Genomic DNA, 57,297 nt, shown 5'->3' with positions numbered 1-57,297 from the left:
AGCCCCAGATTACAGGCGAGCTTGCCTGCCTGCCAGCCGATCCACATGCCGCGCGGGCCGGTTTCGCCATCCGGCAGCCGCGCGACGCCAGGACCGGCAAGTTCACTCACCTTGTGAAAGCATTCCACATTCGAGGACAGACTCAGACTGCCCACAAGATGAATCGACCGGTGGTGAGGCATCGTCTTGTTCGCTTATACACTCAGAAATTCAAAAGGGTCGTCACGGAACACTGATCGAGATCTGCTCCTATCACGGCTCTCCGGGGGGCAGAAGCCGTTCCTTGGCCCGCAAATCCCTGGCGGAATATCCGATACGAATACCGTATTCAGTGCCGAACCATTGGACGCAATTGCCCGTCGGTCTCCAGTTTCAAAACCGAGCGCCAGAGCGGCGTCTTGAAGATCATGTTGGCCAGCCGGCCGTCCGGCTCACGGGTTTCCTGAGAGGTAATGAATCCGGCCCATTCCAATGGTTTCAGAACGCAGGCGCTGAAGGCGCCGATCTGGCGCCATCCGTCATTGTCCCAATCCGGCCCTTCGCCATAGAAGACCCCGTAGAGCTCTCGCTCGCTTAGCCCGTTCTCGATTTCCACGTTCATGACATTGAGCCAAGTGTCCCAGTTGCCGGGCGCCCCCTCACCGATCCGGGAATAGGCGGCATGATCCATTGCCAGCAAGAAGAACGGCACCAGCTTGTCGAAGAGCGCGCCGGGCTGGCCCGCATACATCCTGCCATCGTTCGTCGCGCGGAACGTGCCCTTGTAATGGCGCCCGAGGCGCAACCGGATCAGCAGGAAATGCAGGAGTTCGAGCGGCGGGAAATCGGCTTCATTCACGACCTTATGGTAGCGAAACATGTCCTCGGCGGTCTTCCCGGGCCATTCGAAGTGCTCGACGGCCCAATGCACGAAATCCCGCTTGAAGGCCTTGGTGGCGGTCAGACCGATGCTGCCGTGCTCCAGGGCGTAGCCGAGTGTCAGGGAGGTGGCGCGGAACATGGGCGACCGGGCCAGGTCAGGGTGGTCGTCAGGCAGGGGGCGGAATTCGATCATGGCAGAACCGAAGTATGATGACGGGACGCCGCAACCAACCGGGTATATGGTCGAAAATTACTCATTTTAGTCCGCCTCGTCTCCCATATCGCCCACCCCCTCATCAAAGGTGCTGATCAGCTCCTCAATTCCCTGCAACACCCGCTCCACTGCGGCCTTCCGTTTAAGGATGTTCGGCTTCACCCGCATTGCGGCAACCACCTCATCCGCCAGGGGCTGCTTGCCGCTGAACAAAATATCACGGTGCAGTGCCTCGAAGGCTTCCGGCTCTAGGTTTTCCCGCTCGATCAGCCCGGCATAGGCCTTGGCGCGCTCCTCCTCCCAGAATGACCGGAACGCGACTCGGACATCATCGTCCGGTCCGAGCATCGGCATCTTCTGGTCGATGAAGGCCTCAATCAACTCACGCTTGCCCCGAAGCTGGACCTCGGACATCAGTAGATCAAAGATCCGCTTGCGCTGTGCCTTGGCCTTGCGGCTGCTCGCGCCGCTCTCCTGCACCGCACCGTTCAGCGCCAGCAGGAGCGCCAGGATATAGGCGACATTGATGTCGTCTCGGCGCAAAAGTTCCAGCTCGAAGTCGATGCCGGCGAGCGGGTCCGGGGTCTCTTCTTCGCCACCACCGCCCTGGCCACGTTGTGCCAGATCCAGATACTTGCTTTTGAACTCCTCGTATTCCTGCTCGGCCAGCGGCAGATGTGCCGGGTCGAATTCGGAATAGCTGGCCAGCACGTTGCGCAATCGCAGCAGCTTGCGGAAGGCCTTGACGAACTCGGCCTGTGCCTCCTCATGGGGCAAGGCATCAACCGCATCCGGCGTCGGCGTGATTACCACCAGATCCGTCACCGCATCGCGGGCCTTTGCCAGCTGCTCCTCATAGGTGCCGATCAGGATGGTCTCACGGGCGTTCTTGTCCGCGAAAAGCGCGATGGCCTCGTCGGTGGATTCTTTCAGGTCACGAAAGCAGACGATGTTGCCCTGGGATTTCTCGGCGTTGAGGATTCTGTTGGTGCGGGAAAAGGCCTGGATCAGCCCATGATAGCGCAGGTTCTTGTCCGCATAGAGGGTGTTGACCGTCTTGGCATCAAAGCCGGTCAGGAACATGTTCACCACAAGCAGGATGTCGATGCCTTGCGCCGGGTCGAATGGCTTCTGATCGCGCGATTTCACCCGCTTCGCCAGGGCCCGGTAATAGGTATAGAAGCCCTTGCCATCCATCACGGATTCATTCGTGCCGTAGGCGGCGTTGTAATGCGCGACGAAACGGGCCAGCGCGTCCCGCCGGGGCAACTGCGCCGTGGTGGGCGCCCCGTCCGGGAAATTGGTATCGGGCAGCAGCCCGTCTGCGTCCGGATCCGCCTCATTGGCCGCATAGGTGAAGATGGTGGCGATCTTCAGGTCATGCCGTCCGGCCTGACGGGCCTGCTCGAAGGCCTCGTAATACGCGATCAGCCCGTCAACCGAGCCCACCGCCATGATGGCGGCGAACTGGCGGCCCCGGGTCTTGCGGTCGTGGTTGTCGATGATCCAGTTCGCCACGGCGGCTATGCGGTCCGGGTGTTCCAGATAATCCCGGCTGGCATGCAGTTGGGCCAGTGCCGCCTTGTTGCGCTTGTCCGCCTTGGCATCACCGCTGGCGGGCACATGCTGATCGGCCGGGCCGAGGTATTCGACCGAGAAGCGCAGCACGTTCTCGTCCCGGATGGCGTCGGTGATGACACAGGAATGCAGCTGTTCATCGAACAGGCTTTTGGTGGTGCGCCCGTCGATAGCGTTATCGACGAAGATCGGCGTGCCGGTGAAGCCGAAAAGCTGCGCCTTGGGGAAGAAGTCCACGATCTTGCGATGCGCCTCACCGAACTGGCTGCGATGGCATTCGTCAAAGATAAACACCACCCGCCCGGCACCGATGTTTTCCAGTTCCAGCGCCCACCGGTCGCGGGAAATGGCCGTGTTTAGCTTCTGGATGGTGGTGATGACCAGCCGTTTGGTCGGGTCGGTCAGCTGCTTGACCAGTTGCCGGGTATTGTCGGTGCCGTCGACCGAGCCGGGCTCGAAGTGGTTGAACTCCTTGGTGGTCTGATAGTCCAGATCGGCCCGGTCCACCACGAAGACCACCTTGTCGACCTTGGGCAGCGCGACCAGATTCTGCGCCGCCTTGAAGCTGGTCAGCGTCTTGCCCGATCCGGTGGTGTGCCAGACATAGCCGTTGCCCTGCCGCAGCTGCACCCGTTCCAGGATCTTTTCCGCCGCGAAATACTGATAGGGGCGCAGCACCATCAGCACCTGGTCGCTCTGGTGCAGCACTACGTATTTGGCGATCATCTTCGACAGGTGGCACTTTTCCAGGAAGATGTCGGCAAAGGCTTCCAGCCGGTTGATCGCCTTGTTGTCGGTGTCGGACCAGGTGAAGGTCCGCTTGAAGCTCTGATGCCGGTTGTTGGCGTAATAGCGGGTGTTCACCCCGTTCGAGATGACAAAGATCTGGGTGAACATAAACAGCCCGCCCGCCGCGGCGTAGCTGTCTTTCTGATAGCGGTTGATCTGGTCGAAGGCGGTTTTCAGCTCGACCCCGCGCCGTTTCAACTCGATCTGGCAGAGCGGCAGTCCGTTCACCAGCAGCGTCACGTCATAGCGGTTCTTGCGCCGCCCCTCGATGCCGATCTGGGTCGCTACCTGATAGCGATTCCGACACCAATGTTCCGAGTTCAGGAACTGGACATAGAAGCTGGTGCCATCGTCGCGATCCAGCCGGAACCGGCCCCGCAGCGTTTCGGCCTTCTCGAAGACCGAGCCCTTTTCCAAGTGGTTGCGGATGCGGGCGAACTCTTCATCCGAAAAGGTCGTGCCGTTCTGGGTTCCGAGCTGGGCGCGCAGGTTGGCCCAGAGCGCCGCTTCGGAGGGCAGAGAGACCTGTTCCCAGCCCTTGCCCTGCAGGCGGGCGACGAGGGCGGATTCAAGCTGGGCTTCGGTCTCGACAGCCATGGGATCAAACACTCATTCTGGCAGCGGGGCGAACTTGCGAGGATCGTTACAGGTTGCCCGTCCGAGGATTGGCAGTTGTCATGGGATCGCCGACAACTGCGTTGTGACGAAGCGGCGGGGATCATCATGCCGCCTTGATGGCTTCTAGCTTCTGGCGGACGTAGGCCGCGCCGATCGGGCTTATGCGCCATCTGCCTTCCTGACAGGATCTGATCATCGCAATCAGGTCGCGAGCTGAGCCAGAATGGTCGAATTCCTTCCGGATAGCGGCGATCCGTTCCTCGGTGAGCGGCTCTGCATCGCACAGAGCCCGAAGCCAGAAGTCATATGACCGATCCCGGCCTTCACGAATGGCGAGAAGAATCCGACGGATTGAATCGTCACTGATCTGCCGCAGGAGAGCGGCGGCTTCCGGATCCTCATCAAGGACCAACAGGCCGTCCCTGGGGTTCATCCCTTCAAAAAGGCACAGGACAACGGGCTGACCATTGAACCGGGGCCACAATTCGATGATCTCGCCGGTGATCACCTCGCCCGCCGCCGGTTCGAAACGGTCGAAATCTTTCTGATATACCTTGCCGGACTCTTTCATCACCATGACATCGCCATTGAAGACCGAATGCCGCGAATAAGCGTGACGGATCATCCGAGCCCAGAGATCGCAAGCCTGTTCAGGGCTTGCCTGAAACTTCGAAGCGATTTCAACGGGGTTGTCGATCTTGGCCCCATCCACCTCATCATACCGGACAGCGCGCCCAAAGTTGTCGAGCGCCCAGAGCGAAACCCGGCGCTGATGGTCGGAAATATCGAAATTTTCCTTGATGTAATCCATGGCGCTCACACGAACATCTGTTGCAGCAGGCCCTTCTTGAAGGTCTCCATATGGGTGATCTGGTTGGCAACGGCGGCGATCTTGGCGTCCATAGCCGAGAGGGCATCGGCGATCTTGCGTTGCTCGTCGGGGTGGGGAACATCAAATTCCGCACTGGAAATGATCGACCAATCCGCCCGAGGCATCTTCGATCCGGACGAGATTGTTGCCAGTTCCATGAACCTGCTACTCTGGATCAGATGGAACAGGAAATCATTACTCACGCGCTTTCCACGCAAGACCCAGATTTCGGAGGAACAGCAGCCTTCGAAATCGGGTTGCGCAAATTTACGCAAGTAGGGACGCAATTTTCCGAACAGCACCTCCCCTGTCCGGAAGACCGATTTCAGGCTGGCGCTTTCATCCGACTGGCCAGCGTGAATGATCCAGCCTGTTCCGGATTCGATGTTTTCCAGGTCAATGACCGGCATTCCTTCGTGGACGTTACGCGGGTCGAGCTTATCAGAAGAACGCTCTGCAATTTCAGCAAATGACACCTGATCCCACTCCGGAAACTCCGTCCCATCGTCACGGGTAAAGCGAAGCTCCTGGGAAAACAGGCGCTGCATCAGGCCGGATTTGAACGCCTCAAGCCCGGATTTCTTCCGCCGCAGGGCGTCTAACTTGGCGTCCGCCGTGCCGAGGAAATCGGCAATCTTGTGTTGTTCGGCAGATGAGGGAAGGCGAACAGGAATTTGCGCAAAGTCATCGAAGTAAAGGCGTAGGCGATCACTAGTGAGCCCATGGGAATAGGCCCATAAAGAATGCAGCATTTTGCTGTTGCCGAAGCGTTGGATGAAGAAGGCGGATACGGTGCCTTGTTTCGGCCGCAGGACCACATAAGCGGGGCTGACCATGCATGCCGTATCCGCAACACCCGCTGCCCCCTGCCACATGCGCATAGTGTTATAAACGATGTCATTCGGCTCGGCCCGCAGGTTGCTGCCGTCCGCCGCGTCGTCAGCCATATGGCGTTCCATGCTGTCCCGACGAACAAGCCCCCGATCCATCGTCACCGAATAGACGGGAAGACCAGCAGATCCCTTTGCTGTGCTTTTCGCGAAGGCGTCCCCAGCATGACCGGCTTTCCAACTCCCCTGAAATTCCGGAAACCGCAGCTGCGGCACCGTCCCGCTCATACCGGGCTCTCCAGCCCCAGCTCGGCGCAGAAGGCACGTAGCTTCGCGTCGACGCCCTCCATCTCCGCATCGACCGCCTTCAGATCCGCCGTCACCGCGGCCAGGTCGATCGGCGCCTCTACCTGGAAGGTCTCCACATACCGCGGGATGTTCCAGGTTCCAGTCGTTCCCTGAATCTCGGACCGAGGCGCGTTATGGGCACAAGCGCGGCTCCCGGCCCTGGAACGGTAGGCCTCGACGATGCGGTCGATATCGCGCTCGCGTAGGTAATTCTGGTTCTTGGCCTTCTCGAAACAGGAGGACGCATCGACGAACAGCACCTCATCCGTCTCGCGGCATTTCTTGAACACCATAATGCAGGTGGGAATGCCGGTGCCATAGAAGATATTCGCCGGCAGACCGATCACCGCATCCAGCCAGTTCTTTTCGCGGATGATGAACTCGCGGATCGCGCCTTCGGCCCCGCCCCGGAACAGGGCTCCATGCGGCAACACCACCGCCATGGTGCCGTTGTCGTCCAGATGCGCCAGCATGTGCTGCACAAAGGCGAAATCCGCCTTGGACGCCGGCGCCAGCCGCCGCAGGGCGCGAAACGGTCATCCTGCAGGAAGATCGGCCGCGCCGACCATTTCGCGGAAAACGGCGGGTTGGCGACGATGGCCTCGAAAAGCTGCCCCTCATGCTGGGGGTGTTCCAGTGTGTCCTCCTGCCGGATGTCGAAGCGGCTGTAACGGACCCCGTGCAGGATCATGTTCATCCGCGCCAGGTTGTAGGTGGTGCGGTTCATCTCCTGCCCGAAGAAATCCGCGACCTCGTTCACCTCCTTGGCGACCCGCAGCAGCAGCGAGCCGGAGCCGCAGGTGGGATCATAGACCGACTTCAGCCGGGTCTTGCCGGTGGTGACGATCCGGGCAAGGATCGTGGAAACCTCCTGCGGGGTGTAGAACTCGCCCGCCTTCTTGCCGGCGCCGCTGGCGAACTGGCCGATCAGGTATTCGTAGGCGTCGCCCAGGATGTCGGCATCCGCGTCATCCAGGCGGAAGTCGATGGCGTCCAGATGCACCAGCACCTTGGCGATCAGGTCGTTCTTGGCCTCTTCGGTGCGGCCAAGCTTGGTCGAGGTCAGATCCATATCCTCGAACAGATGGCCGAAATCCTCTTCGGACGCCGCGCCCATGGTCAGGCGTTCGACATTGGCAAGGATCCGGGTCAGCTGGCCCAGGATGAACTCGCCACGTTCGCCACGGCGGGCAATGTCGCTGAACAGCTCGCCCGGCTTCAGGAAATAGCCGAGCGCCTCGACAGAGGCCTCGCGCACCGCAGCGATGATGTCCATGCCATTGATGCTGTCTTCCTTGACGGTCGCATAGTCCGGCGCGGTCTCGCCCTCGTCCAGCCCCTCGGACAGGATGCGGTTTGCGTAGAGATGCATCCGTTCGGACAGGTATTTGTAGAAGATGAAGCCCAGGATGTAGTCGCGGAACTCGTCCGCGCCCATCTTGCCCCGCAGCGTGTTGGCAATGGCCCAGAGCTGCTGTTCCAGCTTCTTCTTCTGCCCGTCCGTCATAAAGTATTTCCGATTTCTGGCCTATTTCCAACATCATACAAGGGCTCGCCCAATACGGCAATCATGCCAGCCGCCAAGAATGTGGATAACCTCGGTTTGCGAAAACCCGAAGCCGATTGTGCCATGGCGGCCCGAGACACGCGCCACCCCCAAGGGCGCAGGTGAGGCTTTCTCCCGACCACTCATGGCGTTAAGGTAGGAAATCCGCGAAATATCAATGATGTAACGCTGTTACGCCAGTGTCACAGGGCGCGTAACACCCACAAGTCCTTGATTCTTCAAAAGGAAAAGGGTGTTTATTTATATGTTACAAGAAATAAATTTATATATATACGTATACGCGCATACGCACACACACGCGCACGCAAAGACACATTCCCCCGGTGTAACAGGCGTAACAGCGTTACACTTCGAACTTAATTAAGCGAAATCATGCGGTTGAGCCGTTACGGCGCCGCTCCGTGGTGATATGGGGGTGTTACAGGAAGCGTCGAGCCCGCCTGGCACCCATCCCAATATCGCCATCGAACGCGCCGGGTGCTACCAGCTGCCCCCCTTGGCCGCGCCTTCCGCATGAAGCGTCGCGCGAGCCCTTCCACGCGGCGAGGTTGCTCGCCCATCTCCCCGACGCCCTGGGTGCTCGCAGGGCGGACCCCTATGCGAAAACACAAAACCGGCTTCCAAAGCCGAGCACAGACGGCAAGCCCAAGGGGACCAGCTCGCGCCCGACCGCCAATGCGAAACAGGTGCCTCTTTTTCGTTTTTCGCATTCTATTCCTGCAATCAATTCTGCGGCCAGCGCCAGATTCCACAAGAAAAGCAGACATCAATAACACCTTAAAATCCATGATATCCTGAAATAATACATCAAGAATTAGCATGCAGATCATCGGGAATGGCGTATGACCTTATGCGAATAAGAATAGGGACATTTATTTAATCAAGGAATCGCATGATAAATATCCCGCATGCCGGTATGCGAAAAATTCCGACATGGGTCGCTTTCAGATTTCCCGTTTGCGAATTTGAAAATTCGTTTGCTTTTTCATGGCGTTATGATTTATAATCTGCCAGAATCCTGTTGACGACCAGTTCGATCCGACCATATGTTCGAATTAGAATCAGCCGAATGCCGGTAAAATATGTTGCCCGTGTTTTGGCGCACAACAGCGATAGGAACCGAATGAGCCCCAGCGATCAAGAGACAATACGCCCCGCCGGGGACCAAGGGATCCGACCCTAAATCCGTGAGTGAAGGCGCTCCATCTCTGGCCGGAGCAATTCACTTTTATTTTTCGCAGAATCAAAAAATCCGGGCAGGATTTCTGCCCGGAACGGATACGCTCGACCGGAAACCACCCCATGCCTCATCCTCCAAACCATCCCACGACTCCGCATCCCCACCCGACCCATCTGATGCTGCGAGCGGCAGCGCAGCTTATGCTGTCACCTTCGGAGATCGGCGACGATGTCGGGCCTTTATCTACCATGCCCCGGCAAACCGGTTCCGTTGACGAGATCCGTGATGAGGCCCTGCGTCTCTTCAGGCGCGGGCCGATCCCGCCCGGCTTCGGTGTTCGCCGCGACCAGAAGCGCCCGAAGAGCCCGGCTCGGCTTTATGCGGCACTGACCCTGGCCGAGGCAATCGGCACTGAGGCACGCCTGAAGCAGATGCTGCGGCGCGCAGCGGTTTCCGTTGTCTCGGTTCCGCTCACATCGCATGATATCGAGGCGGCGCTGATGCATGCGCTTTGCCCCGGATGGGCTCTGGCGGAGCGGGGAAATGAGCATGAGGACCGTGTCCGGATCTGCCGTGATCCGGACAAAATTGGCGCCACGCATCTGGCGGCCGAGGATTTGCAGCTGATCTTCCTGGGAGATCTGGACCGGCTCCCGGAAATAGTCCGGGCGCTCGATCCGCTCGTTATCTCGAACGTGCCGCCCGGCAGGGACCGTGTCCGCTGGATGATAGCCTGGTGCTATCCGCGGGTTGGCTCCAGCCCGACCGCAATGGCGGCCATCGAAAGACGCCTGCCTCCGGAGGAGTATCTGCGCCGGCTGTCCGGCGCACAGATCGTTGCGGCCATGCGCGCCCCGACCGCAGGCGGGGCGATCCGAACGCTTGCCCGGCTCTGCGCCCCGAAGGGCGCATCGCCGGACGTGCCGCCGCTTTCCTCCATCGTGGGACTGGGCGCCGCAACGGATCTTGCGGCGCAAATCGTCAAAGACCTGCAGGCCTGGTCAGAGGGCACTCTGTCATGGACCGCAATCTGTCGGGGCCTGCTGTTGTCCGGAGAGCCGGGCACCGGCAAGACCCTGTTGGCACGAGCGATGGCAAATCAGGCTGGTATCTCGTTCGTCTCAGGCAGCTATGCAATCTGGCAGCGCGACAAAGACGGGCATCTGGGCACCATGCTGAAGGCGATGAACAGCACGTTCCGCGAGGCAGAGGAATCCGCGCCGAGCGTTCTGTTCATCGATGAGATCGATGCTTTCCGGACACGCACCTATCGCGACGACCACGGATCTTCCTACTCCGAAAAGGTGACAGCGGCCCTGCTGGAGCAATTGGACGGGGTCGCCGGTCGTGAGGGCGTGGTCGCGGTGGCGGCCTGCAACCATCCCGAGCAGGTGGACCCGGCGGTCATTCGGTCCGGTCGCTTCGACCAGCACATCCGGATCGGATTTCCGACCACACCGGAACTGGCCACCATCCTTCGTCAGCATCTGGGCGGGGACCTTCCGGATATCGATCTGGCCAGGCTGGCTGCTCTGGTGCCGGGCAAGACCGGGGCAGATTGCGCGGCGGCGCTACGGATGGCCCGCACCGCAGCCCGGTCAGCCAGGCGCCCGCTCCACGAGGATGACCTCAGAATGGCCTTGCTCGGGGATCAGAGCGATTTCCCCGCACCGCTGCGCATGCGGGTGGCCGTGCATGAGGTCGGCCATTTTATTGCTACAGTTGCTTTGGTTCTGGGCAATCCTACCGGAATCCGGCTCTCGTCGGGGCAAGGTCAGTTCCGCATGACTCCATATCCTTTCCAGCCCTGCGCACCGGAATTGCATGCTCTCCGCATCAAGGATCTTGCCGGCCGGGAAGCGGAACGACTGATCCTGGGCGATGTCAGTGCAGGAGCCGGTGGCCCGTCCGACAGCGATCTGGGCAAGGTCATGCTGTGGCTTATGCGCGAAGAGCTGTCTCTCGGACTCGGAGTGTCCGGCCCGCTCTGGCTTGCAGCGGAGCCGGCCCCGGAAACCTTCTTCTCGCTGCCCGAGACCATACAGGCCCGGATCCGGCAGATGCTCTCCGCTGCGGAACAGCAAGCCCAAATGATTCACAAAGCCAATCGCGGCCTGATCATCGAGATGGCCGAGCGGCTGACGGAGCGTTTTGCCATGGGGGCGGAAGAGCTTGCCGAATATTCGAAACGGGTCGTCATGCCGGCCCTTCCTTCCGGCCTCGCCGGAGTTATGGCAGGCACCGATGACTGATCTGCGCCTTGCCTCCGTTGCCACACCGGAGTTCGCCATGTTCCTCCAGACCCCCGAAAGCAGATGCGCGGCCATGCGGGTTATGCAAGCCTGGCCGCAGGTCTATCGCTCCGCCTGCCCGTCCAACAGCGCGAGCTTGCTCTCCGATGGTTTTCGATGCGGTCCGGGCTGGTATCCGCTGATCGAGCGGCTCAGCGCCGATATTGCCGCAATTCTCGACGAGATGCCCGTGCCGGCGTTTCGCGTGCTCCAGGTGAATCAGAAGTTCGGCGGGCTGCGCTTTCGCGTAACTGGCAGCAATGAGCGCATCCTGAACCGCATCGCCAAGGCGCAAGTCGAGGCCGCGCATACCTGTGAGGGATGTGGCGGCCCGTCCCGCATCCGCAGCGTCGACATGTGGCTGACCACAAGCTGCGATCCCTGCATCGAGCGGACCCGACCCCCGCGCAGGTAGCGCCGCAACACTCTGCACCTCCTTCTTCCCGGAATCCATTTCCGCCTGCGGCATCGCCGCAGCCGCCCTCTTCATGCCATCGAAACGGAGAAACCGTCATGAAACTTTCACCCATCGACCGCGCCTGGTTCGACAAGGTGCTACGCGCCATCGCCGCCGTCGAGGCCGGGCCGACCGAAGAAGATCTCGCTCAGGCGCCGATCCTGTCCGACTGGAAAGCGGCGATCTCGCCTGGCGGTCATGTGATGCTGTGGGGTGAGGTGACCGATCACCCCCTCCTCGGCAATGCAAGCATCCACACCTCGCAGCTGATCGCCATCGATCCCGCTGCTGGCTGGGCCCGGACCGCATCGCGCTGGTATCGGCTCGGCCGATCCATCGACGCCCTTGAGGTGGAATTGGCTGAATCCATGAACGGAAAGGCGAAGCTCGCGGGCTCCTTCCAGTTCGCCCTGCCGGGATTCGCCAACATCAACGACCCGGAGCTGCTTCAGAAGCTTCTGGCCGCATATATCGCGCGGGTGCGCGGGATCGACGCGGCGGACCGTTCCGCCTCCGGGGAGGAGGAGTGACATGCATTGGTTCACCGCCGATCCGCATTACAGCCATGACCGGATCATTGGCTTTTGTGACCGTCCGTTCCCAGACGTGGCCGCGATGAATGCCCACCTGCTGGCCGAGTGCCGGGCACGGGTCGGGCCGGATGACGATCTGTGGATTCTGGGAGATTTGACCGCGGGAAGATCAACCGATGCGCAACGGCGTGAGGTGCGCACCATTTATCATGCCCTGCCGGGCCGCAAGCATCTGATCCGGGGCAATCACGATGAAGACTGGGTCTGCGATCTGCCCTGGGACAGCGTGGCCGAGACCGCCGACATAGTCGTCGACAAGCGGCGACTGTTCCTCTGCCATTATCCCATGATCACTTGGCCGGGCGCGCGGCACCAGGGGCTGCAGCTGTTCGGCCATGTGCATCAGAACTGGCGGGGGTCGCGTAATTCCGTGAACGTCGGCGTCGACGTCTGGGATTTCCGACCGGTCACGCTGCCGGAGATCGAGGCCCGGGCAGCCAGGCTCCCGGTCAATGCACACTGGGATCAGGTCGAACCGGGCCGCGCCTGGCCGACGGAACTTTGCGCGGGCTGCGGCGCGATCCTGGATCCGGCGCTTGTGTTCGGCCATGCCGTGGTGCGCAATGGTCGGATCGTCGTGGCTGCGACCAACGAGACGATTGTCACCATCGGAGAGGCCATGCGCAAATGGTTGCCGGAGGGTCGCCGTGTCTGCCCGGAATGCATCGGCGGCTATCTTTCGATCGGGGAGGTCGCGCTGCCCGCCGGATTTACCTTCGACGAGATGCGGAACCGGGCCGTTCCGAGGCAGAAATAGCATGCCGCCGAAAAATCCACCTGAGAAATCCGGCATCAAGGAGCGCCTCCTCGCCAGCATCGACCTGATCGATGCGTCACAGGCCTGCGTGCTCTTGCGTATCGAAACGGATGACCCGGAAGGTGCCATGCAGGCCATGGCCCGTGAGGACGGCGTCATCGCTCTGATTCAGAATGGCAGGACCATGGTGCCGCTATTCCAGTTCGATACGGAACTGGGCCGGGTTTTCGATGTTGTCCTCGACCTCCTGAAGCTCAGGCCCTGCCGTATCAGCAACCTGATGCTCTGCTACTTGCTGACCCGCGCCCACGTCGATTTCGGCTGCCCGCCGGCGCAACGGTTCGGGAAAGATGACGCGGCAGTCGTTGCCGCATTCAGGCGATATATCAAGCCTGTTCGTCATGGGTAAACCGTCGCAGGCCAAGCGGAATGAGAAGCCTGACAGCCGGATGCGCCGGCTGATCGACCTCCCGGAAGACGGTGACGGGGCCGAGGCCCGGCGGGAGGATGATGCGTCCCCATAGCCAAAAAGGAGATCCGGGGGCGGCCCTTCATCCCCTGAACCAGGTAGTGCAACCTTTCACGGGCAAAAAACGCATCACCGGGCGCGCCGCCGCTTCGCAGATAGCCTCGGTATCGGCCGTGTCGCCATCCTGTCTGTATCATTATGGCACATAGGTGCCGCCAGCAGTGGCCACCCAACCCCTCATCAACGCCGATCAAGAGTTCTTATAGACAATTAATTAACTTGTTTCTATAAATAGCTCCCAGGAGGTGCCGATGGTTCGTCTACCCGTTTCCTTGCAGACACTCTACGCCGACATGGTCGATCGCAGTTGGTCGGGGTCTTACGCGGAACTGATCGAAGCCGGCGGCGCGCCCTACCGGCAGACGATCGGAGGCCGAGAGTTCTGGTATCTGAAGATGCCCATGATCAACGGCGTCCGGAAGAAAGACCTCTACCTCGGGCCGGACAGCGCCGAGGTTCAGGCCCGATTGCATCAGCATCATGACCTGAAAGCCGTGCGCGCCGAGCGTCTTTCCATGATCCGATCCCTGCGTGCGGCCCGGCTGCCCGGCCCGGACCCGCTCTCGGGGAAAATCATGTCGACGCTGGCGGCGGCCGGGGCCTTCCGGCTGCGGGCCGTAGTCGTTGGCTCGGCGGCATTTCAGACCTATTCGCCGATGCTGGGGGTGCGTTTCGACAACGCGGCGGGCCAGACCGGGGACCTCGACATAGCGCAATTCCATTCGATTTCGCTGGCGGTGGACGACGCTATCGAGCAGGATCTCCTCACCACCCTCCAGACGGCGGATGAGCGGTTCAGGGCGATACCGTCGCCCATAGACGGGAGGCGGACCCTGCGATACGCCATTCGGGTGGGAAGCCAGGAAGAATTCGCAGTTGACCTTCTGTGCCGGCTGCGCGGGCCGGAGCGCGGAAGCATCACCCGGTTGCACGCGATGAAGGGCGATGCCCAGCTTCTTCGCTACCTCGACTTCCTGATCTACGGCGAGATCAACGCGGTCGCCCTTTACGGGCTGGGCGTGCCGATCAACGTGCCGGCGCCGGAGCGCTATGCGGTCCACAAGCTGATCGTCTCCCGGATGAGGATCAAAACGGCCGAGAGCCAGGCGAAAGCCCGGAAGGACATCCGCCAGGCGGAGGCCCTGCTTGAGGTGTTGCTGGAGGATCGCCCTTATGAGCTGGAGGCGGTCTGGACCGAGGCAATGGCACGGGGGCCGAGCTGGAGAAGCAAGCTCCTTGAAGGGGTTGCCATGCTGAAAAAACCGGTGATCAAGGCGATGCAAGAGCGGATGAATATCCAGCAGGATTGAGCCGAACCCCCGCTTATAGACAAAAAATTATAACTGTCTACAAACCGCAACCAACCCAGGGAAGGCCTGGTCATGCTCCCTTTGAGACGGTATCCTTGCCCCTCCAATGTCACGGCAGCAGTTCAGGCAGTCGCGACAGCGGCGTGTCGGTCAGCCGCATCGAAGACCATCACATCAGCGCGTAGTTGAGCGCGGAAGCCGCCGCAAGAAGCGGCGCTGTCAGTGCCGGGTCGGAAAGCGGCCGGTGAAAATCCGGCGCAGCCGGCAGCGCGTCGGTCGCTTTCTCGTAAAGGGCAAAGGCGTCGGCATTGCCGCCCATGGATGATGGATAGATGATCCCGTCGAGGTCGGGCCAGGCCTCGTGAATGGCTCGGCTCCAGCGTCTTGCGCGGGCCTTTGCTCCGGTCGAGATCGTTGCAGATGCGCTGGCACGGGTCGGCCACAGCCCGCGCAGATCCAGCAGATCAAGATGCCGCGTGATCCGAAATACCGCAAACCATGGCTCGCGGTCCGATGAATCGATGATGCGAGTCTCCTGGAACACCTCGGCAAGGCAAACGGCCAAAGCGCCAGGAGGGGCCGAACCGGCCGCGTAAAAAATACCGCGCGAACCCAGGGCCGGCTGCCCAGCCGCATCGGGCAGATGATGGTCGAAGCGCGACTGTCCGGGACCCCAGAAACGGAACTCGTCCCAACTGACCGGCCATGCTCCGCCACGAAAGAAGACCCGCGCCAACGGCGACCCGGCCTTCAGTCCAAATATCTCGGGGCCAATCCTACGCAACTCCGCCACGCTGGGCGGTTCGGGAAACTTCGGCATCAGAGGCTCTGCGCCAGCTCCCGAACCGGGTCCGGGTCGTTCCCCGCGAGCAGCCAGTCGATTGGCGTCATCGGCACGCCGTCGGCATTTTCAAGGTCCGACTGCGGGGTCGAAAAGAAGGCCGCGACTTGAAGCGGCCTTACATCCCGGCGGATTGCCCGCATGACGGTGCGCAGCCCGGGAAGCTCCCCGGATTCGGTCAGCTGGAACACCGGGACGCGCAAGCTGCGGCCATCCGACGCGTGCACCGCAAGGAGGGTTCCTTCCCGCACACGCTGGCGAAGCCGCCCATCTGTCACACCAAGCTTTGCCGCCGCCTCAGCCAATGGCAATGCGGTCGACACCAGCGCGGCATGGTTGGCCGTAGCCTTGAGCAGCGGGGCCGCATCGGGATCTGACTGATTGGCCACGACCCCAACCATGTCAAGCGCGGCCTTCTCGGCTGCGGAGAGGGGCTCGGGGCGCCCGTGAGGCCTGAATCGGTCACCGTGGCGCTTCAGAAAGGCCGCCGCGACCCGCGCAAATTCCTGCTCGCCGCCCCGCAGTTGCAGGCCGGTCAGCGCCTGCTTCAGCTCGGCGAACCCGTTGTTATCCCGGAGGGCTACGGCCATGACGACACCTCATATCTCTATCGAATAGATACATCGTTAGGGATCGTTAGTCAATGTGCCTGGGCATGTGCCAGGCGCTTCCAGCCAGCTTCAACGCCGACATGAACCATGTTTGGCCCATGTTGAGATACCGAGGTTCGCCGTGACTACCCCAGACCGCCCGAATTGCCTTCACGATAGCCAAGCGCACCCCTCATCGCACAGCGAAGCATCTCTGGCGAGGTAGTCTGGACTTGCCCGGCAAATATGGAGAGCACCAACTGAGGAACCAGGAGGTGTTCTATGGGAAACGGGAACAGACCGACGCCGGAGTTTCGGCGTGAAGCAGTGCGGCTGGCACTGACCAGCGGCCGGACGCGGCGGGAGATCGCGGAGGATCTGGGCATCGGGCTGTCGACGCTGACGCGGTGGCTGAGCCAGGAGCGTGATGACAGCGAGCCGAGTGAGGCAACCGTCTATCTCATGTCGAGTTGAAGCGGTTGCGGCGGGAGAATGCAGTCCTGAAGCAGGAGCGCGCCAGTTCCCTCTTCAGCCGCCGGATCTCGGCATCCTTCTCCATGTCATCGACGCTGCCTTCGCGAACTTGCGCTTCCATTCATAGAGCGAGTGCGTGCTGACCCGAGCCGCTGCGAAACCTCCCTCGCCGCATAGCCCTGTTCCGTGATCTGCGCGACCGCATCGCGCTTGAACTCATCCGTGAAATTGCCTGTGCCCATCATGGCCTCCTTGCCTCGAAGTTAGCGAAGGAAGCGTCCACGAAACACGGGGCTATTCAGGGGCTGTGCAATATCTTTCTTGAACGAAGATAGTCAGCGAGTGCCGACCTTGATACCCAGTATTTTGGGCAATGCGGCGCCGGCGCGTTGCAGAGTTGTGCCGCGCTGGCCGTGCTCCTCGGCATCTTCGCAGCCTAAGATGGCGGAGCGAACCACTCGCCCTCCCCAGGTGCGGAAAGGCTCGGCCGGGAAACGAGCTACCCTGCGGGTGCAGAACGGAGATTGGGTCCAATCGTCCTTGACGCCCAGCACCAAGCCTGAGAGGCATTCGCCACCGATGCGGGTGGCGTTAACGCCATGGCCGGAATAGCCCGCGCCCAAATGCACGCGGCCGCCACCAGTGGTGACAAAGAACGGCAGCCGATCGGGCGAGATGTCGATGCCGCCACCCCATGACTTTGCAAGGCCGATCCGACCAAGCTGCGGGAAGAAGCGTCGGATCGCCGCCAGTGCCCGGTCAGCCGCCAGTTGATCGTGGGTCAGCAGGCGCGAATCCACCTGCGCCCCGAAGGCGATCGGACCCGAGCCCGAACCCATAAGCAGTCGGTCCTGTCCCGCTTTACGGAAGTAATGCACAAACATGCGCAGATCGGCGAGGCCCTGGTCGGCATGCCAACCCAGTCGCTCCACCATGTCCTCCATGGGCTCGGTCATCACTGCATAGGAGGAGAACAGTGCAAGGCTGCGCGCCACTCGGGGATGGCCGACCAGTGCGATGTTGGTCGCGAGCACCACCTGATCACACAGGATCTCCCCCCGCGCGTGACGCACACGGCAAGGACTGCCCTCGTCAAAGCCGGTCATTGGAGTGTTTTCCCAGACTACGACCCCGGCATCGAGACAGGCGCTGCGCAGCGCCCGCGCCAGGCGCGCAGGCTGGACATTGGCGCCCTCGGGAAGCGCAAGACCGCCTCGAAATACCGGTGATCGCACATGGCACGCGAGCTCCTCGCGGCTGAGTGCCACTACACTGTCAGGCACGCCGAGTTCTTTGGCCATGGCGACGGCGGCCTGTGCCTTGGTTTCCTGCAAATCGGTGGTAATGGCGCGCAGATTGCCTCCCTCACGCCACCAGACATCGCGGCCAGGTGCATTGGCGAAGTTACGCATCATGTCCTGAGCTTTGGTCCCGAGGCGTGCAATCTCCAGCGCCTTGTCTGGCCCGAAGTTAGCCACCATGGTGGCTAGAGAACCCCAGTAACCATGCACCTTGCCGCCGTTCTTACCGGACGCGCCCGAACCGCAGAGACCTCCCTCGATCAGTGTTACCGAGAGATGCGGCGCGCGCTCGCGTAGACGCAGGGCGGTCCAGAGCCCAGTGAACCCACCGCCAACCACCACCACATCAGCCCGGGATTGCCCTGCGGGGGCGGTAGTCGCGGAAGACGGTGCTTCGGCGGCAATGGCCTCCTGAAACCACCAGGACATGCCATCGGGCGCGGGTGCCTGTTCTGCGGGGACCTGAGACATAGGATTTACCAATCAGTTCGGGAAGTGGCAGGCAACGGCATGGCCACCCACCGGTTCGGTCAGAAGTTCCGGGCGGCTACGGCGACAGAGTTCGCTCGCCTTTGGGCAAAGCCCCGCAAAGCGACAGCCGACATCCGGGTCGGTCGGGCGCGGTGGTTCGCCGGTCAGCACCTGGGTTTCACGGCTGCGCTCCACGTCGGGGTCGGGGATATTGGCGCTTTCCACCAGGATCCGTGTATAGGGGTGCCGCGGACTGGCCAGCAATTCGCGGGCCGCGCCCATTTCCACGATCCGCCCCAGATACATTACCGCGATGCGGTTTGACATGGCACCAACCACAGCCAGATCGTGCGAGACGAAGAGATAGGCCAGACCACGTTCGGCCTGGAGTCGGCGTAGCAGCGTCACCACCTGGGCCTGAACTGAAACATCCAGCGCCGAGACTGGCTCGTCGCAGATCACAAGCGACACCTCACCCACCAAGGCACGGGCAATTCCAATGCGTTGCTGCTGGCCTCCCGACAGCTGATGCGGATAGCGCAGGGCCAATTCCTGCGGGATGCCGACCTCGGCAAGCATCGCCATCGCGCGAGCTTCGCGTTCGGCCTTCGACAGTTCGGGGTGATGGATGTCGAGCGGCTCGCGCACGGTCTCCAGCGCCCGCATGCGCGGATTGAGCGAGCTGTAGGGCGACTGGAACACCATCTGGATGCCGCGCATGGCAGTCTGTCGTTGCCCAGACGGCATAGCCATCATATTCGCGCCCTCGAAGCGAAAATTGCCAGCAGTAGGCTCGATGACCCCCGAGAGCATCCGCGAAAGAGTTGACTTTCCACATCCGCTCTCGCCTACGATGCCAAGCGTCTCGCCCCGTGCAATCGACAGAGTGATTCCGTTGACGGCATTCAGCTCCAGCGCCGGCTTCCTCCAGCCACGGCGAAGCCTGAAGCTTTTGCGCAGGTCGGTGACCTCGAGAACCGGAGCGTCGTTTTCATTGAGCATCGGCTAGTCCTCTCACACCGGGCAGGTGGCACAACACCTGCGCTCCTGAAGGCGCGACATGCAGCGGCACGCGACCTGCCTGGCAGGCCGGCAGTGCTACGGGACAGCGCGGAGCAAAAGCGCATCCCGGCGGGGGTGCATAGGGCGAAGGCGGCACACCATCGATAGCGGCCAAATCGGCCTCGGGACGGTCCAGCCGCGGAATTGCCGAAAGGAGCGCCTGAGTGTAGGGGTGCCTGGGCGAACGGAAGATCTCGCGCACATCGCCACTTTCCACGGCGCGGCCGCCATACAAAACCATCATGTGGTCTGCGATCTTAGCCACAACTCCCATGTCATGGGTTATTAGCATGATGGCCATGCCGAAGGTGTCTCGCAGGTCCGACAGCAGCCGCAGGATCTGTGCCTTGATGGTGGCATCAAGTGCAGTGGTTGGTTCGTCAGCAATGAGAAGGTCGGGAGAAGCCGCGACCCCCATGGCGATCATGGCGCGCTGGCGCATGCCACCTGAAAACTCATGAGGATATTGGTGGACCCGCTCGGAAGCTGCCGGGATGCCGACCAGGTTCAGCAGTTCACGGGCTCGCTCGTAGGCCGCGCGGCGCGACAGCCCCTCGTGAACCATCAGCATTTCTGCGATCTGGTAGCCGACGGTGGTCGAGGGGTTGAGTCCTGAAAGCGCGTTCTGGCTGACAAGCGAAATCCGCCTACCCATCAATGCCCGGCGCGCGCGTGGAGGCAGCCGGCTGATGTCCTGCGTGAAGGGCGCCGCGGCGTATTGCGCATCGCCACCGCACCCTCAAGCCTGGTGGCTGTAGTGGAGGCAGGCCATGACGAGCTGCGCCGGCTGGCGCCCGAGGCCCTGCTTGACGTGGCAGCGGCCAGAACCAGTTCCGTCCTCGACATGATCACGACGGGAGCGGCAGAGGTGGGGTTCTGCCAGCTGCATGGCATGGAGACCGGTATCGTCAGCCATAGCTCGTTTCGTGGCTCGGTGGTGTGCGTGCTGCCGTCGGAGCATCCCCTTGCCCACCGCGACGAGCTTTCAGCCCAGGACCTGGCTGGCCAGCCGCTGATCACCTTCCCCAATGCCGAATTAACTGGCCGCCGGGTGATGATGGCATTTTCTCGAGCCGGGGTGATGCCCAACATTGTGCTGCATGTAAGCCAGACGCTGCAGGCGCTGAATCTGGTGGCAGTCGGCCGTGGCCTTGCGCTGGTGGATTCTTATTTCGGCAAAAGCCTCGCCCGTGCCAGCACCGCCACCCTGCCGGACAACTACCGGGGCCTGACCGTGGTGCCGTTCAATCCAACGATACAGATCGACCTGCACATGATCACGTCTGCGAGTCGACCACTCAGTTATCTAGCGGAGATCTATGTGGACACCCTGCTGTCGCGCTATCAGGTCGATCCCCTACAGAGCTGAGTCCCTCTTGTCCTGCGCGCCAAAGGCGCAAAGCCAGCAGCGGCGTCTGACAACTGCCCGGTGCTGCTCTATCCTCTCCCTCATCCTTGCTGACAGGTGTCCGCCACACTGCCCGACGATATGAATGTCCAGTTTACGATAAAATATAATCAGGGCTAACTGCGGGAGGTATCGGACCTTGTTCTGACCACAGTGCTCAGATGATCAAGCCGAAGTGCGATATGCAGTTCGGAGCGTGCCACAGGATCCTCCCACCCTCCAAGCTCATGAGATAGCGTCTCTAGACGCTGACGAACCGTGTTGACGTGAATACCCATTTCGCTCGCAGTCCGCGCCAAGCTGAACTGGTTGTCGAAATAACAAAGCAATGTTGTCTTCAACTGTGCTCGCTGGTGGGGGTCACGATGGTCGATTGCCGCCACACGGGCTTGGACGAACGCGTCGACCTGCTCCGGCTGGGCTGTCTCGAAGAGCTGTGCGAAGAGGCTTACTTCCTGCGCTTGCAGGAGGCGGGTGAGACGACCAAGGCGTTGCATTGTGCTCATCATCTTGCTGGCCCTTAAATACTGGTGCGCGGCCCCTTCAAGCCTTTCAAAAGGCTCCACCAAGATGCCAGTAGCCCCAAGCAAGCTAGAACAGAAATCCGTCAGAGGTGCCTGTGGACCAAGGGCTACATGGCTTCCCTGAATGGTGTCTATCAGCAACCCATACTGCTCCGCCGCCTGTCGCAACCATTCGCCACCGTCAGACGGCAGATCGAACAGCGCCAACTGCAGGCACTGTCCGGGCTTCTGCCTGAGACGATCTCGGGCAGCGACCACGGTGGCGGCGTCCGCCTGGGGAACCAGCACCAGATGACGTAGTAGCGTCGAGGAGGCAATCTGCCGTTCAGCCTCGCGCTTTTCGGACCAAAGTTTCGCGATCGAGAGGGCTACGGCGCTGCGCTCAAGATTGCGGAGCTGGATGTCATCAGACTCCCCTTCGTGGCAAATCAGCAGGCTGTCTCCCGGCCCTGTGCTACCCGGCAGAGCCAAGGCGAGGCAACGCTCGTTCGCTTTCTGGTGAAGGAGCGTCGCCCGCCCGTTAGCGCGGGAGTTTGACAAAGCAGCAATGATCCGCGTCGGGTCTAAGTCTTGGAGTTGATCCAACAGGCTGCCGGAATAGCCTGGTGCGCGGATTTCTTCTCGCACCACCAGTCCGGCGTCACGCAGTTGAATCGCTCCCTCAACCAGCACAGCCATGCGGGTCAGAAAGCGGGTTAGATCGGCACCTTGGGCCAGCATTGCCATCATCTCATCATGGGCTTCGGCAGAGCGCTCGACACGGTGGACGTGCGCCTCCAGCCTCAGTCGGCTGTGCTCGGCGTCCTCCAGGGCCTCCGAGAGGCGGGCGAAGAAAGACGCGTTTCGCATTGCGATGCCGGCATGCAGTGCGAATGACCCAAGGACCGAGATTTCGCGGCCGGTGTAGTCGCGGGCATATCGGTCAGCGACGAACAGGAGGCCCTGCACCTTATCATCGGCCACGATCGGAAAGCCTGCCAACGACACGATCCGCTCGGTCCGGAACTGGGCGTCCAGATCAGGCGCGTGGGTCGCGGGCTGGTTCCTTGCCACTGCCGTCATGCCGATCCTTGCGAACCGCGTCCGCCGGCCCGAACTGCCGGCAAGGACCTTTCCGGAATTCATCCGAATGCGGTTCGAGCCGTTCGAGCGTGTCAGCTATCTGCAGTTGCTGGTCGCGGCGCTGATGTTCGTCGGCTATTTCGTCTTCTGTCACCTTCAGGTCGTGGGCTTCGGCATCGTCTTCAACACGATAACGGGCGTGCCCTACGAATACGCCATTTTCGCCTTTCTCTTGCTTCTGCTGCTTACCTCACTTGGCGGCTTCTGGTCGGTCGCTGCCACGGACACGCTGAACGCGGTTCTGATCCTGGTCGGCCTTGCCTTCGGAACATGGGCGGTTCTGGCTGCGACCGGCGGTTTCGGCAACATCCTCGACACGATCGCGACCACCACCGCTCCGATCAACGAGGGTGGCGAGCCGCTGGAGCCGGGCATCCTGCTGACACCTGCGGGGACATTCGGCTGGTCGGTCTTGATGGGCATCTTCATGGCAAATGCCGTGGGGGCGTCGGTTGCGCCGCACTGGATCGCGCGCTTCCTTGCACCGAAAAACAGCAAGGCCGCCGTGCTGCAGATGATGTGGGCGCTTGTAGCGCTGATCCCGATCTTTGCCTGCCTGATCATCATCGGCCTCGGCGCGAAGGCGCTGCTGCCCAGCCTGCCAGAGGGGCGCACGACGGACTATATCATGCCGCTGATCGTGCAAAGCCACGCGCCAGCCTTCGTCGGGGCAATGACGCTGATCGCACTGCTGGCCGCAGCAGTATCCACGGCGAATTCGATGCTTCTGAACTGCGGAACCTCGATCTACTACGACATCTTCCGCCAGCTCAACCCGGACCGGGAGTTCGACGACGCAGCGGCAACCCGCCACCTGCGCCTGGCGGTGCTGGGTCTTGGCTTTGTGGCGGTGATCAGCGCGATCAAGCCTCCGCTGCTGCTGGCGATGGGCTTCACCTATGTCTACGGGGCCTTCGGGGCGGCGTTCATGTGGCCTGTCTGGCTGGGTCTTTTCTGGAAGCGGATGAACCGGGCCGGCGCCTATACCGGGATCGTAGTCGGGGCTGCCGTCTTCATCGCGGCAAAAGTGGGCGGTTCCGCCAATGCCTTTGCCTGGGGTGCCGCCTTCTCGCTGGTGGCGACGCTGATCGCGGTCTACCTGACGCCGCGGCCGCCGAAAGAGGCATGGGAGCCTTATTTTGAACCCCAGGTCAGCGCCTCGACCCGCGCCGTCGCCTTGCGGATCCGTCGAGAGAACGATCCGACGATCAAGGCAGACGCGGCATGACCAAAGCAGCGATCATTGGTGCCGGCTCGCTCGGCACCATCATCGGAGCCTTGATGACGAAAGGGGGCCGGCCGGTCGAACTGGTCGATACCAACATCCCTCATGTCGAAGCCCTCAACCAGAATGGCGCGCGGATCAGCGGCGAGATGGAGCTGCAGGTGCCTGTCCGCGCCATCACGCCGGATCGGATGCAGGGACCCTATGACCTCGTCTTCCTGCTGAGCAAACAAACAGCCAATGCGCAGGTCCTGACACATCTGCTGCCGCATCTGCATCCGGGCAGCCTTGTCTGCACGTTGCAGAACGGCATCCCGGAACCCTCCGTCGCCGCGATCGTCGGCGCGGACAGGACGATGGGCGGGACCGTCGGTTTCGGCGCAACTTGGGAGAGACCCGGGCAGTCGCGGTTGACGACGCGAGCCGAGGTCGTGCGCGACTTCGCCTTCGAAATCGGTTCTTATGGTGCGTCGCACCCCCTGTTGTTGGTCGCACAGGAGCATCTTGAATGTGTCGGCCACACGCCGGTTCTGGATGACCTGATGGGGGTGCGATGGTCCAAGCTGCTTATGAACGCCACCTTCAGCGGCATGTCGGCCGCATTGGGCTGCACCTTCGGTGAAGTTCTGGACGATCCGGTTGCCGTGGCTGCCGTCATTCGCATTGCGGACGAGGTCGTCAGGGCCGCCTTCACAACCTGAAGCACTTCGTTGACGAGGGGCTGGTCAAGCCGCCCTTCTTCATTCAAACCGTGATGGGCATCCTGGGCGGTATCGGCCCGGACCCTGAGAACCTGATGGTCATGCGCCAGACGGCCGACCGCCTGTTCGGTCGCGGCTCCTACCAGTTCTCGGTGCTGGGAGCCGGACGGCACCAGATGCCCCTTGTCACGATGGGTGCAATCTTGGGTGGGCATGTTCGCGTGGGGCTGGAGGACAGTCTGTCCTTGGGTAGAGGCGAACTGGCAACGTCCTGCGCCGAACAGGTCAGCAAGATACAGTCCATTCTGACCGAGCTGTCGCTGGACATCGCAACTCCTGCAGATGCCCGAGCCTTGCTGGGCCTGAAGGGCGCGCCGGGCTGATATGAGCACTATCCAAGTCCCTCGCCTTCCCGCCATGTTGGCGCAGGCGAGGGCCTCTGGGGGCAGAGTTTGCCGCTGCAGTAGGTTAAGCGTCCTCGCATGACGAAACCTGAAGCTGCCCGCTATCGCACGACGAACTGGAAATCCTACAATGACGCCCTGAAGCAGCGCGGCTCGCTGCTGATCTGGTTGGACAGGGATATGGAATGGCTTGCCCCGAAGTTCGGTCGTCCCGGCCGCCCGCCAGTGTTCTCCAATGCAGCGATCCAGTTTTGTCTCATGGTGAAGGTGCTCTTTGGCCTGCCGCTTCGGCAATGCACGGGCATGGTGGCCAGTATCCTGGAGATGGCAGGGCTCTACTGGGCGGTGCCGGACTTTTCCACCCTGAGCCGCAGACAGAAGACCCTTGCCGTTCAGATATCCAGCCGCCGCGCGCCAGGGCCGCTGGACCTGCTGGTGGACAGCACCGGGATCAAGTTCTTGGGTGACGGAGAGTGGCTGGCGCGCAAGCACGGCACGCAAAGCAGGCGCCAATACCGCAAGGTCCATCTGGCGATTGACACGGCTACCGGTGACATCCGGGCGGTGGAATTCACCTCAAGGCGTGAGGGAGACAGCCCTGTCCTGCCGGACCTTCTGGATCAGATCCCGCCCGCCGAACAGATCGGCACCGTGACCGGCGACGGCGCCTTCGACAGCCGACGTTGTCACACGGCCATCCTGGATCGCGGCGGCACCGCCGTTATCCCGATCCGCAAGAACGGCCGCCTCTGGAAGGAAGACTGCCCTGCCGCCCGCGCACGCGACGACATCCTTCGGGCGACCAATAAGTTTCTATTGGCTCAGTTCATGGCACGCGCAGCATTTTGCGGAAATGCTCTGGCACGGGCTCCGGCAGATCCCAGTTAATGGTGATAGGTGTCTCGCCGTGCCATCCGGCAAAACGCGGCACACCGATGTAAAGGAAGGGCGCCGCAGTCTTGCCGCGCAACTTCTCGCTTCTCACGAACAGATGGACGCGATGGCCTGGCAGCTGACCGGATAAGATCTGGCCGTGGCGGCTGGCTTGGTTGGTTCGGGTCTGGCTCTGCCACTGCAGGCGACCGGGGGCAAGAAAACGGTCCTCGTAATGGTTTCCGGCAGACAGGCTACCCTTCTTGAGCGTGGTCAGCAGCACCATGTTATTGTCCAGCATGACGATGCCCGCATTCCAGTTTCCGGGATTGAAGGTCTGTCCGAACAGCGGCGGGATCTCTTCCCGCATGTATTCCCGCCAGAGCTGTGGTCCGGTCCGGAACGCTTCGCTTCTATCATCGATTTCATTCCGGAGCGGCGCCTTGCCCGCCATCTCCGAAAGACGCCAATCGGCAAGCTCGGTCATAAGCCCGGACATCTCTGCTGATAGACGGCGGCGCAACACCAGCCTGTCCCCCTCCACCCGAAACTCTGGGCTCATCGCCCAATGCGACCAACCTGTCCCAAGTTGGTCCGGATCTATGGGCACATTTCGGCGCAACGCGATAACAGCGGCTTTCTCAACCAGCCGCACCCGCATCTCGCCGTTCTGGAATTCGGGGATCAAGGCCAGCAGCGTCAGAATGGGGGCGGCGTCGGCGAAGCTGCCTTTCTCAATGCTTTGCAGCAGTGCCTTGTGGACCGAGGCCGCGTCCGGCACCGGATCACCCATGTCCCGCACGAAATCGAACCAGCTGCCATGTCCGGTGCGCGCAGGAGCAAATCCGGCATGGGCAAATTCCGTCGCGGTCGGACGTGTCCCCAGCCGATTGCGGAAGTCCAGATACCAGGCCTCGGCCTCATCGGCACCGCCGCGCTGTTTCAGCATCCCGCGCAGGATGTCGAGCGCCTCGAGTTCATAGGTGACCTCACATCCGGGCGGCAGTTCCAGCGTTCCGGCCGCCGCTGCCGCTAGCCTTTGCGACTGCGAGCGATCCCCCTCTCCTGCTGCAAGAAGGGCGCGCGCCTTGGTCAGGAATGTCCGGTGGTTGCCGATGTAGTCGACCACCCGCAGCACTTTGTCACCAAGACGGCGTAGGCCCCGGCCCAGTTGCTGTAGGAAGAGGATGGTGCTTTCTGTCGGCCGCAGCATGAGCACAGTGCCGATGCCCGGCACGTCGACACCTTCATTGAACATGTCGACCGCAAAGAGAATGTCGAGGTCACCCCTGCCTAGGGCTTCCAGGGAGCTGGCGCGGGGTGCCGAATTGGCGCCGGAGTGAACTGCGACGGCGCGCAGCCCTGCCTTGATGAAGTATTGCGCCATGAAGTCGGCATGGCGTTGGGAGACACAGAAGCCAATGGCCGGGCCATGACCATGCCGGCGCAGTTGGGCCAGAGCATTCTCGGCCCGCGCGGTGGTCGCGACCGCCTCGGTCAGCGCGCCCTCGTCGAACCGAGAAGATCGCCAGGGGATCTGGGCATAATCCACATCATCCGGCACTCCGAAGTAGTGGAACGGCGCCAGAAGGCCCCGGGTGATCCCTTCATGAAGGTCGCAGCGAAACACCAGGTTTTCACCGCAGAGCGACAGAAGATCGCCACCGTCGGTCCGTTCCGGCGTAGCGGTCAGCCCCAAAAGGAAGCGCGGCGTGAAATGATCCAGAAGCCCGCGATAGCTGGCGGCAGAAGCATGATGGAACTCATCCACCACGATGTAGTCGAAATCGTCAGGAGCGAAACGGCGTAGATGCTCGGCCCGGCCCAGCGTCTGGATCGAGGCAAAGATGATCTCGCCCTCTTCCTTCGCGATACCGGAGTAGCGACCAAACCGCGCTTCCGGCCTGATCTGGCGATAGGTTGACATGGCTTGCGCCAGGATCTCCTCGCGATGCGCCACGAAAAGCACCCTGTCAAATCCCCGGCTGTCGAAGGCCGAGAGCCAGGTTTTCCCGAGGCCGGTTGCCAGAACGACCAGCCCGGCTCTCAAGCCATTCCTTCGCGTGGCCTCCAATGCCTGCAGCGCCTCGACCTGAATGCCATGCGGTTCAGGAGCCAGCTTCGGCGGTTCGGCCTCTAGCGTCTTGGCAGCAAAGTGGGGTAGCGGTCGCGCTCGTCGACGCGCGGCATAGCCATCGATCCAGCTGTCCGTCAGCGGCACCACCCTCGAGTCTGCCAGAAGCGATGAGAATGCCGCTTCCACCGCCTGGACATCGCCTGCAGATGCAGAATGCAGGTTCCACTCCACCCCATCGGTAAGGGCCGAACGGCTGAGGTTGGAGCTTCCGACGATCGTGGCACCGGCGTCCCCGCTCGCACGAAACAACCAGGCCTTCGGATGAAAGCTGGTGCCTTGGGTTTCGAAAACCCGGGCATCCAGACAGCCCGTCAGCCCCTCCTTGTCCAGATCCCGCAGCTTGCGCAGGGCTGAAGGCTCGGTCACATCCAGGTAATCACCAACGATCAAGCGCAGCTGGCCGCCCCGGCCCAGCAGATCCTCCAGCCAGGGGAAGATCAGGCTCACCCCGCTGTCTAGTGCAAAAGCCACCGCAAGATCGACAGAGTCGGCGGTGTCGATATGCCGGATCAGATGGGACATGAGAGGGTCGTCGCCTCCGGCGATCAGCAGACCTGGTCTGTCGACGCCAGATTCTGAGAGTTGCAGGACGAAGTGTCCGTGGACACTTCCCGGCCTGATCCCCGCCACGTCCTCCACCAAAGCCGCCGAAATCAAAGTCAGCATCGACAGTTGTTCGGTCGCGTTCAGCTCTGCCCAGTTCGAAACATGGCGCCCTGGTGCGATGATCTCGCCTGTCGGCCCGAGGCAACGAAAAGCAAACTGGCCCGCGATTTGGGCGCAGATCGGACAGTCGGCGGGTGGCATATGTGGGGAGCCCTCGTTTTCGGGCTACGCTACCAGGCAGGGTAGGAGTGTCCAGGGCCGTTGCTCGATCGCTTCGTCGTCCGTCTCCTCGTTTGGGGCGGATTCTACCTCAAACTGGAGGAAAATGCGGGGCTCAGGTCAGCGCAGCTAAAGCTTGGCTTCAGAGGATCTCGATTGTAAAAGTCAATACAGGCGTTAGCATTGCGCGAACCTGCAACACGAAGGTCCGCAGAACAAAAGCGTTTAGTCCCATGGAAATTGACCGCCTTCCGAATCAGATATCGAGAAACGACTTCGGTGTCCTATTGAAACTTACATTGCGCCACCCTTGGCTGATAAGAAGATCTTCGGCGTTTTACGATCTGCTCGCAATATGCGAGAACGAACGGGAGGCCAGCTTGGTGTTAAACCTTGTTTCTAGGATCAATTTTTTCACACCGAATGATCAGCTGGATGCGAGGCGGAGGATTTGCGAGAAAATCACCAAAGAATGGTCCCTTACGCAAGTCGAAACGCAAATTATAGCCATCAATGATCGCGAGCTTGCCGACAGCTCATCAGCTTATGTTCAGCAGATGAAGGGCGTTTTCGCTGAAACCTGCGGCTGGAAGACAGCGAACTTTATAAACGGTCTCGAGGCGGCGGTGGAACGTGTCGCTGACGGAAAAGCGATTGTGGTGGTAGACGATTTTTGCGGAAGCGGTGAATCTGTCAGGGGAAAAGTTGATTGGATAAAGAAGAAACTTGATGAGCAGAAAAAAACCTGTAAAATCTATGTCGCTGTCGCGGCCGCCATGGAGCAAAGTAAAAATGTAATCGAACCACTTGTAGATAGCTATTTCGCTGTGACTTGGCTGAAGAAAGGAATCTCTGACCATTTTTCAGACCCCGAGCTTACCGCTGCTCTCACAGATATGAGGCGACTGGAGTCAATACTGCACGAAAGGCATGGAAGGAAGAAATTACAAGACTACTTATTTGGATGGAGAGCAAGTGAGGCGCTATATTACTCAGAAGGAGATAATCCTCCAAACAATAATTTCCCGCTCTTTTGGTGGCCGCGTCTAAAGAAGGGGCCAGAGAGAGATGTGTTGATCCCGAGGATATGATGGAAAGTTATGACCGTGAAGTCATTTCACTGCTATATACTGCCGATAACTGGGTTGACCTTTATCAGCTCCACGAAACGAAGCTACTTTCCCCAGGACAACTTGCGTCCACTCTTTTGATGTTAATGACACATGAACTTTGCGAAATTGAGGGCATGTCCGCGAGATTGACCGCAAAAGGCCGAGATTGGGTCTTCTTAAAGAGAAAAGAGATATTCTTTGTTGTGGCACGAGACTGGGCGCTGAAGACTTCTCAAAACCCTCAATCGATAGATAGAGATGAGCCTTACCTTCCCGACTTGTCGCGCTTAGACGTAAATTTCTTTCTAAGACGCCCTTGAACAGCCTAAGTTTTTCTGCTTTCTTATCAAAGAAAGACGCGGGATGGATAGCACTTAGAGGCGTAGTCGCCTCTGTGGTTGAGGCCGTCGTTAACGACAGGCTCCCTAAAGGGAGCCTATTGTTCCTGCGGAACTAATAGGAAGACCACAAGGGTCTTCCTGTGATTATCATAAATGATAAAATACTTAGGTATCTCCCGCGTCTTTCACACGGACAGCAAATATGAACGTCGACGGATGGCGCGACTTTTACTCTGAACACGTTACCGGCCATAAACAGTTGGTGGACGCATACCTGCGCTTTGTTGAGACGCTTCAGGCCTCGGGGTTACCGCCAGTATTCGAATTCCGACATCTGGCACGGCTTTTAGACGTTGAGGAAAGCCTCCTCGCCGCAGTTGTTAGAAATAGCGGTGAGTTCTACAGAAAATTCTCAATTCCAAAGCGCAGTGGGGGGATTAGAACCATTTCGGTTCCGCAACCCAGCCTTTTGCACTGCCAACGATGGGTTAATCGCGAGATACTCCAGAACTTGGAAGTATCTGATCGCGCCTTTGGCTTTGTTAGTGGGCGCTCTGTGGTGAATAATGCCGCAGAGCACCTAGGTCGAAGCTTCTTGCTCAATATTGATATATTGGACTTCTTCCCTTCGATAAATAGCAATCTTGTCCTAAACGCTTTTCTCGGGCTAGGTTATCCACCTTCCGTATCGCTCGTTTTGACTGAAATTTGTTGCGTCGATGGAAGCCTCCCACAAGGCGCACCCACCAGTCCAGCGCTTAGCAACTACCTATGTAAAAATTTGGATCATGAACTTGAAGAGTTATCTAATATGCTAGACTTAAAATATAGTAGATATGCGGACGACATGACATTCTCAGGTGAAGTAATTGAAAGCGATGCTATCAATAAGATTTCTTTTATTGTAGAGTCATTTGGGTTTAAGTTAAATAAGGCCAAGACCAGGGTGAGCGGCCCGCGTTCTAAAAAGATCGTAACGGGGGTTTCAATCGGAACGGGCAAAATGAAATTACCCAGGAGAACTGTTAGAAAGATCAAGTCAGACGCATATTTCCTAAAGAAGTTTGGACCCGTGGAGTTCTCGAAACGGCAAACTGTTCCCGACCCACTTGCTGCAGAACGGCTTCTTGGCAGGGTATCATTCTGGTTGCAGGTCGATCCAGAAAATAACACAGCCCAAAGTATCAAAGCTGACATATCACATACGCTTACTACGCAGTAAGTTTTATGTTCACTGATGCTGAGTTCGGGCGATCCCTAAGGAGGCCAAGTTCAAGTAGCTTCTATCACGGACCTCCAAGGCGTTGTTGCAGAACTCCGTTTTCTGAGGGATTCACACTGCGAATCCAGTGGGCTAAGGGGCGAGTATGAGCAAGCCTGAGCCCACCCGCTACCGCACGATGAACTGGAAGTCCTACAACGATGCCTTGAAGCGGCGCGGGTCCCTTCTGATCTGGCTGGACAAGGACATGGTTTGGCGCGCACCCAAATCCGGATGCAATGGTCGGCCGCCGGTCTTCTCTGATGCCGCGATCCAGTTCTGCTTGATGGTGAAGGTTCTGTTCGGCCTGCCTCTGCGGCAAACGACAGGGATGGTGGCGAGCATCCTTTCGATGGCCGGGCTCGACTGGCGGGTGCCCGATTTCTCGACCCTGAGCCGCAGGCAGAAGCGCATCACGGTTCAGATCACGAGCCGCCGTGCGCCGGGGCCGCTGAACCTGCTGGTGGACAGCACCGGGATCAAGTTTCTTGGTGATGGGGAATGGCTTGCCCGCAAGCATGGCCCGCATCGCCGACGCCAATATCGTAAGGTTCATCTGGCGATGGACACGGCTACAGGTGACATCCGCGCCGTCGAATTCACCTCAAGCCGTGAAGGCGACAGCCCTGTTCTGCCCGACCTGCTCAACCAGATCCCAGAGGATGAACAGATCGGCACCGTCACCGGCGACGGTGCCTTTGACACCCGACGCTGCCACACCGCGATCCTGGATCGAGGCGGCACCGCTATCATCCCGATCCGGAGGAATGGCCGTCTCTGGAAGGAGGATTGCCCCGCAGCCAGGGCGCGCAACGAGATCCTCCGGGCAACCCAGCGCTTGGGCAGGGCCATATGGAAGCGCTGGTCAGGTTATCACGTCCGAAGCAGGATCGAGGCAAGGATGCGCTGCCTCAAGGCCTTCGGTGAACGCATCTCATCACGAGACCCGGACCGCCAGACCGCCGAAATCCATATCCGCATCGCCCTCATGAACCGCTTCAATGCCCTCGGATCCGCCGAGATCAAACGCGTGGCATGAACTCAACGCGGAAAGGGAAAACTGCGCTCACACACTGACTTCTGCAACAACGCCCCTCGGGCACCGGGATGATCTGCGAACCAATGGGCGCATCACGGAACACGTCGCGCAGGGCGGTGGTGATTTCGTCCAGCAGGGACGCCGACAGCTTGGCGCGGGCCAGCGGTGCCGATCCGGCCCAAGGGGTCACGGCGTCACAGCCGATGCGGAAGTGCAGCACCTCGGGGGCCAGAACGGTTTCAGACCGCCCGCCGCCGATCTCGGGCAGGCCGACGCGATAGGCGCGCGGCTGGCCATAGCGGGTGCTGATGTCCCAATCGGTGCAGGGAATAAGCCGGTCGCGGATCAGGAACAGGCATTCACCACGAAGCGCCAGAGCGCGGGCGCAGATCGCCATGCTGCGCCGGTCCAGCAGATCGGTGCCGGTCACGTCAGCCAGCGACAGCCCGCTTTCCCACAGCATGACCGACGCTTGCACAGCCCCGGTCAATTCGGCCAGCCCGGCCCCGCCGCTGATCCACGCCTCGCGCGCGGCCATCAGCGCGGCGGTGTATCCGGGCTGCGCCGCGCGGGTTTCGATCTGGGGTGCGCGGCCCCGTTTCAGCCATCCGAACATATCACAGCCTCCATCGGTTCAGGTGGTGGACCGCACCGCGATAGGGCTGGCGGTCCTGATGGGTTTCCCATGCCCGCGCCTCGATCTGGGCTTGCGGATAGGCGGGGCGGGTGACGGCAGAGAGTTCGAATAGGTCTGCCGCCGCGATGGTGCGCAGGACGCCCGCGCCCCGCCGCTCGATCCGTTCGCCGCCGGGCTGGACGCGGAAGCCGGGCGACAGGCCCTGGATCAGCCCCGCCGCATGGGCGGCAAGAAAGTCGCGCGACCAGCTGGTGGCACCGTCAAGCTGCGCCTCGATCACCAGCGCGTCGTCACCATCGGTCAGGGTCAGGTTGCCCGCCGATCTGGACGCCAGCGGGCGATTGAAGTCGTGACCGGCCAGCAGGTGGATATCCTCGCCCGCCTCGATCCGGTCAGCGAAGGCCCGAGGGGCGATAACCTCGCGCCGCCCCGGTGCCAGTTCGGTTTCCCGGCCATAGGGGAAACGGGCTGTCAGGCGGGTTGCCCCGCCATCAGACCGCAGTTCAAGACTGCCCGCGTGACCGCCCCACAGCATTATTCGGCGATCCCGGTCAGGATGCGGGTCTGCATCCCGCGCGGCACGGTGAAATCTGCCGTGACAAGGCCGGTCAGCACCAGCTGGCCGCTGGCTGCTTTGGTGTAGGGATCGCGGATCAGGTCCACGCCGCCATAGATGCCCAGATAGCCCGGCGCGATGCCCTGCACCGTCGCAGTCAGGATCGCGGTTTCGGCGGGGATCACATTCGAGATTGCCGGGGTGCCGACATGCTTGGTCAGCCGGTCCCATTCGGAAACCGCGGTGCCGGTGATCAGCGCATCGTCCAGATCGGCCCAGATCGCGGGATCAAAGCCCAGATTGACCTGCGCCGCACTGGTGATCGCATTGGCCTGCATGAAGGCGACGATCTGCGCCCGGAACGCCGCCCAAGTCGCCGCTGCGCCGACCGGGGTAGAGGTGATGCCATAGGCGGTTGCACCGGGGATGATGCCCAGAGGCTGGCCCGCCGCGCCGCTGCCGTTGATCACCACGCGGTCCAGTTCCGCGCCGATGGCCGCATTCAGGTCGCGACGGATAGCCGATTCCAGCCCTTCGCCCGCCTGTTTCAGGGCCTTGCGGCTGATCACCATCTGCGCCCCGCCCGTGTGATCGGGGCTCAGGCTGCGTTCGCTGGTTTCATATTCCGATGCCGCGCCAACGTCGCCCAGTTCGGTGGTCTGCCAGCCAAAGACCGCGCCCGCAGTCGCCACGGGGAAAGACAGTTCTCCCTGGGCGATGTTGATGCGCTGGACGCCAAGGCGTTCGGCCACCGAACCGGGAAACAGCCGGTCGATCACCGGACGGATCGCCTTGGGGTTCACCTGATCGGCGGCGATGGTTTCGCCGGCGCGGGTTTCCAGCGCAGCCAGCGGGATCGGGATGCCTTGATAGCCGCCCGCGTTGCGCATTTCCTGCACCACCTCGGCAGTTGCGCCCGACAGCGCGCGGCCTTCGTCCAGCGACAGCGCGACCTGACGCAGCTCGAACTTGCCGACCAGTTCGGCGAACTGGCGGTCATCGCGGGTTTCCAGATCGGCCCCGGCCTCGCGGCGTTCCTGATCCTCGGCCACCAACGCGGCCCGGTAACGGGTTTCGTTGGTGCGGTATTCCGCATCCATGGTTTCCATGGAGCGGGTTTCATCCTCGGTCGGGCTTTCCTTGCCGACCAGACCAGCCAGAGCCTGCCGGATTTCCGACTGGCGACGGGCGATTTTCACAGAGTCCAGCATTTGATACCTCATGTTGCCGGGTTGGGATTTGTCGCCAGATCGGCGACAGCTTGCGCCCAGGCTTGACGCTCGGGCGATTGGATCGGTGCGGGATGGCCGCATTCGATCCGGGTCTTACGGGTGTGACAGGACCCGCAAAGGGCTTGCAGATTGGCCGGGTCAAAGGCGCGATCCGGGGCTTTCCGCACCGGCTGGATATGGTCGATTTCCAGCCTGCCGCGCGCACCGCAGCACCGGCATTTCCAGCCGTCGCGCTCAAGGATCGCATGGCGCAGAACCTGCCAGCGGCGGGTCGAGGTCACGCGCTTGGAATGGCGGGTGTATTCGGTGCGGGGCGCGGTCATAGCCATGTCGCCCGCGCCTTGCGCACCGGGGCAGCCCGCATCCGCGCGCCTTGCGCCACGGCCAGAACCGTTGCCGCCGCCGCGTCGATCCGGCCAAGGGACCGGGCTTTCGCCAGCTTGTGGTTGCCAGCCGGATCGACCAGCGTGACCGCATCCGCAAAGGCAAAGCGCAGCAGCATGGACGGGGCCACTTTCACCTCGCCGTCAAACAGGGCGCGGCGGAAACGCTCGATATCCTCGGCCCCGTCTTTCCAGCCGAATCCGCGCCAGATGAAGGGGACGCGGGCCAGCCCTGCCGCGTTCATGGCCTCGCTGAATTCGGCATGGCGGAAGCGGTCGCCGACGATGCAATCCGGGGTGATGCCGTCGAGGTGACGCACGATCTGGGCCAGCCACGGGCCGGGCGGCACGGTGGCATCGCCCAGAACGGACAATTCGCCGCGCTCGTGCATCTGCATATAGCGGTCCGACACGCCATCGGACGCGCCGCGATCCGACAGCGACGGGATCGCCGGGAAGGTGCCAAGCGCCTCAAGCCGCCCGGTTTCGGGCCAATAGAACGCTGCCGCCGACATCGACCGGCTGCCGCCCAGATCAACGCCCAGAATGCAGGGGCCGGAACGGGCAGGCAGATCATCGGGCGCGACCTCTGCCGCCATCCATTCATCGACCGTGACCAGCACCGAACGATCTTCGGTCGAGATCCGTTCATTGCGGTTGAGGTTGCGGAAGCTGGACAGGGCCGAACCGCCGCGCGCGATGGCACGGCGCGCCTGCGCGACCAGCCAGTCGGCGGTCGAACCGATGCCCTCGGCCGCGCCGGGGTTAGCGATCAGCAGACTGTCCAGATCATCGGCAGGCAGGCCAAAGGCCGGGCGATGTTCCTGCACATAGGTGCCGGGGGGCGGTTCATCCAGCCAGCGCGAAAAGGTGTTGGCGTCATCGGGCGCAGAGGTCGAAATGATCAGCGCCCGGCCATCGCGCTTGCCCAGACCCGACAGGATGGCGTTTTCGAGGTTATCGCCCTTTTCGCGTTCCCATGCTGCGCGTTCATCCATGATCGCCAGCGTTGGCGCGCCGCCCAGAACCGATTTTCCGTCAGCAGCAATGACCCGGATCAGCCCGCCGCCATTGCCCTCGAATTCGATTTCCAGCTTGGAGCCGCGCCGGATGATGAAATGCGCCTGGTCCGCTTCCGGCAGGCCGGTGATGTAGCCAAGAACGAAGTTGAAGGCGATCCGCGCCTGATCGCGGTTACGCGCGGCCAAGATCACCTCGCGCTTGGGCTGGGGGTTCTCTTGCAGCGCGCCGACCAGTTCAGCCAGCGCCAGCCCTGCCGAAAGCGCCGTCTTGGCATTGCCGCGCCCGATCGACAGCACGCCGACCATGACATTGCGGGCAAAAGTGCCTTTTACGAATTTACGCTGGAAATCGGCCAGTTTCAGGGGTTTTCCGGCCTTTTTTCCCTCGGGAATGCGCAAAAGTCCCAAAAAGGCGATTGCCCGCACCCCGGCAGATTTTCCCCCGATTTTTTCAAGGAGAGAGAAAGGAACAGTCTGGCGCCGGTCCTGCGGCAAATCGGAAACCGGGGCATTGGGACCATTTCCAAAGAGGTCGCGACCGTCGATCATGCCGACACCTCGGGGCGGCGGGTGATCCAGCCACGGCACTCCATGACCTGATAGCAGAAGCGTTTCGCCTCGGCTTTCGGGGTCGGAATGCCGTGATGCTGCGCAAGACGGTCGGCCAGCGCCGACCAGTTCGCGACGTGATCGACGGCCACGCCTTTGCGCCGCGCGATCTTGGTCAGCCGCTTTCGGTGGTTCATCGTTCGCGCCATGTCTCTTTCCTCTCTCTCTGACTTCGCCGCCCCTTGCTGGTTGGTGAGGGCTTGAGCGAAGGGCATAGGACGACCAGCCCCGGCGCATGGCCCGAGCTAGTCCCTATGCCCTCTGCGATCTTGCTGGCCGGAGCCGGGCCGTCGCTTTGGGCCGATCCGTATGCGTGACCTGCACCGGATCGTTGGTCGCAGCTTGCAGGACTGGTCACTGTCCTGGGGAACGGGCCTCGACCTTTCGGACTACCCTTGCCTGTGTTCCCGCCCCGTGGTGGGCGTTGCCGGTCCAGAGCCACCGTATGCTAACCGTCCTCTGGCCTGCCCCCGTGTGCAGTCATGCACGGGGTCACGTCTGTCAGTCGTCGAAGTCGATCACCGCCACATCGTCGGGCACATCATCGGCTGCGTAGATGCCAGCGGCGGGGCGCGGGCGCGCATTGCGCACCAGCTTTTCCATGACCGCGAATTGCTTGTGAGACGGGCGCCAACCGGGCTTGTGGCGGTCGCGCTGGATGGACAGGGCAAAGCCCCGCTCCCAGCCCTGTACATTGGCGATGACGCGTCCCCAGCTGAACAGCAGGGTGTCCACGGCAGGATCGCCCGTGTAAGCCTCTGCCGCCCTCATATCCGCACCCCGCGATAGCGCCCTACGATCCGGGCGAAATGGGGCGACAGGGCAACCGTGCCGCGATTCACCGCACCGCGCGCGTCGTAATAGGCCGCGACCTGATCCAGCAGGGCGTGGCGCAGATCTTCGGGCACATCGGCGCCGTCATGACCAAAGCCCGCAAAATATTCGATCACGATGGGACCGGGCGGACAGGGCCAGTCCAGATGCAGAACCGGGCGCTGACCTTCCGTCACCGTGAAATGGTCGTAATCCTCGCCCGCGACCATGACAAAAACTTCAGTCCAGTCGCGCAGCGGGCCGATGGGCAGAGCGACCTTGCCGTCACGCGGGCGGTCATCCAGCGTCACGCGCACCGCCTGGCTCAAGAAAGCCATGGATGCGTAATCCTCGGCCTCGATGATGGCGGAAACCATCATGCGATGAAAATCGAAATCCTCATAATCGCCATCAACACGGGCGTGGCGCTTGGCGTCCTCAAGGTCGAGAATGCCGGTGACACGGCGTTCAAGGCGCGTAGTGATCATGCCGCCGCCCTCGCGCCGATATGGAGCAGGAACGCGGCCTGATCAGCCGGGGCCAGCGCCTCGAAACAGGCCAGCGCATAACCCTTGCGCTGCGCCGTGCTGGCGATACGCGCCCATTCGCGCGCCTCGGCCATCAGGTTCGCATAGGGCGAAGGCATCGGCCAATCCGGCGACAAGACCGAATGCACAATCTCAAGGAACGCCACCGCATCCGCGCCGCAGTTCAGAACCGCATTGATCAGGTGCTGCGCCGCGACCTGACGAACCGAGTTGACCTCGATCAGGTCGAGGAAATCAGAGGTATCACGTTCATGGGGCGTTCCCGTTTTGTCGTGATACTTTTTTAAGGCTATCGTATTGTTTTCAGAAGAAACCGAATTGGATTGAAAATCCGCGTGTCGGCGGTTCAAATCCGTCTCCGGGCACCATTTTTCAAAGACCCAGGCATAATCCCTTCTTTCTGGGTATCAGTTTCTTGTTCTGGTTTCGCTCTGTTCACTGGCTGTAGCGTGAGACGAAAGTTTGCGGCAGGCATACAGTTCTGTGGCTGTCAGCTCCACTCGATTGATTGCAGCGATGTTGGCCGCCCGTAGGAATAACCTACAGTAACCGTCCGTGCCTGCAGGTAGCGCAGTCCCTTGGACTGTGGCACCGTCGTAGCTGGTGGCGGTCATCTTCAGGGCATGGTCGGTCGACATCGACCCCGCTGCCACGCCCGCCACCCGCCAACGGGCTCGGAGGATACTGTCGTGGTGCCGAGGCTGTTGCTGGCCGGCACCGAATAGCTTGTTGCGTCGGCTGCGCGGATGCCGTCGCTGAAAAATATCAGCCGGGACATCATATCGCGGCGGGACATCCGCGCCGATCCCACCCTGCGCGCGGCTGTCGTCGAACTCATGATTCCGGCGTGCCACCATGGATGACCCCGGCATGGTCGAGTTGATCATCGTCTGATAGGGCGCGGTGACCCCGACCGACAGCAGCGACTCGACCATGTTGCGGTGCCACGCGGCATAGTCGTTCGTCAGGCTGTGGCCGCTGTGGAGGTGCTTGCTGGCATCGGTGGACGCCGCGCGCAACTGGCCCGGCAGGCCCAGAACCTCAACCGGGTCCGACATGATCGTATTGAGCACATGCCATGTCCCCGCCGCCAGACCTGTGATGGTCTGCGGCAGGCCTGCCCGCTGGATAAAGTGGATGGTATCGCCGGTCAGGCGCGGCACGACTATCAGCGTCACCTTGCTGATCGGGTTGCCAATTCCGGCCAGCGGCCATGTGACAGGCGGTCGCGCCGATGCAACGCCCCGCAGGGTCGACGCAGCAAAAAGGCCGCCCCGACAAAAAGGGCGGCCCGAGTTGTTGCGCAAGGCGCGATCAGAAGCGCGTCGTCAGACCCAGTTTGAACAGGCGGCCGTTTTCGCGGTAATCGACTTCGCTTTCCGGCTGGCTGTTGAACAGGTTGTCAATGCCGACATTCAGCGTCGCGCTGTCGTTCAGATCATAGGCGGCCGCGATATCGACCAGGTAATAGGCCTTGCTGTTCTGGCCCGCCGGGACCGAGGCCTGTTCGCCATCGCCGACGACCAGCCCGTCCTCGACCACATAGCCCGCCTGTTTGCCGACATAGGTAACCTGACCCGACAGGTTCAGACGGTCATTGGCCTGCCATGCCAGACCCGTGGTGACGTTCCATTTCGGGGTCGTCGCCATCGGATAGGCCGTGTCGAAATCGCCATATTTGAATTCCGATTCGGCGATATAGGTGACCGAGTTGGTCCAGGTCAGATCGTCATTGATGAAATATTCCAGACCCGCTTCAATGCCGGCGGTTTTGCCGTAGTCAAAGTTGTCGCGCTGGAAAACGGGAACGCCGTCTTCGATGCGTCCAGTGCGACGTGCGGCCAGCATGTCTTTGACATCGTTGTAGAATGCCGTGACTTCCCAGCTTGCGCGGTCACCCTGGTAATTCAGTCCGATTTCATAGTTGTCAGAGGTTTCAGGTTTCAGATCGGGGTTGCCGATGATGGTGCAGGGGCCCTGATAGGGTTTGCAGCCATTGCCGCGCGAACCCATTTCATAGTTCGGGTTCAGGTTGCGCAGATCGGGCGCGACGAAGGCCTGCGAATAGCCCGCCTTCAGCATCAGCGCATCGCTGATCGCATAGTTGGCATAGATGCGCGGCGTCGTGTGGGTGCCGTATTTTTCGTGATGGTCCACACGCAGGCCGCCCGTCAGGCTCAGCGCGTCATTCACCTGCAACCGGCCTTCGGCATAGAGGGCGGCGGTGTCGACCTCACCCTCGATCAGTTCGGACGAGGTCTGAGAATCCTTCAGCTTTTCCCGCGCCAGCAACCCGCCAAGCGTGTAATCCAGCACCCGGCCACCAACCTGGGTCTGCGAGGTATAGCGGCTTTCCAGCGTCAGCGTGTCATAGGAAATCGGGTCGTTCCAGGTGGAATCGGTGCTGTTCCAGCTCTTGTTTTCGCTGTCTTCGTAACGCAGGTAGCTGGACAGGGTGCCGTTGCCCATGTCCCAGTCATGGGTGATCGACAGGCTGTTGCGCGACACGTCGTTGGTGTCGTGGCCGCCATCTTCGGCAAGGTATTCATCCTGTGCCGTCTGCGCCTCGAAACCCCATTCCTGGCCGTCCTGCGGGGTCCAGGTCAGGCGCGCGCCAAGCGTTTTCGCCCGCGTCCCGTTCGAGGAATACAGTGGCACCAGTTCGCCCCGGCTTTCGGCCCACTGATAGGGGCGGTCGGGCGCGTCCAGTTCCGACAGTTTCGCCCATGCCGACAGGTTCAGGTTCTGGCCAAGCGGGCCCGAGACAAAGGCCGAAATCGACCGGTTGTCGGCGGTAGAGTTTTCATCGGCAAAGCCGAAATCGGTGGTGATCGAACCCGACCAGGTATCGGTGGATTTCTTGGTGATGATATTGATCACGCCGCCCATGGCGTCGGACCCATACAGCGTCGACATCGGGCCGCGCACGACCTCGATGCGTTCGATCGCGTCGAGGGGAACGATGTCCAGATCGCCGCGATAATGGCGGGCAAAGGTGTTGCGGCTGCTGATGCGCTTGCCGTCGATCAGCGTCAGGGTTCGGCTGGCGGACAGGCCACGGAAGGACACGGACGAATTGCCGTCATTGCCGCGCGTCAGGTTCAGGCCCGGCACGGTGCGCAGCACGTCGCGCAGATCACGCGCGCCGTTTGCCTCGATCGTGCGCTGGTCGATAACGGTGATCGAGGCGGGCGCATCCTGAATCGAGGTCGCGATGGACGACGCAGAGGTGACGATCACCACCTCGTCCAACTGGATGACATCGGCCGTGTCATCCTGTGCGACGGCGGCGACCGGCAGGGTCAGGGCGGTCGAGCCCATCAGCACGGCCAGCAGCGGGCGTTTCGTCTGGAATGGGGATGATTGGGATCGGTTGCGCATATCGGGTTCCTTCGCGATGAACATTTTCCTGGGTGATCGGAAGACCCGATTGCCTGAGCGTTTCACTTGGGGATTATCCACCCTGCCCCGGATGGGCAAGATGCGGGCGGCCACCTAAACCCCGAAATCGTTGCCGCAGCGCCACAGGTGTTGCCTGATCCGGGCGTTGTGGTCGCGTTCCGGGCGCAGCAGCGACCAAAAGCCGCAGGTGAACGACCAGCCCCGGCGCGCGCCTGTCATACCACTGTCATGCTGCGGGCTGTCCTGGTGTCATCGCGCTTTGGAAATGGCGGCGTGCGGCGGATGAATGCTGCACCCCTTCAACCTGGCCACAGGCAGATCACCCGGTTTCGACCTGCCGTGAAACGCGACGCAACCGGGCCGCGCGCGCAGATTCCGCGGCGGCCCGTAACGGGTGATCTGTCTGCTTTCGGTTGTTTCGGGTCAGGGCAGGCCACCCCGCCCTGCCCTGTCACACGGCAAGGAATCCGCCATCCACCGGCAGGACCGCGCCCGAAATCATGGCGCTGTCGTCGGACAGCAAAAGCGCGATGCTTTGCGCGACCTCCTCGGCCTCGGCAAAGCGGTTCAGCGGGTGGCGGACCATCATCGGGGCGCTTTTGGCGGGGTCGGACCATGCTTCGGCCGCCAGTTCCGTCAGGGTGATCGTCGGCGCGACCGCGTTCACGCGGATGCCATGGGCGCCCAGTTCCCGGGCCATGACGCGGGTCGCGCCCTCCAGCCCGGCCTTGGACGCGGCATAGCACAGGTGGTCCTGAAAGCCGCGATGCCCGGCAATCGAGGTGATGTTGACGATCGCGCCACCGCCCCCCGCCGCGACCCGCGCGCGGGCGAATTCCTGACAGGTCAGCAGGGCGGCACGCAGGTTGATGCCCAGAACCGCGTCATAGCCCGCCTCGGTCATCTCCAGCACGCTTTCCAGCACATTGATGCCCGCGCTGTTGATCAGATAGTCGCAGGTGCCCGCCTGCGTCATCGCAGCGCGTGTGGCTGCCGCATCGGCCAGATCGACGCGGATGCTGCGCCCACCGATATCCGCGCGCAGGCTGTCCAGATCGGATTGGGTGCGCGACAGGGCCACGACCTCAGCGCCGCGTGCGGCCATCAATTGCGCGCAGGCGCGGCCGATGCCCTTGCCCGCGCCGGTGATGATGACGGATTTTCCTGAAAACTGCATAAAGACCTCGCGGGTTCAAGTCAGAAGGGTTTTGGCACGCACCACGATCGCGGCGGCGGTAATGCCGAATTTTTCGTAAAGCACCGGGGCCGGGGCGCCAAAGCCGCGCAACCCGGCCACATCGGCGCCAGAGGCGACATGGCGGGTCCAGCCGAACCTGCCCGCCCATCCTTGGTTAAGGATTTCGCGGTCGGGCCAATCGCGGTCGGGCCAATCGGGGGCGGGCCAATCGGGGGCGGCGGCATCGGCTTTCTGGTGGCGCGTCCACAGCGCGGCCATGCCCATGGGGTCCTCGGGATGGCCGGAATTCGCGGCCTCGACCGCATCCATGGCAAGGGCGCGGATGCAGTTCGACATGGCAAAGCTGTCGCCGTCCAGACGGGCGGCGTTCAGGGCGGCGGCGATGTCGGTCATGGGGCGGGATGCTCCTGCATCAGGGGGCAGACGCCGCGCGGATCTCGCGGGCGGTGCGTTGCAGGGTCAGAAAGGCCGCATAGCGCCGATCCTGCAGCGCGCGGGTGGCGGGATCGGGCGGGCAGTTCGTCGCGATGCGCGACATGGCGGGCATGGCGGTCTGCAGGTCGGGATAGGCACCGCCCGCGACCGCGCCCAGCATGGCCGAGCCCAGCAGGACGGGTTCGGGACAGGCGGTCACCTCGACCGGATAGCCGGTGGCATCGGCCAGCAACTGCCGGGTCAGCACATGCGCCCCCGCCCCCCCGCTGACGCTGATCGAGGCAACGGGCGCCCCATGTTGCGCCTGCGTTTCAATGATCTGGCGCAGCCCATAGCCCAGCCCGCAGATCCCCGCGACATATAGCGCGACCAGCGAATCGACGCTGGTTTCCATACCCTGCCCCATGATGACGGCGCGGGCATGGGGGTCGGCAAAGGGCGCGCGATTGCCCAGAAATTCGGGCACGACATGCAGGTCATCGGCCAGCCGCACCGCCTGCGCCGGGCTGGCGGCCAGATCCAGCGCGCGGTCGGCCAGCCATTGCGGCAGGGATTTGCCATCCGCTTCGGCCAGCGCCGTGGCCTCGGCCGTCGCGGGGTGCAGTTGCACCAACTGGTCGATGGCCGCGCCTGCCGCGGACTGACCGCCTTCGTTCAGCCACATCCCCGGCACCATGGCCGAAAAATACGGCCCCCAGACACCGGGCACAAAGGCCGGGTCCGTGGTCGTCGTCATGGTGCAGGACGAGGTGCCAAAGACATAGCCCAGACAGGTCGTCGCATCGCCGCCCGCCGCCACCGTCCCGACCCCGCCCGCATGGGCGTCGATCAGCCCCGCCGCCACCGCCGTGCCGACAGGCAGGCCCATCGCCGCCGCAGCATCCGCCGCCAGCCCCTGCCCCAGAGGGATGCCGGGTTCGACGACGCTTTGCCCGATACGGACGAAATCCTGATCGGCCAGATCGCCCAGACCGATCCGGCGGAAATAATCCGCGTCCCACCGCCGCTCATGCGCCAGATAGGTCCATTTGCAGGTCACCGTGCAGGACGACCGGTCCAGCGCGCCCGTGGCCTTCCATGTCAGGAAATCGGTCAGGTCAAAGAAGTGAACGGCCCGGGCATAGACCTCGAGGCGGTTTTCACGCAGCCACAGCAGTTTCGGCGTCTGCATCTCGGGCGAGATGCGGCCACCGACATAGCGCAGCACCTCATGGCCCTGCGCATTGATCCGTTCGGCCTGTTCGACGGCGCGGTGGTCCATCCAGACGATGATGTCGCGTTCGGGATGGGCGGGATCGCCGACCGGCAAGGCTTCTCCAGCGGGACCACGCAGCACCAGCGAGCAAGTGGCATCGAAACCGATGCCCGTGACACGCGCCGGGTCGATCCCGGCACGGGTCACGCTTTCCCTGACGCTGGCACAGACCGCGTCCCAGACCTGATTGCCGGATTGTTCGACGATGCCGCCGTCTTCGCGATGCATCGTGATCGGGCGCCGGGCCGTCGCCAGCAGATTGCCCTGCTGGTCAAAGACCCCCGCCCGGGCCGAGCCGGTGCCAACGTCGATGCCGATCAGATACTGGTCCATGCGGGGTTCCTCTGGCTTGGGCCGGGGCGTCAGACGCGGTCGAAATTCGTCGGCAGCACCAGCATGTCGCGGATGGTCACGGTGCGCTTGCGCGTCAGCATATAGATCACCGCATCCGCGACCTCGCTTGCGTCGATCAGGCTGCCGCTTTCTTTCGCCTTGCGCAAGTTTTCCTCGGGCCAGTCGGCCAGCAGGGCGGATACGACCGGACCGGGCGAGACCTGCGCCACGCGCACGCCATGCGGGATCATCTGGCGGCGCATCCCTTGCACGAAACTGGTGATCGCCCATTTCGACCCGGAATAGACCGGTTCCCACCAGGTCGGGTAATGGCCCGCGATGGAACAGGTCACGATGATGTCGCCGGTTTTGCGCGCCGACATATGCGGCACGACGGCATGGACGTTCTTCATCACCGCATTGACGTTCAGGTTCAGCATGCGGTCGATGGCCTCGGGCGTCGTCTCGGTCAGGTCGCCGCCGATATAGGTGCCCGCGTTGCAATACAGGATGTCGATGTGATCGACCTTTTCAAGGATTTCCGGGATCATCGCGTCGCAACTGGCCGCGTCCAGCAGATCCGTGACCTGCGCGATGGCGCGGTCGCCCAGCCTCGCGGTCAGTTCGTTCAGCGCGGCTTCGTTGCGGTCGACCAGAACGACGGTCGCGCCCTGATCCAGCAGCGCCTCGGTCGTGGCAAGACCGATCCCCGAGGCCGCGCCGGTAATGACCGCGACCTTGCCTTGCAGCGATTCAGACATGAGTTTCTCCAGTGTTGTCGGAAAGGTTGGACCAGAAAGACAGCGGGGAGCGCCTAGCGCCACTCGCGCCCGATATAGATGGCCAGAAGGATGATCGCGCCCTTGATGACGTCCTGCAGATAGGGGTTGATGCCCATCAGGTTCAGCCCGTTGTTCAGGATGCCCAGCAGGACCGCGCCGATCAGCGTGCCAAGGATCAGCCCGCGCCCGCCCGCAATCGCCGTGCCGCCCAGAACCACCGCCGCGATGGCATCGAGCTCAAAGCCGACGCCGGCATTCGGCTGGCCGCTCATCAGCCGGCCGGTCAGGATGACGGCGGCAAGGGCCGAGGTCAGGCCGGAAATCGCATAGACCGCCAGCTTGACGCGCTGCGTTTTCACGCCCGACAGCCGCGCTGCGGTTTCATTGCCGCCAAGCGCATAGACATGGCGGCCAAAGAGGGTGCGCTGCAGCAGGACCCGGGCCAGCGCGTAGATCACCACCATGATGATCACCGGCACCGGAACGATGCCGACGCGACCGACGCCGAACCACGAAATCCAGCTTGGCAACCCGCTGATCGGATAGCCGCCCGAATAGATCAGGCCCAGACCGCGCGCCATGCCCATGGTGGCCAGCGTCACGATGATCGCGGGCATCCTGCCCCATGCGACCAGAACGCCATTGGCCAGACCGATCCCCAGACCGATCAGCAGACCGATGGCCAGCGCAACCCCTGCGGGCAGGCCGGTATTGACCATCAGCCCGGCGGCCAGCGTGCCGACCAGCGCCATGACCGCGCCGACCGACAGGTCGATGCCGCCCGTCAGGATCACGAAGGTCATGCCGACCGCCAGAATCCCCACGACCGACACCTGCCGCAGCACGTTCATGATGTTGTTGACGCTAAAGAAATTGTCGCTGGCCAGCCCCATTAGGCAGGATACGACGATCAGCCCGATCAGCGGCAGCGCCAGCGGCGAATGCAGTAGCCGCCCCAGGGACAGGCCGGTCTTTCCGGTCGCGCCGGTATTTGCGTCATGCGACATGTTCAACCCTCCCCGTGGTGGCATAGGTCATGATGGTTTCCGAATTGATATCCTCGCCCTGAACCGTCGCCACGATGCCCCCCGAACGAAAGACGCAGACGCGGTCCGACATGCCGATCACCTCGGGCAGTTCGGACGAGATCATGATGATCGAGGCCCCCGCCTCGGTGAAGGCGCGCATCAGCGCGTAGATTTCCGCCTTGGCGCCGACGTCAATGCCGCGCGTCGGCTCGTCAAAGATCAGCACCTGCATGTCGTGGTTCAGCCAGCGGGCGATGACGACCTTTTGCTGGTTGCCGCCCGACAGCGTGTCAACACGCGCCTGCGGGCCTTGCGATTTCACGCGGACCTGCCCCATCGCGGTTTCCGTGCAGGCCAGTTCCTTTTTCAGGTCGATGAACCAGTGCCCCCGGCGGTATTTGCCGTAATTGTTCAGCGAGATGTTGTGCAGGATCGAAAAACTGGTGATCAGCCCCTGTTCCTTGCGGCTTTCGGGCAGCAGGCCGATGCCATGGGCCAGCCCTTCGTCGGGGCCGGAAAAGCGTTTCTCGACCCCGTCGACCCTGACCTTGCAGCGCGCGGCGGGACCGGCGCCCAGCATGGCCAGAACGGTTTCGGTGCGCCCCGATCCGACCAGCCCGGCAAAGCCCAGAATCTCGCCCTTGCGCAGCGCGAAGCGCGACAGGGGGCCGCCTTTTTTCAGTTGCAGTTCCTCGACCTCGACCACCACGGGGGCGGCGGGATCGGCCGTGCCCTTGGGCGGGAAATTGCTTTCGATGCGGCGGCCGACCATCATCTCGACCAGACGGTCGTTGTCGACATCGGCGACATCGCAGGACCCGACGAACTGGCCGTCACGCAGAACCGTGATGCGGTCGCAGATTTCAAAGATTTCTTCCAGATGATGCGAGATGAAGACGATGGCCACGCCCTGCCCGCGCAATTCGCGCATGACCTTGAACAGGTGCTCAACTTCCGAAGGCGTCAGGGTCGCGGTGGGTTCGTCCAGCACCAGAATGCGCGCGTCCAGCGACAACGCCTTGGCGATTTCGACGAATTGCTGCTCGGCAACGGACAGGCGGTTGATCGGCACATCCAGCGGCACATCGACGCCAAGCTGGCGCATGATCTGGCCCGCGCGGGCGCGCATCGCCTTGCGGTCCAAGAGCCCAAGCCGCCCCCGCATCTCGCGCGCAAGAAACATGTTTTCGACCGCATCCAGATGCGGGATCAGGCTGAACTCCTGAAAGACGATGCCGACACCGGCGGCAATCGCCTGATCGTAATCGGCAAACTGGTGTTCGGTGCCATTGATGCGGATCGTGCCGGCACTGGGCTGGATGATGCCGCACAGGATTTTCATCAGCGTCGATTTCCCGGCGCCGTTTTCGCCCAGCAGGGCATGGACCTCGCCCGCGCGGACGTTCAGATCGACGCCGTGCAGGACTTCGATCTTGCCGAAGCTTTTCCTGATCGCGTTCAGTTCAAGCATGATGGCCTCGTGGCTTGGGTTGCGGGCGGATGGCCTGCCCCCGCGACGTTGCGGGGACAGGTGCAGTATAGCTTACCAGCTGAAGTCGGCGGCGTTTTCCTTGTCGACGACCATGACGTCGATCGGAACCTCGGCCGGGACCACGCGGGCGCCCCATTTCTGGGCCAGCGCCATCGCCAGACCGACGCGAACCTGATCGCGCGGGAATTGCGCGGTGGTTTCGATGAAGGGCCCACCGTCGTTGATCGCCTGAATGGCTTCGGGCGCCCCATCGACCGAGGTCAGCTTGATATCCTTGCCCGACCCCTGAATCGCCGCCAGCGCACCCATCGCGCCGCCGTCGTTGACCGAGAAGATCCCGGCAAGGTTCGGCTTCGACTGGATCATGTTTTCCACGACGCCAAGCGCGACCGAGCGGTCCTGACGGCCGTTTTGCGTGTCAACCAGCTGAATGTCGGGGAATTCTTCCAGTGCAGCCTTGCAGCCTTCGACGCGCTGCAGGATCGGCACGACCGGGATGCCGTCCAGAATAGCAACCTCGCCCTTGCCATCCAGCGATTCCGCCAGATATTTGCACGACATGTAGCCCGCATCGCGGTTTTTCGAACCGACGAAGGTATCGACCGGGCCGTTCGCGTTGGCGTCCACGGCGACGACGATCACGCCCGCGGCCTTGGCGGCGTGGACGGCGGCCTCGATCCCGGCGCTGTCGGTCGGGTTCAGCAGCAGGATGTCGATGTTCTGCTGCAGCATATCCTCGACATCGGACACCTGCTTGGCCACGTCATGGCCCGCATCGGTCACGACGACCTCGGCCCCAAGCGAGGCTGCGGCTTCGTTCAGCGCCTCTTGCATGGAGACGAAATAGGGGTTGTTCAGCTCCTGAAAGGTCATGCCGATCTTCAGCTTGTCCTGCGCCAGTGCGGGCGCGGCAACCAGCGCCAGGGCGGCGGTCGCGGTCAGCAGGGTCTTTTTCATCTGGGGTTCCTCCCGTTTGGATGAAAGCAGGCAAGGCCTGCACATGTCCGGGCGGTGTCGGGCCGCCCGAATTCGGTGAATTCCGATCGTCCGGGGCTGGTGTCAGCTTGCCATGACCGCCGCCTTCTGGGCCGCGAATGTCATGCGGAATTGCGATGGCGACATGCCCTTGAGCTTCAGGAAATGCCGGTTGAAGTTGGAAAGGTTGGAAAATCCGACGTCATAGCAGATTTCGGCAACCTTGATATCGGGATCGGTCAGCAGCATCTGACAGGCCAGATCGACGCGCAACTGATTGCGGTAGCGCACCAGCGTCGTGCCGGTGTGACGCTTGAAGGCGCGGGAAAAGGCGCTTTGGCTTTGCCCGACCATCTCGGCCAGTTCGCTTTCCTCGATCTGTTCGGTCAGATGTTCGCGCAAATACGTCAGCGCGCGGTTGATGCCGCCGTCATGGACGCGGGTCAGGTCCAGATCAAAGCTGAGGCTGGCCAGCACCTCGTAATCGCCCGCATTGGCCAGCACGTCCAGAATGTCCCAGAACAGCGCCAGCCGCTTCATGCCCTGCGCCTCGATCAGCCGGTCCATCAGCGGGCGGACGCGGCGGGCGGTGTCCGCATCGAACAGCAGCCCCCGGCGCGAACGGTCCAGCAGCGGGCGCAGGCTGTCCATTTCGGGCATCGCCGCGCAGGCGTCTTCGATGAAACGCTCGGGAAACTGGATGACCAGCGACCGGATCGGCACGATTTCGTCAGCTTCGATGTCGCTGATCCAGTTCTGCGGCAGGTTCGGGCCGGTCATGATCAACTGGCCGGGTTCGAACCTGCCGACGAAATCGCCGATGTAGAACGTGCCCGAGGTCGCGTTGACCAGATGGATTTCATATTCGGGGTGATAGTGCCAGCGCACCGTGCGGAACGGATAGCCATGCATCCACGCGGCGAAGGATTCGCCCTTGCGGATATGGACCAGTTCCAGATCGGGTTGCACGATTCCTCTCTCCCCCTCGCGACACGCCGCTACCGTGCTGCGGCTGACGACGGGACCCCGGCCCGTCAACGGCGTTCTGGAACCTTAGTCGCAGGCCGGACGCGGATTCCACATCACTGCGCAAAAAATACCGATACTTTTTTGCTGGATCGCGTGCAAATTATGAGGAAGGCACAGGCAGGTGGTCACATGATCGCCATTCTGCAGGGCAGCGTGAAAAATGCCGCAATGCAGAAAAATCGCCGTCACACAAGGGAAACGGCGATTTTCCTGAGGTTTTCAGCCTAGATCCGGTTCAGGCCCAGATCGCGCAGATGCGGATATGCGGCGTGATAAGCCTCATACTTTTTCGCATAGCGTTCCGCCAGTTCCGCATCAGGAACAACCTCTGCGCGAACGGCGGGCCGGGTGAAAACGCGATCCGAGATGTCGCCGGTCGCACAGGCCGCCCCCAGCTTGGCCGCGCCGAATGCCGCGCCGAAATCGCCATCCTCGGGTTCCAGCAGCACCAGACCCGTCGCCGATGCCATGATATGCAGCCATGCCCGCGACCGCGCGCCCCCGCCCACCGCATAGGCGGATTCGATCACCGTCCCCGCCTTGCGCAGCGCAATCACGCTGTCGGCAAAGGCCAGCGCCACGCCCTCCATCACCGCCTGCGACAGATCGGCAAGGCCGGATGCGCGTTGCAGCCCCAGAAACGCCCCGGTCGCATCGGGATCGTTCAGCGGCGTGCGTTCACCCGACAGATAGGGCAGAAACAGCGCGGGCGATGGTGCCGTCACGCGATCCGGGACCAGCGCCGCCAGTTCCGGCACGGTCTTGCCGGTGATTTCCGACAGCCATGTCATGCTGTCGGTCGCGGACAGGAACACGCCCATCTGATGCCATGTTTCCGGCACGGCATGGCAAAAGGTATGGACCGCATCGCCGGTATTCGGCGCATAGCTGGCCGTCGTCGCAAACAGCACGCCCGAGGTGCCAAGCGACAGGAACCCCGTCCCCGGCGTCATCACCCCCATGCCGCAGGCCGTCGCGGCATTGTCGCCGCCACCGCCCGCCACCGGCACCGCGGCAATCCCCCAACGCGCCGCCAGATCGGCCCGCAGATGGCCCGAGACATCGCTGCCCTCGACCAGTCGCGGCATCTGGTCACGGGTCAGACCCGTCGCGGCCAGCAACTCGTCGGACCAGTCGCGGCGCGCGACGTCCAGCCACAAGGTCCCCGCCGCATCCGACATTTCCGCCACATGTTCGCCGGTCAGCCACAGGCGCAGGTAATCCTTGGGCAGCAACACCTTGGCCACGGCATCGAAAGTCTGCGGCTCATTCTGGGCGACCCACCGCAGTTTCGGCGCAGTGAACCCGGCCATGACCAGATTGCCCGCAATGCCGTGGAAATCGGCACGGCCCGTCAGTTCCGCGCATTGCGGCCCCGAACGCCCGTCATTCCACAGGATGCAGGGCCGCAAGACCCGGTCCTGCGCGTCCAGCAGCACCGCGCCATGCATATGGCCCGACAGGCCGATGGCCTGCAGCATGGCCATTTCCGCCGGATGGTCGCGCAGCAGGGCCGCGATCACCTGATCGGCGCCGGCCAGCCAGTCGGCCGGGTCCTGTTCCGACCAGCCGGGATGCGGGCGGCTGACGGTCAGGGGGGCGTGGGCCACGCCCACCGTGGCGAAACGGTCATCGACCAGCATCGCCTTGATGCCCGAGGTTCCAAGGTCCAGTCCCAGATACATGGCAGCCCCCTTATTGCGGCAGGACGATTTGCAGCTTCACATCCGTCTCGCGCGCCTCGACCGCGCGGTCGAATGCGGCGACAGCATCGGCAAAGGGCAGCGTGTCCGAAATCAGCGGCTTCAGATCGACCTTGCCCGAGGCGATCAGCGCAATCGCCCGGTCATAGACATTGGCGTAGCGGAACACGGTCTCCAGCCGCAACTCCCTGGCCTGAAGGCCGACGATATCGACCGGCACCGGATCGACCGGCATCCCGACCAGAACGATGGCGCCGCCCGGACGGGCCAGTTCATGCATCCCCAGAATGGCGGGCGCCGCGCCCGAACATTCAAAGACCACATCGGCGCCCCAGCCATCGGTCGCCTGCGCCACGGCCTCGGCCAGCGGCTGGTTGCGGATATTCACGACCTCGATCCCGTCATAGGCAGCGATGATGTCCAGTTTCGGCTGGGCCAGATCAGCGACGATGACCTTGGCGCAGCCACCCGCCAGCGCGGCCAGCGCGACCATCATGCCGATCGGCCCCGCGCCGGTCACGACCGCGACATCGCCCGGCTGGATACGGGCGCGCAACGCGGCCTGCATGCCGATGGCAAAGGGTTCGACCATCGCGCCCTCGCCAAAGCTGACATTGTCGGGCAGCTTGTAGGTGAAGGCGGCGGGGTGGATGACCTCGGGCGTCAGGCAGCCGTGAACCGGGGGCGTGGCCCAGAAGGTGACGGCGGGATCGACATTATAGATGCCCAGCTTGGCCGCGCGAGAGGTCGGATCGGGGATGCCCGGTTCCATGCAGACGCGGTCCCCGGCTTTCAGATGCGTGACCTCGGCGCCTGTGGCGATGACGGTTCCGGCAGCCTCATGGCCCAGAACCATCGGGGCGTTGACGATGAAATGACCGATCTTGCCATGGGTGTAATAATGGACATCGGACCCGCAGATCCCGACCGTATGGATCGCAACCCGCACGTCGCGCGGACCCATTTCGCCCGGAATGTCGAAATCCCGCAGCGACAGGCGGCCCTTTTCTTCCAGAACAAGCGCTTTCATCACATCCTCCTTCGCGGACACCAAGGGGGCGCCCTTTCGGATGGTGTGATGCGGCCACGGCAAGGGCAAGGCAAATGAAACCCGCGTGGCGCGCCGCAGTTTGTGACGAACCGGCAAATTCGTATCAGAGGCGCGGGATTTTGCTATCCGGGTGGCGCGGCGGGGTGGGGTCGCACCCCCCTGCCCCGCGCCGCTGATTCGGCATTCTACAGGTAGCGCCCGCCGCGTTTCAGCACCTCGATCTGATAGCCGTCGGGGTCCGCGATGAAAAAGAAACGCGCGATCACCTCGCCCGCAGGGGCGAAATCGACCAGCTTGCGCGGGGCAAGACCTGCCGCCGTCATGCGGGCATGTTCGGCATCGACATCATCGACGCTGACCGCCAGATGACCGTAGCCATCGCCCAGATCGTAAGGCTCGGTCCGGTCCTTGTTGACGGTCAGTTCCAGTTCGAAACCGGTTTCGGCATTCGCCAGATAGATCAGCGTAAAGGTCGGAAAATCCAGCCTTTCCGCAACCTTGAGACCAAAGGCCCTGTCGTAGAATTCCAGCGACCGCGCTTCGTCAAAGACGCGGATCATCGAATGGATCATCTTGGCCATGGGGCGCCCCCTTGCTGTTTCGGGGCGATATCTAGCACGCGCTTCCGGCGGATGCACGGGCCGGAAATGACAGGGACGGCAGGGCATCCGCCCGCCGTCCCTGCCGCGTTTCCCGGTTCAGGTCAGGCCTGCAGCGAACGCACGCCCACCTCGCCCTCGCCACGCGACTTGATCGCGGCGACAGCGGCGATGCTGCCTGCGGCGGTGGTGAAATAGGGGATCTTGTCATACAGCGCGACGGCGCGGATTTCGCGTGAATCCGCAATGGCTTGCGCGCCCTCGGTCGTGTTCAGCACCATCGCGATATCGCCGTTCTTCATGCGGTCGACGATATTCGGACGGCCCTCATAGACCTTGTTGACCTGTTCCGTCTGAACGCCCGCCTCGGCCAGAAAGGCCGCGGTGCCGCGCGTCGCGGTCAGGGTAAAGCCAAGCGCCACCAGATCGCGCGCCGCAGCGGCCAGATCGGCGGTCTTGTCGGCATCCTTGACCGAGACAAAGACCCGGCCCGTATCCGGCAGATGCGTCCCCGCGCCCATCTGCGCCTTCAGGAAGGCGCGGGCAAAGTTGCGGTCCCAGCCCATGACCTCGCCGGTCGAACGCATTTCCGGCCCCAGCAGCGTGTCGACACCGGGGAAGCGGGCAAAGGGCAGCACGGCCTCCTTGACGCTGAACCAGGGCGTGTTCGGGTCGGCCGTGGTCATCGGATCGGCAAAGGGCAGATCGTCTTCGGGGCCGACCCCCTCGGGATAGGCCGCGCGGGCGGGGAAATTCGCCATGGGTTCCCCGGCCATCAGCCGCGCCGCGATGGAGGCAATCGCGCTATCCGTCGCCTTGGCCACAAAGGGCACGGTGCGGGACGCGCGCGGGTTGACCTCCAGCACATAGATCTCGCCATCCTTCAGCGCGAATTGCACGTTCATCAGCCCGACGACATTCAGCGCGCGCGCCATGTCGACGGTCTGGCGTTTCAATTCGGCGATGGTCGCGGCGTCCAGCGTATGCGGCGGCAGCGAACAGGCGCTGTCGCCCGAATGGACGCCCGCCTCCTCGATATGTTCCATGATGCCGGCGACATGGACGGTTTCGCCGTCCGACAGGGCGTCGACATCGACCTCGATCGCGCCCGACAGATAGCTGTCCAGCAGCACCGGGCTGTCGCCCGAAACCTGCACGGCCTCGCGGATATAGCGGTGCAACTGGTCCATGTCGCGCACGATTTCCATGGCGCGGCCACCCAGCACATAGGACGGGCGGATCACCAGCGGGAAACCGATACGGCCCGCGATTTCAATGGCTTCGGCGTCGGAATGCGCAATGCCGTTGATCGGCTGGCGCAGCTTCAGATCATGCAGCAACTGCTGGAACCGCTCGCGATCCTCGGCCAGGTCGATGGCGTCGGGGGTGGTGCCCAGAATGGGGATACCCTCGGCCTCCAGCGCATTGGCCAGCTTCAGCGGCGTCTGCCCGCCGAACTGCACGATGACGCCATGCAGCGTGCCGTTTTCCTGCTCGACGCGCAGGATTTCCAACACATGTTCCAGCGTCAGCGGTTCGAAATACAGCCGGTCCGAGGTGTCGTAATCGGTCGAGACGGTTTCCGGATTGCAGTTGACCATGATCGTCTCATAGCCCGCCGCCGTCAGCGCGAAACAGGCATGGCAGCAGCAATAATCGAACTCGATCCCCTGCCCGATCCGGTTCGGCCCGCCGCCCAGAATGACGACCTTCTTGCGGTCGCTCGGCCGCGCCTCGTTTTCGACATCGCCCATCGCCGGGGCTTCCCATGTCGAATACATATAGGGGGTCTGCGCCTCGAATTCGGCGGCGCAGGTGTCGATGCGCTTGAACACCGGATGCAGGTCCAGCGCACGGCGCGACTGGCGCACGGCGCTTTCCGTTTTGCCCGCCAGATTGGCCAGACGCGCATCGGAAAAGCCCATCATCTTCAGCTTGCGCAGCCCTTCGGCATCGGTCGGCAAACCGTTTTCACGCACGACGTTTTCGGCATCGACGATCTCGCGCAGACGCGCCAGGAACCACGGGTCAAAGCTGGTCGCCGCCTGAATTTCGCCGTCCGTCAGCCCGTGACGCATGGCCTGCGCGATCAGACGCAGCCGGTCCGGGGTCTGGGCGGAAATCGCCTTGACGATGGCCGCCTTGTCGGGCGCGCCGGGGATGTCGATATCATCCAGCCCGGTCAGCCCGTTTTCCATGGATGCCAGCGCCTTTTGCAGCGATTCATGAAAGCTGCGGCCGATCGCCATGACCTCGCCCACCGATTTCATCGCGGTGGTCAGTTCAGGCTTGGAACCCGGAAACTTCTCGAACGCGAAACGCGGGATCTTGGTCACGACATAGTCGATGGACGGTTCAAACGACGCGGGCGTGACGCGGGTGATGTCATTGTCCAATTCGTCCAGCGTATAGCCGACGGCCAGTTTCGCGGCGATCTTGGCAATCGGAAACCCGGTCGCCTTCGACGCCAGCGCGGACGAGCGGCTGACGCGCGGGTTCATCTCGATCACGACCATGCGGCCATCGGCGGGGTTCACCGCCCATTGCACGTTGGACCCGCCGGTTTCCACGCCGATTTCACGCAGCACCGCGATCGAGGCATTGCGCATCGCCTGATATTCGCGATCCGTCAGCGTCAGCGCGGGCGCAACGGTGATCGAATCGCCGGTATGAACCCCCATCGGATCGACGTTTTCGATGGAACAGACGATGATGGCATTGTCGTTGCGATCCCGCACGACCTCCATCTCGTATTCCTTCCAGCCCAGCAGGCTTTCATCGACCAGGATCTGCGCCACGGGCGAGGCATCCAGCCCCGAGCGGCAGATCGCCTCGTAATCGTCGCGGTTATAGGCAACGCCGCCGCCGGTCCCGCCAAGGGTAAAGGCCGGGCGGATGATCGCGGGCAGGCCGATATCTTCCAGCGCCTCCATGGCGATGGCGACACCGGCGTTGATGTCATATTTGCCATTGGCATGTTTCGGCGCGGATACGATGGTCGCGCGCGGGTTTTCCAGCCCGATCCGGTCCATCGCCTCGCGAAACAGCTTGCGATCCTCGGCCATTTCGATGGCTGCGCGCTGCGCCCCGATCAGCTCGACCCCATAGCGGTTCAGCACCCCCGCATCCGCCAGCGCCAGCGCCGTATTCAGCCCGGTCTGCCCGCCCATCGTCGGCAACAGCGCGTCGGGACGTTCCTTGGCGATGATCTTTTCGACGATCTCGGGCGTGATCGGCTCGATATAGGTGGCATCGGCCATTTCCGGATCGGTCATGATCGTCGCCGGGTTCGAGTTGACCAGAATGACCCGATAGCCTTCTTCCCGCAGCGCCTTGCAGGCCTGCGCGCCCGAGTAATCGAATTCGCAGGCCTGCCCGATGACGATGGGCCCCGCACCGATGATCATGATGGATTTGAGATCGGTTCTCTTCGGCATGGGGGCATCCTCGGGGGCTGGCGGCAGATAAATCGTCCGGGGTTATAGCCATGACAGGTGCGCGCGCAAGGCCCGAGACCGGAACACGTCACCTTTTCCTGCCCCGCCACCCCGTCCAGACGACCCGCCGGGGTTTTCTTCATCACCCAAATACCCAGGAACCCACCGGCGAAACCCATCGGAACGCCGGTTGCAGCACCCCGTCAGGCGACGCTATCCCCCGGAAAATCCCGGAAAACCCCCGCCAATCGCGATCAGCTGCAGCCAGAGGTCC

Annotated in this window: 51 protein-coding genes and 4 pseudogenes; 17 read left to right on the top strand and 38 right to left on the bottom strand. The window is 62.1% G+C overall.

What is annotated here, in order from left to right:
* Positions 1-328: 328 nt before the first annotated feature.
* The 6 genes from PE067_RS20760 to PE067_RS20735 form a co-directional block, all read right to left on the bottom strand.
* Positions 329-1,054, bottom strand: coding sequence for a hypothetical protein (locus PE067_RS20760; protein ID WP_276191674.1), 726 nt, complete (start codon positions 1,052-1,054; stop codon positions 329-331).
* 66 nt (positions 1,055-1,120) lie between these two features.
* Entirely contained in the window at positions 1,121-4,039 is a 2,919-nt protein-coding gene (locus tag PE067_RS20755) for a type I restriction endonuclease subunit R (RefSeq protein ID WP_276191672.1), read from the bottom strand.
* 124 nt (positions 4,040-4,163) lie between these two features.
* Positions 4,164-4,871 carry a hypothetical protein gene (locus tag PE067_RS20750; protein WP_276191671.1) on the bottom strand — a complete coding sequence of 236 codons (708 nt, stop codon included), beginning with the start codon at positions 4,869-4,871 and terminating at the stop codon, positions 4,164-4,166.
* A 5-nt stretch (positions 4,872-4,876) separates the two neighbouring features.
* Complete coding sequence (locus PE067_RS20745; RefSeq protein WP_276191669.1) at positions 4,877-6,049, bottom strand: restriction endonuclease subunit S; 1,173 nt, start codon at positions 6,047-6,049, stop codon at positions 4,877-4,879.
* Positions 6,046-6,570 carry a class I SAM-dependent DNA methyltransferase gene (locus PE067_RS20740; RefSeq protein ID WP_276191871.1) on the bottom strand — a complete coding sequence of 175 codons (525 nt, stop codon included), beginning with the start codon at positions 6,568-6,570 and terminating at the stop codon, positions 6,046-6,048. Before PE067_RS20740 ends, PE067_RS20745 begins: the two co-directional genes overlap by 4 nt.
* Entirely contained in the window at positions 6,453-7,616 is a 1,164-nt protein-coding gene (locus PE067_RS20735; protein WP_276191667.1) for a type I restriction-modification system subunit M, read from the bottom strand. The genes PE067_RS20740 and PE067_RS20735 overlap by 118 nt, the downstream gene beginning before the upstream one ends.
* Positions 7,617-9,032: 1,416 nt before the next feature.
* Between PE067_RS20735 and PE067_RS20730 the strand changes: the two genes are divergently transcribed.
* The 6 genes from PE067_RS20730 (at position 9,033) to PE067_RS20705 (ending at position 14,793) form a co-directional block, all read left to right on the top strand.
* Positions 9,033-11,108: an AAA family ATPase gene (locus PE067_RS20730; RefSeq protein ID WP_276191666.1), complete on the top strand. Its 2,076-nt coding sequence runs from the start codon at positions 9,033-9,035 to the stop codon at positions 11,106-11,108.
* The gene (locus PE067_RS20725; RefSeq protein WP_276191665.1) at positions 11,101-11,562 is read left to right on the top strand and encodes a hypothetical protein; all 462 of its coding nucleotides are present in this window, start codon (positions 11,101-11,103) and stop codon (positions 11,560-11,562) included. The genes PE067_RS20730 and PE067_RS20725 overlap by 8 nt, the downstream gene beginning before the upstream one ends.
* A gap of 98 nt (positions 11,563-11,660) precedes the next feature.
* Positions 11,661-12,134, top strand: coding sequence for a DUF6634 family protein (locus tag PE067_RS20720; RefSeq protein WP_276191664.1), 474 nt, complete (start codon positions 11,661-11,663; stop codon positions 12,132-12,134).
* Position 12,135: 1 nt separating this feature from the next.
* Complete coding sequence (locus tag PE067_RS20715) at positions 12,136-12,954, top strand: metallophosphoesterase (RefSeq protein WP_276191663.1); 819 nt, start codon at positions 12,136-12,138, stop codon at positions 12,952-12,954.
* A 1-nt stretch (position 12,955) separates the two neighbouring features.
* A complete protein-coding gene (locus tag PE067_RS20710; protein WP_276191661.1) occupies positions 12,956-13,363 on the top strand; it encodes a hypothetical protein in 408 nt (135 codons plus the stop codon).
* Between the two features lie 371 nt (positions 13,364-13,734).
* The gene (locus PE067_RS20705) at positions 13,735-14,793 is read left to right on the top strand and encodes a GSU2403 family nucleotidyltransferase fold protein (protein WP_276191660.1); all 1,059 of its coding nucleotides are present in this window, start codon (positions 13,735-13,737) and stop codon (positions 14,791-14,793) included.
* Between the two features lie 169 nt (positions 14,794-14,962).
* On the opposite strand, the gene PE067_RS20700 is transcribed toward PE067_RS20705, so the two are convergent.
* Both PE067_RS20700 and PE067_RS20695 read right to left on the bottom strand, forming a co-directional pair.
* Positions 14,963-15,613, bottom strand: a complete 651-nt coding sequence (locus PE067_RS20700; protein ID WP_276191659.1) for an RES family NAD+ phosphorylase — start codon at positions 15,611-15,613, stop codon at positions 14,963-14,965.
* Positions 15,613-16,224, bottom strand: a complete 612-nt coding sequence (locus PE067_RS20695) for a hypothetical protein (protein WP_276191658.1) — start codon at positions 16,222-16,224, stop codon at positions 15,613-15,615. The genes PE067_RS20700 and PE067_RS20695 overlap by 1 nt, the downstream gene beginning before the upstream one ends.
* A gap of 282 nt (positions 16,225-16,506) precedes the next feature.
* On the opposite strand from PE067_RS20695, the pseudogene PE067_RS20690 reads away from it, so the two are divergent.
* Positions 16,507-16,736, top strand: a pseudogene (locus PE067_RS20690) (transposase); the annotation flags it as partial.
* Here the strand turns inward: PE067_RS20690 and PE067_RS20685 are convergent.
* The 4 genes and pseudogenes from PE067_RS20685 to PE067_RS20670 all read right to left on the bottom strand — a co-directional run.
* A pseudogene (locus PE067_RS20685) lies at positions 16,736-16,940 on the bottom strand (transposase); the annotation flags it as partial. The pseudogenes PE067_RS20690 and PE067_RS20685 sit on opposite strands and share 1 nt — an antisense overlap.
* Before the next feature lie 93 nt (positions 16,941-17,033).
* Complete coding sequence (locus PE067_RS20680; protein ID WP_276191657.1) at positions 17,034-18,470, bottom strand: FAD-dependent oxidoreductase; 1,437 nt, start codon at positions 18,468-18,470, stop codon at positions 17,034-17,036.
* A gap of 12 nt (positions 18,471-18,482) precedes the next feature.
* Positions 18,483-19,472 (bottom strand): oligopeptide/dipeptide ABC transporter ATP-binding protein, encoded by a 990-nt coding sequence (locus PE067_RS20675; protein WP_276191656.1) that lies wholly within the window; start codon positions 19,470-19,472, stop codon positions 18,483-18,485.
* Positions 19,462-20,214 (bottom strand): ABC transporter ATP-binding protein, encoded by a 753-nt coding sequence (locus PE067_RS20670; RefSeq protein WP_346429753.1) that lies wholly within the window; start codon positions 20,212-20,214, stop codon positions 19,462-19,464. Before PE067_RS20670 ends, PE067_RS20675 begins: the two co-directional genes overlap by 11 nt.
* Here PE067_RS20670 and PE067_RS20665 point away from each other — a divergent pair.
* Positions 20,158-20,901, top strand: coding sequence for a LysR substrate-binding domain-containing protein (locus PE067_RS20665; protein WP_346429752.1), 744 nt, complete (start codon positions 20,158-20,160; stop codon positions 20,899-20,901). The two genes, PE067_RS20670 and PE067_RS20665, sit on opposite strands and share 57 nt — an antisense overlap.
* Before the next feature lie 155 nt (positions 20,902-21,056).
* Here the strand turns inward: PE067_RS20665 and PE067_RS20660 are convergent, their stop codons facing one another.
* Entirely contained in the window at positions 21,057-22,526 is a 1,470-nt protein-coding gene (locus PE067_RS20660; protein WP_276191654.1) for a helix-turn-helix domain-containing protein, read from the bottom strand.
* On the opposite strand from PE067_RS20660, the gene PE067_RS20655 reads away from it, so the two are divergent.
* The 4 genes and pseudogenes from PE067_RS20655 to PE067_RS20640 form a co-directional block, all read left to right on the top strand.
* Complete coding sequence (locus PE067_RS20655; RefSeq protein WP_276191653.1) at positions 22,525-23,814, top strand: sodium:solute symporter family protein; 1,290 nt, start codon at positions 22,525-22,527, stop codon at positions 23,812-23,814. The genes PE067_RS20660 and PE067_RS20655 overlap by 2 nt on opposite strands.
* Entirely contained in the window at positions 23,811-24,512 is a 702-nt protein-coding gene (locus PE067_RS20650) for a 2-dehydropantoate 2-reductase N-terminal domain-containing protein (protein WP_276191652.1), read from the top strand. The genes PE067_RS20655 and PE067_RS20650 overlap by 4 nt, the downstream gene beginning before the upstream one ends.
* Positions 24,494-24,895 (top strand): annotated as a pseudogene (locus PE067_RS20645) (3-keto-5-aminohexanoate cleavage protein); the annotation flags it as partial. The gene PE067_RS20650 and the pseudogene PE067_RS20645, both read left to right, overlap by 19 nt.
* 99 nt (positions 24,896-24,994) lie before the next feature.
* Positions 24,995-25,720 (top strand): annotated as a pseudogene (locus tag PE067_RS20640) (IS5 family transposase); the annotation flags it as partial.
* Positions 25,721-25,742: 22 nt separating this feature from the next.
* On the opposite strand, the gene PE067_RS20635 reads toward PE067_RS20640, so the two are convergent.
* Positions 25,743-28,733 carry a DUF3427 domain-containing protein gene (locus PE067_RS20635; RefSeq protein ID WP_276191651.1) on the bottom strand — a complete coding sequence of 997 codons (2,991 nt, stop codon included), beginning with the start codon at positions 28,731-28,733 and terminating at the stop codon, positions 25,743-25,745.
* Between the two features lie 251 nt (positions 28,734-28,984).
* Here PE067_RS20635 and PE067_RS20630 point away from each other — a divergent pair, with 251 nt between their 5' ends.
* The 4 genes from PE067_RS20630 (at position 28,985) to PE067_RS20615 (ending at position 32,504) form a co-directional block, all read left to right on the top strand.
* On the top strand, positions 28,985-29,842 hold the full coding sequence (locus PE067_RS20630; protein ID WP_276191650.1) for a hypothetical protein: 858 nt from the start codon (positions 28,985-28,987) through the stop codon (positions 29,840-29,842).
* A complete protein-coding gene (locus PE067_RS20625) occupies positions 29,842-30,183 on the top strand; it encodes a hypothetical protein (protein WP_276191649.1) in 342 nt (113 codons plus the stop codon). The genes PE067_RS20630 and PE067_RS20625 overlap by 1 nt, the downstream gene beginning before the upstream one ends.
* Before the next feature lie 223 nt (positions 30,184-30,406).
* Positions 30,407-31,426, top strand: coding sequence for a reverse transcriptase family protein (locus tag PE067_RS20620; RefSeq protein WP_276191648.1), 1,020 nt, complete (start codon positions 30,407-30,409; stop codon positions 31,424-31,426).
* A gap of 145 nt (positions 31,427-31,571) precedes the next feature.
* Entirely contained in the window at positions 31,572-32,504 is a 933-nt protein-coding gene (locus PE067_RS20615) for an IS5-like element ISPpa3 family transposase (RefSeq protein ID WP_026155396.1), read from the top strand.
* Here PE067_RS20615 and PE067_RS20610 read toward each other — a convergent pair.
* From PE067_RS20610 to PE067_RS20570, 9 genes are all read right to left on the bottom strand, one after another.
* Positions 32,488-33,120, bottom strand: coding sequence for a hypothetical protein (locus PE067_RS20610; protein ID WP_276191646.1), 633 nt, complete (start codon positions 33,118-33,120; stop codon positions 32,488-32,490). The genes PE067_RS20615 and PE067_RS20610 overlap by 17 nt on opposite strands.
* A 1-nt stretch (position 33,121) precedes the next feature.
* Entirely contained in the window at positions 33,122-33,676 is a 555-nt protein-coding gene (locus PE067_RS20605) for an HK97 family phage prohead protease (RefSeq protein ID WP_276191645.1), read from the bottom strand.
* Positions 33,676-34,908, bottom strand: a complete 1,233-nt coding sequence (locus PE067_RS20600; RefSeq protein ID WP_276191643.1) for a phage major capsid protein — start codon at positions 34,906-34,908, stop codon at positions 33,676-33,678. Before PE067_RS20600 ends, PE067_RS20605 begins: the two co-directional genes overlap by 1 nt.
* Before the next feature lie 8 nt (positions 34,909-34,916).
* Positions 34,917-35,258, bottom strand: a complete 342-nt coding sequence (locus PE067_RS20595) for an HNH endonuclease signature motif containing protein (RefSeq protein ID WP_346429746.1) — start codon at positions 35,256-35,258, stop codon at positions 34,917-34,919.
* A complete protein-coding gene (locus PE067_RS20590; protein ID WP_276191642.1) occupies positions 35,249-36,760 on the bottom strand; it encodes a terminase large subunit in 1,512 nt (503 codons plus the stop codon). The genes PE067_RS20595 and PE067_RS20590 overlap by 10 nt, the downstream gene beginning before the upstream one ends.
* 119 nt (positions 36,761-36,879) lie before the next feature.
* Positions 36,880-37,092: a hypothetical protein gene (locus tag PE067_RS20585; protein WP_276191641.1), complete on the bottom strand. Its 213-nt coding sequence runs from the start codon at positions 37,090-37,092 to the stop codon at positions 36,880-36,882.
* A gap of 352 nt (positions 37,093-37,444) precedes the next feature.
* Entirely contained in the window at positions 37,445-37,714 is a 270-nt protein-coding gene (locus PE067_RS20580; RefSeq protein WP_276191640.1) for a hypothetical protein, read from the bottom strand.
* Complete coding sequence (locus PE067_RS20575; protein ID WP_276191638.1) at positions 37,711-38,244, bottom strand: hypothetical protein; 534 nt, start codon at positions 38,242-38,244, stop codon at positions 37,711-37,713. Before PE067_RS20575 ends, PE067_RS20580 begins: the two co-directional genes overlap by 4 nt.
* Complete coding sequence (locus tag PE067_RS20570) at positions 38,241-38,402, bottom strand: hypothetical protein (protein WP_276191636.1); 162 nt, start codon at positions 38,400-38,402, stop codon at positions 38,241-38,243. The genes PE067_RS20575 and PE067_RS20570 overlap by 4 nt, the downstream gene beginning before the upstream one ends.
* A gap of 24 nt (positions 38,403-38,426) precedes the next feature.
* On the opposite strand from PE067_RS20570, the gene PE067_RS20565 reads away from it, so the two are divergent.
* Positions 38,427-38,591 (top strand): hypothetical protein, encoded by a 165-nt coding sequence (locus PE067_RS20565; RefSeq protein ID WP_276191635.1) that lies wholly within the window; start codon positions 38,427-38,429, stop codon positions 38,589-38,591.
* 120 nt (positions 38,592-38,711) lie between these two features.
* Here the strand turns inward: PE067_RS20565 and PE067_RS20560 are convergent, their stop codons facing one another.
* From PE067_RS20560 to carB, 15 genes are all read right to left on the bottom strand, one after another.
* A complete protein-coding gene (locus PE067_RS20560) occupies positions 38,712-39,611 on the bottom strand; it encodes a hypothetical protein (protein ID WP_276191634.1) in 900 nt (299 codons plus the stop codon).
* 7 nt (positions 39,612-39,618) lie between these two features.
* Entirely contained in the window at positions 39,619-41,685 is a 2,067-nt protein-coding gene (locus PE067_RS20555; protein WP_276191632.1) for a TonB-dependent receptor, read from the bottom strand.
* Positions 41,686-41,799: 114 nt separating this feature from the next.
* Entirely contained in the window at positions 41,800-41,925 is a 126-nt protein-coding gene (locus PE067_RS20550; protein ID WP_276191630.1) for a hypothetical protein, read from the bottom strand.
* Between the two features lie 232 nt (positions 41,926-42,157).
* Positions 42,158-42,883, bottom strand: a complete 726-nt coding sequence (locus PE067_RS20545) for an SDR family oxidoreductase (protein ID WP_276191629.1) — start codon at positions 42,881-42,883, stop codon at positions 42,158-42,160.
* Between the two features lie 15 nt (positions 42,884-42,898).
* The gene (locus tag PE067_RS20540) at positions 42,899-43,240 is read right to left on the bottom strand and encodes a hypothetical protein (protein ID WP_276191868.1); all 342 of its coding nucleotides are present in this window, start codon (positions 43,238-43,240) and stop codon (positions 42,899-42,901) included.
* A 76-nt stretch (positions 43,241-43,316) separates the two neighbouring features.
* Positions 43,317-44,927, bottom strand: coding sequence for an FGGY-family carbohydrate kinase (locus PE067_RS20535; protein ID WP_276191628.1), 1,611 nt, complete (start codon positions 44,925-44,927; stop codon positions 43,317-43,319).
* Between the two features lie 29 nt (positions 44,928-44,956).
* Complete coding sequence (locus PE067_RS20530; RefSeq protein WP_276191626.1) at positions 44,957-45,688, bottom strand: SDR family oxidoreductase; 732 nt, start codon at positions 45,686-45,688, stop codon at positions 44,957-44,959.
* A 53-nt stretch (positions 45,689-45,741) separates the two neighbouring features.
* The gene (locus tag PE067_RS20525; RefSeq protein ID WP_276191625.1) at positions 45,742-46,716 is read right to left on the bottom strand and encodes a ribose ABC transporter permease; all 975 of its coding nucleotides are present in this window, start codon (positions 46,714-46,716) and stop codon (positions 45,742-45,744) included.
* Entirely contained in the window at positions 46,706-48,208 is a 1,503-nt protein-coding gene (locus PE067_RS20520; RefSeq protein ID WP_276191624.1) for a sugar ABC transporter ATP-binding protein, read from the bottom strand. Before PE067_RS20520 ends, PE067_RS20525 begins: the two co-directional genes overlap by 11 nt.
* A 72-nt stretch (positions 48,209-48,280) precedes the next feature.
* Complete coding sequence (locus PE067_RS20515; protein WP_276191623.1) at positions 48,281-49,186, bottom strand: ABC transporter substrate-binding protein; 906 nt, start codon at positions 49,184-49,186, stop codon at positions 48,281-48,283.
* 102 nt (positions 49,187-49,288) lie between these two features.
* The gene (locus PE067_RS20510; RefSeq protein WP_276191622.1) at positions 49,289-50,173 is read right to left on the bottom strand and encodes an AraC family transcriptional regulator; all 885 of its coding nucleotides are present in this window, start codon (positions 50,171-50,173) and stop codon (positions 49,289-49,291) included.
* A 284-nt stretch (positions 50,174-50,457) separates the two neighbouring features.
* On the bottom strand, positions 50,458-51,918 hold the full coding sequence (gene xylB, locus PE067_RS20505) for a xylulokinase (protein WP_276191621.1): 1,461 nt from the start codon (positions 51,916-51,918) through the stop codon (positions 50,458-50,460).
* A gap of 10 nt (positions 51,919-51,928) precedes the next feature.
* Positions 51,929-52,966, bottom strand: a complete 1,038-nt coding sequence (locus tag PE067_RS20500) for an NAD(P)-dependent alcohol dehydrogenase (protein ID WP_276191619.1) — start codon at positions 52,964-52,966, stop codon at positions 51,929-51,931.
* Positions 52,967-53,172: 206 nt separating this feature from the next.
* Entirely contained in the window at positions 53,173-53,568 is a 396-nt protein-coding gene (locus PE067_RS20495; RefSeq protein WP_276191618.1) for a VOC family protein, read from the bottom strand.
* A gap of 122 nt (positions 53,569-53,690) precedes the next feature.
* Positions 53,691-57,023: a carbamoyl-phosphate synthase large subunit gene (gene carB, locus PE067_RS20490; RefSeq protein ID WP_276191616.1), complete on the bottom strand. Its 3,333-nt coding sequence runs from the start codon at positions 57,021-57,023 to the stop codon at positions 53,691-53,693.
* Positions 57,024-57,297: the final 274 nt, after the last annotated feature.

The organism is Paracoccus sp. DMF-8 (genome assembly GCF_029309835.1).
Taxonomy (GTDB): Bacteria; Pseudomonadota; Alphaproteobacteria; order Rhodobacterales; family Rhodobacteraceae; genus Paracoccus.
The sequence above is the reverse complement of the archived record's forward strand: the minus strand, read 5'-3'. Positions and strand labels throughout refer to the sequence as shown.

Excerpts from the sequence above, each read along its gene's own strand:
- PE067_RS20760 (WP_276191674.1), bottom strand. The coding sequence starts at position 1,054 with ATGATCGAATTCCGCCCCCTGCCTGACGACCACCCTGACCTGGCCCGG.
- PE067_RS20755 (WP_276191672.1), bottom strand. The coding sequence starts at position 4,039 with ATGGCTGTCGAGACCGAAGCCCAGCTTGAATCCGCCCTCGTCGCCCGC.
- PE067_RS20750 (WP_276191671.1), bottom strand. The coding sequence starts at position 4,871 with ATGGATTACATCAAGGAAAATTTCGATATTTCCGACCATCAGCGCCGG.
- PE067_RS20745 (WP_276191669.1), bottom strand. The coding sequence starts at position 6,049 with ATGAGCGGGACGGTGCCGCAGCTGCGGTTTCCGGAATTTCAGGGGAGT.
- PE067_RS20735 (WP_276191667.1), bottom strand. The coding sequence starts at position 7,616 with ATGACGGACGGGCAGAAGAAGAAGCTGGAACAGCAGCTCTGGGCCATT.
- PE067_RS20730 (WP_276191666.1), top strand. The coding sequence starts at position 9,033 with ATGCTGCGAGCGGCAGCGCAGCTTATGCTGTCACCTTCGGAGATCGGC.
- PE067_RS20725 (WP_276191665.1), top strand. The coding sequence starts at position 11,101 with ATGACTGATCTGCGCCTTGCCTCCGTTGCCACACCGGAGTTCGCCATG.
- PE067_RS20720 (WP_276191664.1), top strand. The coding sequence starts at position 11,661 with ATGAAACTTTCACCCATCGACCGCGCCTGGTTCGACAAGGTGCTACGC.
- PE067_RS20715 (WP_276191663.1), top strand. The coding sequence starts at position 12,136 with ATGCATTGGTTCACCGCCGATCCGCATTACAGCCATGACCGGATCATT.
- PE067_RS20710 (WP_276191661.1), top strand. The coding sequence starts at position 12,956 with ATGCCGCCGAAAAATCCACCTGAGAAATCCGGCATCAAGGAGCGCCTC.
- PE067_RS20705 (WP_276191660.1), top strand. The coding sequence starts at position 13,735 with ATGGTTCGTCTACCCGTTTCCTTGCAGACACTCTACGCCGACATGGTC.
- PE067_RS20700 (WP_276191659.1), bottom strand. The coding sequence starts at position 15,613 with ATGCCGAAGTTTCCCGAACCGCCCAGCGTGGCGGAGTTGCGTAGGATT.
- PE067_RS20695 (WP_276191658.1), bottom strand. The coding sequence starts at position 16,224 with ATGGCCGTAGCCCTCCGGGATAACAACGGGTTCGCCGAGCTGAAGCAG.
- PE067_RS20680 (WP_276191657.1), bottom strand. The coding sequence starts at position 18,470 with ATGTCTCAGGTCCCCGCAGAACAGGCACCCGCGCCCGATGGCATGTCC.
- PE067_RS20675 (WP_276191656.1), bottom strand. The coding sequence starts at position 19,472 with ATGCTCAATGAAAACGACGCTCCGGTTCTCGAGGTCACCGACCTGCGC.
- PE067_RS20655 (WP_276191653.1), top strand. The coding sequence starts at position 22,525 with ATGCCGATCCTTGCGAACCGCGTCCGCCGGCCCGAACTGCCGGCAAGG.
- PE067_RS20660 (WP_276191654.1), bottom strand. The coding sequence starts at position 22,526 with ATGACGGCAGTGGCAAGGAACCAGCCCGCGACCCACGCGCCTGATCTG.
- PE067_RS20650 (WP_276191652.1), top strand. The coding sequence starts at position 23,811 with ATGACCAAAGCAGCGATCATTGGTGCCGGCTCGCTCGGCACCATCATC.
- PE067_RS20635 (WP_276191651.1), bottom strand. The coding sequence starts at position 28,733 with ATGCCACCCGCCGACTGTCCGATCTGCGCCCAAATCGCGGGCCAGTTT.
- PE067_RS20630 (WP_276191650.1), top strand. The coding sequence starts at position 28,985 with ATGGAAATTGACCGCCTTCCGAATCAGATATCGAGAAACGACTTCGGT.
- PE067_RS20625 (WP_276191649.1), top strand. The coding sequence starts at position 29,842 with ATGGAAAGTTATGACCGTGAAGTCATTTCACTGCTATATACTGCCGAT.
- PE067_RS20620 (WP_276191648.1), top strand. The coding sequence starts at position 30,407 with ATGAACGTCGACGGATGGCGCGACTTTTACTCTGAACACGTTACCGGC.
- PE067_RS20615 (WP_026155396.1), top strand. The coding sequence starts at position 31,572 with ATGAGCAAGCCTGAGCCCACCCGCTACCGCACGATGAACTGGAAGTCC.
- PE067_RS20610 (WP_276191646.1), bottom strand. The coding sequence starts at position 33,120 with ATGTTCGGATGGCTGAAACGGGGCCGCGCACCCCAGATCGAAACCCGC.
- PE067_RS20605 (WP_276191645.1), bottom strand. The coding sequence starts at position 33,676 with ATGCTGTGGGGCGGTCACGCGGGCAGTCTTGAACTGCGGTCTGATGGC.
- PE067_RS20600 (WP_276191643.1), bottom strand. The coding sequence starts at position 34,908 with ATGCTGGACTCTGTGAAAATCGCCCGTCGCCAGTCGGAAATCCGGCAG.
- PE067_RS20595 (WP_346429746.1), bottom strand. The coding sequence starts at position 35,258 with ATGGCTATGACCGCGCCCCGCACCGAATACACCCGCCATTCCAAGCGC.
- PE067_RS20585 (WP_276191641.1), bottom strand. The coding sequence starts at position 37,092 with ATGGCGCGAACGATGAACCACCGAAAGCGGCTGACCAAGATCGCGCGG.
- PE067_RS20580 (WP_276191640.1), bottom strand. The coding sequence starts at position 37,714 with ATGAGGGCGGCAGAGGCTTACACGGGCGATCCTGCCGTGGACACCCTG.
- PE067_RS20575 (WP_276191638.1), bottom strand. The coding sequence starts at position 38,244 with ATGATCACTACGCGCCTTGAACGCCGTGTCACCGGCATTCTCGACCTT.
- PE067_RS20570 (WP_276191636.1), bottom strand. The coding sequence starts at position 38,402 with ATGCCTTCGCCCTATGCGAACCTGATGGCCGAGGCGCGCGAATGGGCG.
- PE067_RS20565 (WP_276191635.1), top strand. The coding sequence starts at position 38,427 with ATGCACAATCTCAAGGAACGCCACCGCATCCGCGCCGCAGTTCAGAAC.
- PE067_RS20555 (WP_276191632.1), bottom strand. The coding sequence starts at position 41,685 with ATGCGCAACCGATCCCAATCATCCCCATTCCAGACGAAACGCCCGCTG.
- PE067_RS20550 (WP_276191630.1), bottom strand. The coding sequence starts at position 41,925 with ATGACAGGCGCGCGCCGGGGCTGGTCGTTCACCTGCGGCTTTTGGTCG.
- PE067_RS20545 (WP_276191629.1), bottom strand. The coding sequence starts at position 42,883 with ATGCAGTTTTCAGGAAAATCCGTCATCATCACCGGCGCGGGCAAGGGC.
- PE067_RS20540 (WP_276191868.1), bottom strand. The coding sequence starts at position 43,240 with ATGTCGAACTGCATCCGCGCCCTTGCCATGGATGCGGTCGAGGCCGCG.
- PE067_RS20535 (WP_276191628.1), bottom strand. The coding sequence starts at position 44,927 with ATGGACCAGTATCTGATCGGCATCGACGTTGGCACCGGCTCGGCCCGG.
- PE067_RS20530 (WP_276191626.1), bottom strand. The coding sequence starts at position 45,688 with ATGTCTGAATCGCTGCAAGGCAAGGTCGCGGTCATTACCGGCGCGGCC.
- PE067_RS20525 (WP_276191625.1), bottom strand. The coding sequence starts at position 46,716 with ATGTCGCATGACGCAAATACCGGCGCGACCGGAAAGACCGGCCTGTCC.
- PE067_RS20520 (WP_276191624.1), bottom strand. The coding sequence starts at position 48,208 with ATGCTTGAACTGAACGCGATCAGGAAAAGCTTCGGCAAGATCGAAGTC.
- PE067_RS20515 (WP_276191623.1), bottom strand. The coding sequence starts at position 49,186 with ATGAAAAAGACCCTGCTGACCGCGACCGCCGCCCTGGCGCTGGTTGCC.
- xylB (WP_276191621.1), bottom strand. The coding sequence starts at position 51,918 with ATGTATCTGGGACTGGACCTTGGAACCTCGGGCATCAAGGCGATGCTG.
- PE067_RS20500 (WP_276191619.1), bottom strand. The coding sequence starts at position 52,966 with ATGAAAGCGCTTGTTCTGGAAGAAAAGGGCCGCCTGTCGCTGCGGGAT.
- PE067_RS20495 (WP_276191618.1), bottom strand. The coding sequence starts at position 53,568 with ATGGCCAAGATGATCCATTCGATGATCCGCGTCTTTGACGAAGCGCGG.
- carB (WP_276191616.1), bottom strand. The coding sequence starts at position 57,023 with ATGCCGAAGAGAACCGATCTCAAATCCATCATGATCATCGGTGCGGGG.